This is a genomic window from Citrobacter sp. CK198 (assembly GCF_030333295.1).
Classification (GTDB): domain Bacteria; phylum Pseudomonadota; class Gammaproteobacteria; order Enterobacterales; family Enterobacteriaceae; genus Citrobacter_B; species Citrobacter_B koseri.
The window spans coordinates 31,917-84,749 of the sequence record NZ_JAOWGE010000025.1 but is presented as its reverse complement, the minus strand read 5'-3'; the positions used below and the strand labels follow the sequence as shown (position 1 = coordinate 84,749).

At 54.7% G+C, this 52,833-nt stretch carries 49 protein-coding genes and 6 tRNA genes; 44 read left to right on the top strand and 11 right to left on the bottom strand.

Features of this window, described 5'->3' with window-relative positions; translation table 11 throughout:
* Nucleotides 1-2: 2 nt before the first annotated feature.
* Together OGY62_RS04780 and OGY62_RS04775 are read left to right on the top strand one after the other, a co-directional pair.
* A tRNA-Asp gene (locus tag OGY62_RS04780) sits at nucleotides 3-79 on the top strand.
* Nucleotides 80-87: 8 nt separating this feature from the next.
* Nucleotides 88-163: transfer RNA gene (locus OGY62_RS04775), tRNA-Trp, on the top strand.
* 103 nt (nucleotides 164-266) lie between these two features.
* On the opposite strand, the gene hdfR is transcribed toward OGY62_RS04775, so the two are convergent.
* Nucleotides 267-1,112 carry an HTH-type transcriptional regulator HdfR gene (hdfR, locus tag OGY62_RS04770; RefSeq protein ID WP_161799994.1) on the bottom strand — a complete coding sequence of 282 codons (846 nt, stop codon included), beginning with the start codon at nucleotides 1,110-1,112 and terminating at the stop codon, nucleotides 267-269.
* 106 nt (nucleotides 1,113-1,218) lie between these two features.
* On the opposite strand from hdfR, the gene maoP reads away from it, so the two are divergent.
* Nucleotides 1,219-1,557: a macrodomain Ori organization protein MaoP gene (gene maoP, locus OGY62_RS04765; RefSeq protein ID WP_012131115.1), complete on the top strand. Its 339-nt coding sequence runs from the start codon at nucleotides 1,219-1,221 to the stop codon at nucleotides 1,555-1,557.
* A gap of 25 nt (nucleotides 1,558-1,582) precedes the next feature.
* Here the strand turns inward: maoP and OGY62_RS04760 are convergent, their stop codons facing one another.
* Nucleotides 1,583-3,103: a YifB family Mg chelatase-like AAA ATPase gene (locus OGY62_RS04760; RefSeq protein WP_286459202.1), complete on the bottom strand. Its 1,521-nt coding sequence runs from the start codon at nucleotides 3,101-3,103 to the stop codon at nucleotides 1,583-1,585.
* Nucleotides 3,104-3,454: 351 nt separating this feature from the next.
* Here OGY62_RS04760 and ilvL point away from each other — a divergent pair, with 351 nt between their 5' ends.
* From ilvL to ilvA, 7 genes are all read left to right on the top strand, one after another.
* A complete protein-coding gene (gene ilvL / locus OGY62_RS04755) occupies nucleotides 3,455-3,553 on the top strand; it encodes an ilv operon leader peptide (RefSeq protein ID WP_001311244.1) in 99 nt (32 codons plus the stop codon).
* Between the two features lie 86 nt (nucleotides 3,554-3,639).
* Nucleotides 3,640-3,690 carry a peptide IlvX gene (gene ilvX, locus OGY62_RS23295; protein WP_202401504.1) on the top strand — a complete coding sequence of 17 codons (51 nt, stop codon included), beginning with the start codon at nucleotides 3,640-3,642 and terminating at the stop codon, nucleotides 3,688-3,690.
* Between the two features lie 2 nt (nucleotides 3,691-3,692).
* Complete coding sequence (ilvG, locus tag OGY62_RS04750; protein WP_286459201.1) at nucleotides 3,693-5,339, top strand: acetolactate synthase 2 catalytic subunit; 1,647 nt, start codon at nucleotides 3,693-3,695, stop codon at nucleotides 5,337-5,339.
* Entirely contained in the window at nucleotides 5,336-5,599 is a 264-nt protein-coding gene (gene ilvM / locus OGY62_RS04745; RefSeq protein ID WP_012131119.1) for an acetolactate synthase 2 small subunit, read from the top strand. The genes ilvG and ilvM overlap by 4 nt, the downstream gene beginning before the upstream one ends.
* A 17-nt stretch (nucleotides 5,600-5,616) precedes the next feature.
* A complete protein-coding gene (gene ilvE, locus OGY62_RS04740) occupies nucleotides 5,617-6,546 on the top strand; it encodes a branched-chain-amino-acid transaminase (RefSeq protein WP_012131120.1) in 930 nt (309 codons plus the stop codon).
* A gap of 66 nt (nucleotides 6,547-6,612) precedes the next feature.
* Entirely contained in the window at nucleotides 6,613-8,463 is a 1,851-nt protein-coding gene (gene ilvD, locus OGY62_RS04735) for a dihydroxy-acid dehydratase (protein ID WP_024130091.1), read from the top strand.
* A 2-nt stretch (nucleotides 8,464-8,465) separates the two neighbouring features.
* Nucleotides 8,466-10,010 (top strand): threonine ammonia-lyase, biosynthetic, encoded by a 1,545-nt coding sequence (ilvA, locus tag OGY62_RS04730; RefSeq protein WP_024130092.1) that lies wholly within the window; start codon nucleotides 8,466-8,468, stop codon nucleotides 10,008-10,010.
* 92 nt (nucleotides 10,011-10,102) lie between these two features.
* Here the strand turns inward: ilvA and ilvY are convergent, their stop codons facing one another.
* Nucleotides 10,103-10,993, bottom strand: a complete 891-nt coding sequence (gene ilvY, locus OGY62_RS04725) for an HTH-type transcriptional activator IlvY (protein ID WP_024130093.1) — start codon at nucleotides 10,991-10,993, stop codon at nucleotides 10,103-10,105.
* Between the two features lie 165 nt (nucleotides 10,994-11,158).
* Here ilvY and ilvC point away from each other — a divergent pair, with 165 nt between their 5' ends.
* Nucleotides 11,159-12,634 carry a ketol-acid reductoisomerase gene (gene ilvC, locus OGY62_RS04720; RefSeq protein WP_012131124.1) on the top strand — a complete coding sequence of 492 codons (1,476 nt, stop codon included), beginning with the start codon at nucleotides 11,159-11,161 and terminating at the stop codon, nucleotides 12,632-12,634.
* Between the two features lie 120 nt (nucleotides 12,635-12,754).
* Here the strand turns inward: ilvC and ppiC are convergent, their stop codons facing one another.
* Nucleotides 12,755-13,036: a peptidylprolyl isomerase PpiC gene (gene ppiC / locus OGY62_RS04715; protein ID WP_001140251.1), complete on the bottom strand. Its 282-nt coding sequence runs from the start codon at nucleotides 13,034-13,036 to the stop codon at nucleotides 12,755-12,757.
* Between the two features lie 194 nt (nucleotides 13,037-13,230).
* Here ppiC and OGY62_RS04710 point away from each other — a divergent pair, with 194 nt between their 5' ends.
* The 4 genes from OGY62_RS04710 (at nucleotide 13,231) to rep (ending at nucleotide 17,553) form a co-directional block, all read left to right on the top strand.
* Complete coding sequence (locus OGY62_RS04710; protein WP_024130094.1) at nucleotides 13,231-13,932, top strand: Crp/Fnr family transcriptional regulator; 702 nt, start codon at nucleotides 13,231-13,233, stop codon at nucleotides 13,930-13,932.
* A 28-nt stretch (nucleotides 13,933-13,960) separates the two neighbouring features.
* Nucleotides 13,961-14,704, top strand: a complete 744-nt coding sequence (locus OGY62_RS04705; RefSeq protein ID WP_047460034.1) for a nucleoside phosphorylase — start codon at nucleotides 13,961-13,963, stop codon at nucleotides 14,702-14,704.
* Entirely contained in the window at nucleotides 14,704-15,432 is a 729-nt protein-coding gene (gene pnuC, locus OGY62_RS04700) for a nicotinamide riboside transporter PnuC (RefSeq protein ID WP_286459207.1), read from the top strand. The genes OGY62_RS04705 and pnuC overlap by 1 nt, the downstream gene beginning before the upstream one ends.
* A 99-nt stretch (nucleotides 15,433-15,531) precedes the next feature.
* Nucleotides 15,532-17,553 carry a DNA helicase Rep gene (gene rep, locus OGY62_RS04695; RefSeq protein WP_049009050.1) on the top strand — a complete coding sequence of 674 codons (2,022 nt, stop codon included), beginning with the start codon at nucleotides 15,532-15,534 and terminating at the stop codon, nucleotides 17,551-17,553.
* A 47-nt stretch (nucleotides 17,554-17,600) separates the two neighbouring features.
* Here the strand turns inward: rep and gppA are convergent, their stop codons facing one another.
* Together gppA and rhlB are read right to left on the bottom strand one after the other, a co-directional pair.
* Nucleotides 17,601-19,085, bottom strand: coding sequence for a guanosine-5'-triphosphate,3'-diphosphate diphosphatase (gene gppA / locus OGY62_RS04690; RefSeq protein ID WP_012131131.1), 1,485 nt, complete (start codon nucleotides 19,083-19,085; stop codon nucleotides 17,601-17,603).
* 8 nt (nucleotides 19,086-19,093) lie between these two features.
* A complete protein-coding gene (rhlB, locus tag OGY62_RS04685) occupies nucleotides 19,094-20,359 on the bottom strand; it encodes an ATP-dependent RNA helicase RhlB (protein ID WP_012131132.1) in 1,266 nt (421 codons plus the stop codon).
* A gap of 143 nt (nucleotides 20,360-20,502) precedes the next feature.
* On the opposite strand from rhlB, the gene trxA reads away from it, so the two are divergent.
* The 20 genes from trxA (at nucleotide 20,503) to OGY62_RS04585 (ending at nucleotide 37,572) form a co-directional block, all read left to right on the top strand.
* Nucleotides 20,503-20,832 carry a thioredoxin TrxA gene (gene trxA / locus OGY62_RS04680; protein ID WP_001280776.1) on the top strand — a complete coding sequence of 110 codons (330 nt, stop codon included), beginning with the start codon at nucleotides 20,503-20,505 and terminating at the stop codon, nucleotides 20,830-20,832.
* A gap of 169 nt (nucleotides 20,833-21,001) precedes the next feature.
* The gene (locus OGY62_RS04675) at nucleotides 21,002-21,094 is read left to right on the top strand and encodes a rho operon leader peptide (protein WP_223849128.1); all 93 of its coding nucleotides are present in this window, start codon (nucleotides 21,002-21,004) and stop codon (nucleotides 21,092-21,094) included.
* Nucleotides 21,095-21,172: 78 nt separating this feature from the next.
* Nucleotides 21,173-22,432: a transcription termination factor Rho gene (gene rho, locus OGY62_RS04670; RefSeq protein WP_002437993.1), complete on the top strand. Its 1,260-nt coding sequence runs from the start codon at nucleotides 21,173-21,175 to the stop codon at nucleotides 22,430-22,432.
* 229 nt (nucleotides 22,433-22,661) lie between these two features.
* Nucleotides 22,662-23,765, top strand: a complete 1,104-nt coding sequence (gene wecA, locus OGY62_RS04665; protein WP_024130098.1) for a UDP-N-acetylglucosamine--undecaprenyl-phosphate N-acetylglucosaminephosphotransferase — start codon at nucleotides 22,662-22,664, stop codon at nucleotides 23,763-23,765.
* A gap of 12 nt (nucleotides 23,766-23,777) precedes the next feature.
* Nucleotides 23,778-24,824 (top strand): ECA polysaccharide chain length modulation protein, encoded by a 1,047-nt coding sequence (gene wzzE, locus OGY62_RS04660; RefSeq protein WP_049009048.1) that lies wholly within the window; start codon nucleotides 23,778-23,780, stop codon nucleotides 24,822-24,824.
* 55 nt (nucleotides 24,825-24,879) lie between these two features.
* On the top strand, nucleotides 24,880-26,010 hold the full coding sequence (gene wecB, locus OGY62_RS04655) for a non-hydrolyzing UDP-N-acetylglucosamine 2-epimerase (protein WP_012131136.1): 1,131 nt from the start codon (nucleotides 24,880-24,882) through the stop codon (nucleotides 26,008-26,010).
* Complete coding sequence (gene wecC, locus OGY62_RS04650) at nucleotides 26,007-27,269, top strand: UDP-N-acetyl-D-mannosamine dehydrogenase (RefSeq protein WP_286459199.1); 1,263 nt, start codon at nucleotides 26,007-26,009, stop codon at nucleotides 27,267-27,269. The genes wecB and wecC overlap by 4 nt, the downstream gene beginning before the upstream one ends.
* Nucleotides 27,269-28,336 (top strand): dTDP-glucose 4,6-dehydratase, encoded by a 1,068-nt coding sequence (gene rffG, locus OGY62_RS04645; protein WP_286459197.1) that lies wholly within the window; start codon nucleotides 27,269-27,271, stop codon nucleotides 28,334-28,336. Before wecC ends, rffG begins: the two co-directional genes overlap by 1 nt.
* 17 nt (nucleotides 28,337-28,353) lie before the next feature.
* Nucleotides 28,354-29,235: a glucose-1-phosphate thymidylyltransferase RfbA gene (rfbA, locus tag OGY62_RS04640; protein WP_012131139.1), complete on the top strand. Its 882-nt coding sequence runs from the start codon at nucleotides 28,354-28,356 to the stop codon at nucleotides 29,233-29,235.
* Complete coding sequence (rffC, locus tag OGY62_RS04635; protein ID WP_286459205.1) at nucleotides 29,213-29,890, top strand: dTDP-4-amino-4,6-dideoxy-D-galactose acyltransferase; 678 nt, start codon at nucleotides 29,213-29,215, stop codon at nucleotides 29,888-29,890. The genes rfbA and rffC overlap by 23 nt, the downstream gene beginning before the upstream one ends.
* 4 nt (nucleotides 29,891-29,894) lie before the next feature.
* On the top strand, nucleotides 29,895-31,025 hold the full coding sequence (gene rffA / locus OGY62_RS04630) for a dTDP-4-amino-4,6-dideoxygalactose transaminase (RefSeq protein WP_286459196.1): 1,131 nt from the start codon (nucleotides 29,895-29,897) through the stop codon (nucleotides 31,023-31,025).
* 1 nt (nucleotide 31,026) lies between these two features.
* On the top strand, nucleotides 31,027-32,277 hold the full coding sequence (gene wzxE, locus OGY62_RS04625; RefSeq protein WP_219936373.1) for a lipid III flippase WzxE: 1,251 nt from the start codon (nucleotides 31,027-31,029) through the stop codon (nucleotides 32,275-32,277).
* On the top strand, nucleotides 32,274-33,353 hold the full coding sequence (locus OGY62_RS04620) for a TDP-N-acetylfucosamine:lipid II N-acetylfucosaminyltransferase (protein WP_286459193.1): 1,080 nt from the start codon (nucleotides 32,274-32,276) through the stop codon (nucleotides 33,351-33,353). The genes wzxE and OGY62_RS04620 overlap by 4 nt, the downstream gene beginning before the upstream one ends.
* Nucleotides 33,350-34,702, top strand: a complete 1,353-nt coding sequence (gene wzyE, locus OGY62_RS04615) for an ECA oligosaccharide polymerase (protein WP_200093339.1) — start codon at nucleotides 33,350-33,352, stop codon at nucleotides 34,700-34,702. Before OGY62_RS04620 ends, wzyE begins: the two co-directional genes overlap by 4 nt.
* Before the next feature lie 2 nt (nucleotides 34,703-34,704).
* A complete protein-coding gene (wecG, locus tag OGY62_RS04610) occupies nucleotides 34,705-35,445 on the top strand; it encodes a lipopolysaccharide N-acetylmannosaminouronosyltransferase (protein WP_012131145.1) in 741 nt (246 codons plus the stop codon).
* Between the two features lie 206 nt (nucleotides 35,446-35,651).
* A complete protein-coding gene (gene thrP, locus OGY62_RS04605) occupies nucleotides 35,652-37,037 on the top strand; it encodes a bifunctional threonine/serine APC transporter ThrP (protein ID WP_012131146.1) in 1,386 nt (461 codons plus the stop codon).
* 102 nt (nucleotides 37,038-37,139) lie between these two features.
* Nucleotides 37,140-37,216, top strand: a tRNA-Arg gene (locus OGY62_RS04600).
* A gap of 54 nt (nucleotides 37,217-37,270) precedes the next feature.
* A tRNA-His gene (locus OGY62_RS04595) sits at nucleotides 37,271-37,346 on the top strand.
* A 19-nt stretch (nucleotides 37,347-37,365) separates the two neighbouring features.
* Nucleotides 37,366-37,452: transfer RNA gene (locus OGY62_RS04590), tRNA-Leu, on the top strand.
* A gap of 43 nt (nucleotides 37,453-37,495) precedes the next feature.
* Nucleotides 37,496-37,572 (top strand) — tRNA-Pro (locus OGY62_RS04585).
* A gap of 625 nt (nucleotides 37,573-38,197) precedes the next feature.
* Here the strand turns inward: OGY62_RS04585 and hemY are convergent.
* From hemY to hemC, 4 genes are read right to left on the bottom strand one after another with little or no spacing between them, the layout of a single operon-like run.
* A complete protein-coding gene (hemY, locus tag OGY62_RS04580) occupies nucleotides 38,198-39,394 on the bottom strand; it encodes a protoheme IX biogenesis protein HemY (RefSeq protein ID WP_286459204.1) in 1,197 nt (398 codons plus the stop codon).
* A gap of 2 nt (nucleotides 39,395-39,396) precedes the next feature.
* The gene (gene hemX, locus OGY62_RS04575) at nucleotides 39,397-40,578 is read right to left on the bottom strand and encodes a uroporphyrinogen-III C-methyltransferase (protein ID WP_115626151.1); all 1,182 of its coding nucleotides are present in this window, start codon (nucleotides 40,576-40,578) and stop codon (nucleotides 39,397-39,399) included.
* Between the two features lie 21 nt (nucleotides 40,579-40,599).
* Nucleotides 40,600-41,340: a uroporphyrinogen-III synthase gene (gene hemD / locus OGY62_RS04570; protein WP_115626152.1), complete on the bottom strand. Its 741-nt coding sequence runs from the start codon at nucleotides 41,338-41,340 to the stop codon at nucleotides 40,600-40,602.
* Nucleotides 41,337-42,278 (bottom strand): hydroxymethylbilane synthase, encoded by a 942-nt coding sequence (gene hemC / locus OGY62_RS04565; protein WP_024130099.1) that lies wholly within the window; start codon nucleotides 42,276-42,278, stop codon nucleotides 41,337-41,339. Before hemC ends, hemD begins: the two co-directional genes overlap by 4 nt.
* A gap of 387 nt (nucleotides 42,279-42,665) precedes the next feature.
* Between hemC and cyaA the strand changes: the two genes are divergently transcribed.
* Nucleotides 42,666-45,212: a class I adenylate cyclase gene (gene cyaA, locus OGY62_RS04560; RefSeq protein WP_071258135.1), complete on the top strand. Its 2,547-nt coding sequence runs from the start codon at nucleotides 42,666-42,668 to the stop codon at nucleotides 45,210-45,212.
* Between the two features lie 79 nt (nucleotides 45,213-45,291).
* Here the strand turns inward: cyaA and cyaY are convergent, their stop codons facing one another.
* Nucleotides 45,292-45,612: an iron donor protein CyaY gene (gene cyaY / locus OGY62_RS04555; protein ID WP_047459992.1), complete on the bottom strand. Its 321-nt coding sequence runs from the start codon at nucleotides 45,610-45,612 to the stop codon at nucleotides 45,292-45,294.
* A gap of 138 nt (nucleotides 45,613-45,750) precedes the next feature.
* Between cyaY and lptM the strand changes: the two genes are divergently transcribed.
* The 8 genes from lptM (at nucleotide 45,751) to corA (ending at nucleotide 52,811) form a co-directional block, all read left to right on the top strand.
* Entirely contained in the window at nucleotides 45,751-45,954 is a 204-nt protein-coding gene (lptM, locus tag OGY62_RS04550; protein ID WP_012131153.1) for an LPS translocon maturation chaperone LptM, read from the top strand.
* Nucleotides 45,955-45,990: 36 nt separating this feature from the next.
* Nucleotides 45,991-46,815: a diaminopimelate epimerase gene (gene dapF / locus OGY62_RS04545; protein ID WP_024130100.1), complete on the top strand. Its 825-nt coding sequence runs from the start codon at nucleotides 45,991-45,993 to the stop codon at nucleotides 46,813-46,815.
* The gene (locus tag OGY62_RS04540) at nucleotides 46,812-47,519 is read left to right on the top strand and encodes a DUF484 domain-containing protein (RefSeq protein WP_012131155.1); all 708 of its coding nucleotides are present in this window, start codon (nucleotides 46,812-46,814) and stop codon (nucleotides 47,517-47,519) included. The genes dapF and OGY62_RS04540 overlap by 4 nt, the downstream gene beginning before the upstream one ends.
* A complete protein-coding gene (xerC, locus tag OGY62_RS04535) occupies nucleotides 47,516-48,418 on the top strand; it encodes a tyrosine recombinase XerC (RefSeq protein ID WP_286459189.1) in 903 nt (300 codons plus the stop codon). The genes OGY62_RS04540 and xerC overlap by 4 nt, the downstream gene beginning before the upstream one ends.
* Entirely contained in the window at nucleotides 48,418-49,134 is a 717-nt protein-coding gene (gene yigB / locus OGY62_RS04530; protein WP_012131157.1) for a 5-amino-6-(5-phospho-D-ribitylamino)uracil phosphatase YigB, read from the top strand. The genes xerC and yigB overlap by 1 nt, the downstream gene beginning before the upstream one ends.
* Nucleotides 49,135-49,220: 86 nt before the next feature.
* The gene (uvrD, locus tag OGY62_RS04525) at nucleotides 49,221-51,383 is read left to right on the top strand and encodes a DNA helicase II (RefSeq protein ID WP_286459187.1); all 2,163 of its coding nucleotides are present in this window, start codon (nucleotides 49,221-49,223) and stop codon (nucleotides 51,381-51,383) included.
* Between the two features lie 266 nt (nucleotides 51,384-51,649).
* A complete protein-coding gene (gene ysgD, locus OGY62_RS04520; RefSeq protein ID WP_213164972.1) occupies nucleotides 51,650-51,706 on the top strand; it encodes a YsgD/CorL family protein in 57 nt (18 codons plus the stop codon).
* A 154-nt stretch (nucleotides 51,707-51,860) separates the two neighbouring features.
* Entirely contained in the window at nucleotides 51,861-52,811 is a 951-nt protein-coding gene (gene corA / locus OGY62_RS04515) for a magnesium/cobalt transporter CorA (RefSeq protein WP_012131160.1), read from the top strand.
* Nucleotides 52,812-52,833: the final 22 nt, after the last annotated feature.

Genomic DNA, 52,833 nt, shown 5'->3' with positions numbered 1-52,833 from the left:
GTGGAGCGGTAGTTCAGTTGGTTAGAATACCTGCCTGTCACGCAGGGGGTCGCGGGTTCGAGTCCCGTCCGTTCCGCCACCCTAATTAGGGGCGTAGTTCAATTGGTAGAGCACCGGTCTCCAAAACCGGGTGTTGGGAGTTCGAGTCTCTCCGCCCCTGCCAGAAAATTATCCTTAGCATTTGCTAAGGATTTTTTTTGCCTGAAAAACGGCCCCCAGCATATCCATTCAACTCCTTTCCCGGCATCCTTGCCATGGCTGTCCCTTTAATCTTCCAGGACGTTTGTTTTTAACAGATCGCGGATCAACGTATGTTTATCGCTATTTTGTAGCCATATTGCATATAACGGGCGTGAAAGCGTAGCGCTGTCGGCAACGGTATGAAGCCCGCCTTTTTCTTTGGCCCAGCCAACTGGAAGCCAGCTGCATCCATTAAGAGCAGACAGTTGCTGTCTCGCCAGTTCAGCTGAACTGGTGGTAAGAACGGGAACCTCATCGCTCGCAATCAAACCCACTTCATGCTGTTGAAAATCAGGTCCCCACTCAAGACGCAGATAATTTAATTCATCTTTCATCTGTGATGGGCTGCTGCAATACAACGCGAGTGTGAAATGTCCCAGCAATTGGCTGCTAAACTCATCCATTTTTGGCGCTTCGGTGGTAATGAGCAGATCAAGCTGACGTTCATGGAGTTGCTTTACTAACGACTGGCGTTGAGCGATCCTGGCTTCAAATTGCAGACTGGCTTGCGGCTCCAGAGACTGATATAAGCGTGCCAGCCAGTCATTGAGCATGCACTCCCACAGAGAAGCGCTGGCACCGATAGAAAACTCATTATGCCGCGATGTATGCGCCACTTCCTTACGTGCCGCCTGCCACGTATTCATCAGCGTTTCTGCATAGGGTAGTAGCTTTTCACCTGCTGCGGTTAAGCGGATATTGTTTCTGTGCCGGGTGAACAGGTTCACACCAAGCTGATTTTCCAGTTGTCTTATCCGAAAACTGACCGCCGATTGGGTCAGGTAGAGCGCTTCTGCCGCTCGTCCAAAGTGGCGTGTCCGGCTAACTTCCAGGAAAGTTTTTAACAATTCCGTATCCACAACGCTCTCCACAAAATTATTTGTCGTAATGATTTAAATCTTTTGTTTTACACTCTGTCAAGCGTAACTAATACTCCGCGCCATAAATAGCTTGGCCAAAGAATTAGGAGCGTGCAGGATGGCGGAAAGCTTTACGACGACTAATCGATATTTCGACAACAAATATTATCCACGCGGATTCTCTCGTCATGGTGATTTCACCATCAAAGAGGCACAACTGCTTGAACGTCATGGTTATGCCTTCAATGAGCTGGATCTGGGGAAACGTGAGCCAGTAACCGAAGAAGAGAGACTGTTTGTCGCGGTATGCCGTGGCGAACGTGAGCCGGTGACAGAAGCAGAACGCGTCTGGTCTAAATATATGACGCGTATTAAGCGTCCAAAACGTTTCCACACTCTGTCTGGCGGTAAACCGCAGATGGAAGGTGCGGAAGACTACACCGAATCTGATGATTAATAAAAAAGGGCGAAATGCCCTTTTTTTACGTCAGTAGTTTTTGTAAATGAATCAGTAGCCTGTCTATTGCCCGATAGCCCACAGCCTCCTGCAAATGCAGGCGCGTAATATTCTCCGTCTGTTCCAGATCGGCAATGGTACGGGCAACCTTCAGTAAGCGCTGCCAGGCTCGTATAGACAATCCCAGATGTATCAGCGTCTCCTCCAGCCAGTGCGCATCATCACTGTGTAGAGAGCAGTACTTTCGTATACCCTGGCTGTCCAGATGGGCGTTTAGCTTCCCCTGTCGTTCGTACTGGCGTTTCCGTGCGGATATCACCCGTACTTTCACTGTAGCGCTGTCCTCGCCTTTAACCGCTGCCTGACTGAGTATACCGGGCGGTGGCAGGGGAATTTCGAGCGAGAGATCGAATCGATCGAGAAAGGGGCCGGATAAACGGCTGAGGTAGCGCAACGTCTGTTCCGGGCTACAGCGATTATGGTTCCCCTGATAGTGACCGGTCGGGCTGGGATTCATCGCTGCAATCAGTTGGAAGCGCGCAGGATAGGTGATCTTTGCCCGAGTGCGCGAAAGGTGTATCTGACCAGACTCAATAGGTTCACGCAGCGCATCCAGCGTGCGTCGCTCAAACTCAGGCAGTTCATCCAGAAACAAAATACCGTTGTGCGCCAGCGATATTTCTCCTGGCGCGGGTATTGAACCTCCCCCTACCATTGCCGTTAATGACGCGCTGTGATGAGGCGAGCGGAAAGGACGTCGTTTCCACTGCCTTTGTACCGTATCGGCGTTCACCAGGCTGAGAATTGCCGCGCTTTCCAGCGCTTCTTTGTTGCTTAATGATGGCAGTAGCCCATTAATGCGGCTGGCCAGCATGGTTTTTCCCGTACCTGGCGGGCCTATCAGCAGCAGGTTGTGCCCTCCTGCGGCCGTGATTTCCAGCCCTCGTTTCCCCTGTTCCTGACCGATAACATCACTGAGATCGTCATGCAGTAAACAGGCGTCAGAATCGGTAGACACTGGTTTCTCAAGATCCCGTTTCCCTTCCAGAAATGCGCATACCGTTTGCAGATGATCTGCAATCAGGCATCCCTCTCCGCTGATTAGCCCAACTTCTGTTGCATTCTCTTTTGCAACAATGATATGTCTGCCTGCCCGAATCGCCTCGGTTGCACTGGATATCGCGCCTGGAACGCCACGTAACGCACCTGTAAGGGCCAGTTCGCCCACCAGTTCATATTCATTAAGCTTATTTGTTGTAAGTTGCTCTGACGCCGCCAGAAGCGCAATTGCGATAGGTAAATCATATCTACCGCCCTCTTTGGGTAAATCTGCCGGGGCCAGATTAATGGTGATTTTCTTCGCCGGAAATTCATACCCGCTATTGATGATTGCGCTGCGAACCCGATCCCGGGCCTCCTTTACCGTCGTTTCAGGTAGCCCAACCATTGTTAAACCCGGCAGGCCATTACTGATATGCACCTCGATGGTTATTGGCGGCGCATTAACGCCAAGTGCGGCGCGTGTGTGAACAATCGACAGTGACATAACTCCTCCCGTTGAGAGAATTATGCTGCATTAAAAACCAGAAATATCCTGCACGATTGTTAATTTTCGGCGCATATTCAGGTAATTTTATCGCCTTTTCAAAATATGCTTTGCTGTTCGGAAGCGTGCTCGCAAAAAATAACAGATGCGAAAAAAAGATGGGGGTTGCTGCTGTTTATGAGGCAAAAAGTGAAAATTTTTCATTTCCTGTTTTTTGTATAAAAAACAATGATTTTTTGCTAAACCGTTAGCTGCGTCAGAAAAATGAAAATAAAAATATCTTGTGCTATTGGCGAAAGCTATGGTAACTCTTTAGGCATTCCTTCGAACAAGATGCAAGAATAGACAAAAATGACAGCCCTTCTACGAGTGATTAGCCTGGTCGTGATTAGCGTGGTGGTGATTATTATCCCACCGTGCGGGGCTGCACTTGGACGAGGAAAGGCTTAGAAATCAAGCCTTAACGAACTAAGACCCCCGCACCGAAAGGTCCGGGGGTTTTTTTTGACCTTAAAAACATAAACGAGGAGCAGATAATGACTAATAGCATAAAATTCTGTTTCTCCAGATTTACGGCGGGGATGTAGCTATGAATGGGGCACAGTGGGTGGTACATGCTTTGCGAGCACAGGGCGTTGAAACCGTTTTTGGTTATCCCGGTGGCGCAATTATGCCGGTTTACGATGCGTTGTATGACGGCGGCGTGGAACATCTGTTGTGTCGTCACGAGCAGGGCGCGGCGATGGCGGCAATCGGCTATGCGCGTTCAACGGGCAAAACGGGCGTCTGTATCGCCACGTCTGGCCCTGGCGCTACCAATTTGATAACCGGTCTGGCTGACGCACTGTTAGATTCCGTGCCGGTTGTGGCCATCACGGGTCAGGTTTCCGCTCCGTTCATCGGAACGGACGCTTTTCAGGAGGTTGATGTGCTGGGGCTGTCGTTGGCATGTACTAAGCACAGCTTCCTCGTGCAGTCGCTGGAAGAGCTGCCGCGCATCATGGCTGAGGCTTTCCGGGTTGCGAACTCGGGTCGTCCTGGCCCTGTTCTGGTTGATATCCCCAAAGATATCCAGTTAGCCAATGGTTCACTGGAGCCGTATTTCACCACCGTTGAAAACGAAACGGCTTTCCCGCACGCGGACGTTGAGCAGGCGCGTCGGATGATGGCGCAGGCGCAAAAACCGATGCTGTACGTGGGCGGCGGCGTAGGCATGGCGCAGGCCGTACCCGCGCTGCGCGAATTTATCGCTGCGACGCAAATGCCGGTGACCTGCACGTTAAAAGGCCTGGGCGCGGTGGATGCCGACTATCCGTATTATCTCGGTATGTTGGGGATGCATGGCACTAAAGCGGCAAACTTCGCTGTTCAGGAGTGCGATCTGCTGATTGCCGTAGGGGCACGTTTTGATGACCGGGTGACGGGCAAGCTGAATACCTTTGCGCCGAACGCCCGCGTGATCCACATGGATATCGATCTGGCGGAAATGAACAAACTGCGTCAGGCGCATGTCGCGTTGCAGGGCGATCTGAACGCATTATTGCCCGCGTTACAGCAACCGTTAAATATTGACGCCTGGCGCCAGCACAATGCTGAACTGCGTACTGAGCACGCCTGGCGTTACGATCATCCCGGTGAAGCCATCTATGCGCCGCTGCTGTTAAAACAGCTGTCGGAACGTAAACCCGCAGACAGCGTGGTGACGACGGATGTGGGCCAGCATCAGATGTGGTCCGCGCAGCATATGACGTACACTCGCCCGGAGAATTTCATCACCTCCAGCGGCTTAGGTACGATGGGTTTTGGCCTGCCTGCGGCGGTTGGCGCGCAGGTTGCGAGGCCGAATGATACCGTTATCTGTATCTCCGGTGACGGCTCTTTCATGATGAATGTACAAGAGTTGGGCACCGTAAAACGCAAGCAGTTGCCGTTGAAGATTGTCTTACTCGATAACCAGCGGTTAGGCATGGTTCGACAATGGCAACAACTGTTTTTCCAGGAACGATATAGCGAAACCACCCTTACCGATAACCCCGATTTCCTCATGTTAGCCAGCGCCTTCGGCATTCCTGGCCAACACATCACCCGTAAAGACCAGGTTGAAGCGGCGCTCGACACCATGCTGAACAGTGATGGGCCATACCTGCTTCATGTCTCAATCGACGAACTTGAGAATGTCTGGCCCCTGGTGCCGCCTGGCGCCAGTAACTCAGAAATGCTGGAGAAATTATCATGATGCAACATCAGGTCAATGTGGCAGCTCGTTTCAACCCGGAAACGTTAGAACGTGTTTTACGCGTGGTTCGCCACCGTGGTTTTCAGGTGTGCTCCATGAATATGGAAGCCGCCACCGATGCGCAAAATATAAATATCGAATTGACCGTTGCCAGCCCCCGGTCGGTCGACTTACTGTTTAGTCAGTTAAGTAAACTGGTAGATGTTGCACATGTTGCTATCTGCCAGAGCACAACCACATCACAACAAATCCGCGCCTGAGCGCAAAAGGAAGAAAAATGACGACGAAAAAAGCTGATTACATCTGGTTCAATGGTGAGATGATTCGTTGGGAAGATGCGAAGGTTCATGTGATGTCCCACGCACTGCACTACGGTACTTCCGTGTTTGAAGGGATCCGTTGCTACGACTCTCACAAAGGTCCAGTGGTGTTCCGCCATCGTGAACACATGCAGCGTTTGCATGATTCAGCCAAAATCTATCGTTTTCCCGTCTCCCAGAGCGTTGATGAGCTGATGGAAGCCTGCCGCGACGTTATCCGTAAAAACAACCTGACCAGCGCGTATATTCGTCCGCTGGTGTTTGTGGGCGATGTGGGGATGGGCGTTAACCCGCCTCCGGGATACAGCACTGACGTCATCATCGCGGCGTTCCCATGGGGCGCATACCTGGGCGCAGAAGCGCTGGATCAGGGGATCGATGCGATGGTTTCTTCCTGGAACCGCGCAGCGCCAAACACCATTCCGACAGCGGCAAAAGCGGGCGGTAACTACCTTTCTTCACTGCTGGTAGGGAGTGAAGCGCGTCGTCATGGCTACCAGGAAGGTATCGCGTTGGATGTGAATGGTTATATTTCCGAAGGCGCAGGCGAAAACCTGTTTGAAGTGAAAGATGGCGTGTTGTTTACCCCGCCGTTTACCTCCTCCGCGCTGCCAGGTATTACCCGTGATGCGATCATTAAGCTGGCGAAAGAGCTGGATATCGAAGTGCGTGAGCAGGTGCTGTCTCGCGAATCTCTGTATCTGGCGGACGAAGTGTTTATGTCCGGTACTGCGGCAGAGATCACACCGGTTCGCAGCGTGGACGGTATCCAGGTAGGCGAGGGCCGCTGCGGTCCGGTCACCAAACGTATTCAGCAAGCATTCTTTGGCCTCTTCACCGGTGAAACCGAAGATAAATGGGGCTGGTTGGATCAGGTAAATCCATAAATTAAAAATAAATGGGACGGCACGCACCGTCCCATTTAACAGACAGACACTGGGAGTAAATTACGCATGCCTAAGTATCGTTCCGCCACAACCACACATGGTCGCAATATGGCGGGTGCCCGCGCGCTGTGGCGCGCCACCGGGATGACCGATGCCGATTTTGGCAAACCGATCATCGCCGTCGTGAACTCATTCACCCAGTTTGTGCCGGGTCACGTTCATCTGCGCGATCTCGGTAAGCTGGTCGCCGAACAGATTGAAGCCGCTGGCGGCGTCGCCAAAGAGTTCAACACCATTGCCGTGGATGATGGAATCGCTATGGGTCACGGGGGCATGCTGTATTCACTGCCGTCTCGCGAACTGATCGCCGACTCGGTGGAGTACATGGTGAACGCCCACTGTGCGGATGCGATGGTCTGTATCTCCAACTGCGACAAAATCACCCCAGGGATGCTGATGGCCTCGCTGCGCCTGAACATTCCGGTAATTTTTGTCTCCGGCGGCCCGATGGAAGCCGGGAAAACCAAACTTTCCGATCAGATCATCAAGCTCGATCTGGTTGATGCGATGATTCAGGGCGCGGACCCGAAAGTTTCTGACGATCAGAGCAATCAGGTCGAACGCTCCGCCTGCCCGACCTGTGGGTCGTGTTCCGGGATGTTCACCGCTAACTCAATGAACTGCCTGACGGAAGCGCTGGGCCTGTCGCAGCCGGGCAACGGCTCGTTGCTGGCAACCCACGCCGATCGCAAGCAGCTGTTCCTCAATGCCGGTAAGCGCATTGTTGAGCTGACTAAACGTTACTACGAGCAGGACGACGCTTCCGCACTGCCGCGTAATATCGCCAGTAAAGCGGCGTTTGAAAACGCCATGACGCTGGATATCGCCATGGGCGGTTCGACCAACACCGTTTTACACCTGCTGGCGGCGGCGCAGGAAGCGGAAATCGACTTCACTATGAGCGATATCGACAAGCTTTCCCGCAAGGTTCCACAGTTGTGTAAAGTCGCGCCAAGTACGCAGAAATACCACATGGAAGACGTCCACCGTGCAGGTGGCGTGCTGGGTATTCTGGGCGAGCTGGATCGCGCCGGGCTGATGAATCGCGATGTAAAAAACGTGCTGGGTCTGACGCTGCCGCAAACGCTGGAGCAGTACGACGTTATGGTCAGCCAGAATGAAGCGGTAAAACAGATGTTCCGTGCAGGCCCGGCGGGTATCCGCACGACGCAGGCGTTCTCGCAGGATTGCCGCTGGGATTCGCTGGATACCGACCGCGCCGAAGGCTGCATTCGCTCGCTGGAACATGCCTACAGCAAAGATGGCGGTCTGGCGGTGCTCTACGGTAACTTTGCTGAAAACGGCTGTATCGTAAAAACTGCGGGCGTGGATGACAGCATCCTGAAATTTACCGGCCCGGCGAAAGTCTATGAAAGCCAGGACGATGCGGTTGAGGCGATTCTTGGCGGTAAGGTGGTTGCCGGTGATGTGGTGGTTATTCGCTACGAAGGGCCGAAGGGTGGTCCTGGTATGCAGGAAATGCTCTACCCGACTACCTTCCTGAAATCGATGGGGCTGGGTAAAGCCTGTGCGCTGATCACCGATGGCCGTTTCTCCGGCGGCACGTCTGGCCTCTCTATCGGTCACGTCTCACCGGAAGCGGCCAGCGGCGGTAATATCGCCATCATTGAAGATGGCGACATGATTGCTATTGATATTCCAAACCGTGGTATTCAACTGCAACTGAGCGATGCGGAAATCGCCGCGCGTCGCGAAGCGCAGGAAGCCCGTGGTGATAAAGCCTGGACGCCGAAAGATCGTCAGCGTCCGGTCTCCTTTGCGCTGCGTGCTTATGCCAGCCTGGCGACCAGCGCCGATAAAGGCGCGGTACGCGATAAATCGAAGCTGGGAGGTTGATGATGGCCGAGTCGCAACCCCTGTCAGCCGCCCCGGAAGGGGCGGAGTACCTGCGTGCGGTACTCCGCGCGCCGGTATATGAAGCAGCGCAGGTGACGCCGCTGCAAAAAATGGAAAAACTCTCTTCGCGCCTCGACAACGTTATTCTCGTGAAGCGTGAAGACAGGCAGCCTGTACACAGCTTCAAGCTGCGCGGAGCCTACGCGATGATGGCGGGGCTCACCGAAGAACAAAAAGCCCACGGCGTTATCACCGCATCGGCGGGTAACCATGCTCAGGGCGTGGCGTTCTCCTCCGCGCGTTTGGGTGTGAAGGCATTGATTGTGATGCCGCTGGCGACCGCTGATATCAAAGTGGACGCGGTGCGCGGGTTTGGCGGGGAAGTGCTGCTGCACGGCGCGAACTTTGATGAAGCGAAAGCAAAAGCTATCGAGCTGGCGCAACAGCAGGGCTTTACCTGGGTTCCGCCGTTCGATCATCCGATGGTGATTGCCGGGCAGGGCACGCTGGCGCTGGAACTGCTCCAGCAGGATGCGCATCTCGACCGCGTATTCGTGCCGGTTGGCGGCGGTGGACTGGCGGCAGGCGTAGCGGTGCTCATCAAACAACTGATGCCGCAAATCAAAGTGATCGCCGTTGAAGCGGAAGATTCGGCCTGCCTGAAAGCGGCGCTGGATGCCGGTCATCCGGTGGATCTCCCGCGTGTGGGGCTGTTTGCCGAAGGCGTGGCGGTTAAACGTATCGGTGATGAAACCTTCCGTCTGTGCCAGGAATACCTCGACGACATTATCACCGTCGACAGCGATGCGATTTGCGCAGCGATGAAAGATCTGTTCGAGGATGTGCGTGCGGTGGCGGAACCTTCCGGTGCGCTGGCGCTGGCGGGGATGAAAAAATACATCGCCCAACACAATATTCGCGGCGAACGCCTGGCGCATGTGCTTTCTGGCGCGAATGTGAACTTTCATGGTCTGCGCTATGTGTCTGAACGCTGCGAGCTGGGTGAACAGCGCGAAGCGCTACTGGCGGTGACTATCCCGGAAGAGAAAGGCAGCTTCCTGAAGTTTTGTCAGCTGCTGGGCGGCCGTTCCGTTACCGAATTTAACTACCGTTTTGCCGACGCTCAAGATGCCTGCATTTTTGTCGGCGTCCGTCTGAGCCGTGGACTGGAAGAGCGCAAAGAGATCCTCGCGCTGCTGCATGAAGGCGGCTACAGCGTGGTGGATCTCTCCGATGACGAAATGGCGAAACTGCATGTGCGCTATATGGTTGGCGGACGCCCATCGAAACCGTTGCAGGAACGTCTGTACAGTTTCGAATTTCCAGAGTCGCCCGGCGCGCTGCTGAAGTTTCTGCACACGCTGGGAACGCACTGGAATATTTCGCTGTTCCACTATCGCAGCCACGGCACCGACTATGGTCGTGTGCTGGCGGCGTTCGAACTGGGCGAAAACGAACCTGATTTCGAAACCCGGCTGAACGAGCTGGGCTACGAGTGCCACAACGAAAGCGACAACCCGGCGTTCCGCTTTTTCCTGGCGGGTTAGGGTGTTCGGGAAAATGCCTGATGGCGCTGCGCTTATCAGGTCTACGTTCTTTTGAGCCGTAGGCCGGATAAGGCGCTTGCGCCGCCATCCGGCTAGTGGTTGGGCAGAATGTTCCAGAACGCATCAATAAGCGGCTCATGCAGCCGCTTTTTTTGTGCGCAAACGCCCAGCTCAAACGGCGTTTTCTCGTCGCTGCGCTCCAGGATCATCACGCGGTTACGCACGGGTTCAGGGCTATTTTCCAATACCACTTCCGGCAGCAGCGCCACGCCGCAGCCGAGCGCGACCATCGACACCATCGCTTCATGTCCACCGACCGTCGCGTATATCGACGGATTGCTGATTTTCTGACGGCGGAACCACAGCTCAATACGGCGACGCACTGGGCCTTGATCGGCCATGATAAACGGCACTGTTGACCAGTCGGGTTTATCCACTGAGACCTGATTTCGCACCGGGCAAGGCAATGCGGGAGCTATCAGCACCACCGCCAGATTCTCCAGCATTGAAAACGCGACCGCGCCGGGCAGGGTTTCCGGTTTACCGGCAATCGCCAGATCCGCCTCGCCCGTCACCACTTTTTCCATCGCATCGGCGGCATCGCCGGTGGTGAGTTTGATTTCCACAGAGGGATGCTCCGCCCGGAAACGGTCAAGAATGGGCGGCAGATGGCTATAAGCGGCGGTGACCGAGCAGAAGATATGCAGCTCGCCCGACAGCGACGGGCCTTGTTGGTCGATGGTGTGGCGTAACTGCTGATACTGCAACAGCGTTTGCTGGGCGAACGTTCGCAGCTCTTCTCCCGCTTCGGTGAGCGTAACGGTACGGTTATCGCGAATGAACAGCGGCTGGCCGAGATCCTCTTCGAGGCGTTGAATCTGCCGGGAGAGCGTGGAAGGGCTAACGTGCATTGCCCGCGCGCTGCGGCCAAAATGGCGACTTTCCGCCAGATGCAGGAAGGTTTTCAGATCGCGTAAATCCACTGGCTTTACTCCCGATGTCTACGTTGCAGAAATTGCAATGTGATGTTGTGAATATATCAATTTCCGCAATAAATTTCCTGTCATATAGTGAGTTCATTCTCTCTTGCACAGACACGGCAAGCGAACCGAACAATAAGCACGACACAACATCACGGAGTTACAGATATGGCTAACTACTTTAATACACTGAATCTGCGCCAGCAGTTGGCGCAACTGGGTAAATGTCGCTTTATGGGCCGCGATGAATTTGCCGATGGCGCGAGCTACCTTCAGGGTAAAAAAGTGGTCATCGTCGGCTGTGGCGCTCAGGGGCTGAACCAGGGCCTGAACATGCGTGACTCCGGTCTGGATATCGCCTACGCCCTGCGTAAAGAGGCGATTGCCGAGAAACGTGCTTCCTGGCGTAAAGCGACTGAAAACGGCTTCAAAGTGGGGACTTACGAAGAGCTGATCCCGCAGGCTGATCTGGTGGTTAACCTGACGCCGGACAAACAGCACTCCGACGTGGTGCGTTCCGTGCAGCCGCTGATGAAAGACGGCGCGGCGCTGGGTTACTCCCACGGTTTCAACATCGTGGAAGTGGGCGAGCAGATCCGCAAAGACATCACCGTGGTGATGGTGGCGCCGAAGTGCCCGGGTACTGAAGTCCGTGAAGAGTACAAACGTGGTTTCGGTGTACCGACGCTGATCGCCGTTCACCCGGAAAACGATCCGAAAGGCGAAGGGATGGCGATTGCCAAAGCATGGGCGGCGGCAACTGGCGGTCATCGTGCGGGCGTGCTGGAGTCCTCCTTCGTGGCGGAAGTGAAATCTGACCTGATGGGCGAGCAGACCATCCTGTGCGGTATGCTGCAAGCGGGTTCTCTGCTGTGCTTCGATAAGCTGGTGGAAGAAGGTACCGATCCGGCATATGCGGAAAAACTGATTCAGTACGGCTGGGAAACTATCACCGAAGCGCTGAAGCAGGGCGGCATTACGCTGATGATGGATCGTCTGTCCAATCCGGCAAAACTGCGTGCTTATGCGCTGTCTGAACAGCTGAAAACCATCATGGCGCCGCTGTTCCAGAAACACATGGACGACATCATCTCCGGTGAATTCTCCTCCGGCATGATGGCGGACTGGGCGAATGACGATAAGAAACTGCTGACCTGGCGCGAAGAGACCGGTAAAACCGCATTCGAAACCGCGCCGCAGTATGAAGGTAAAATCGGTGAGCAGGAGTACTTCGATAAAGGCGTACTGATGATCGCGATGGTGAAAGCGGGCGTTGAGCTGGCATTCGAAACCATGGTGGATTCCGGCATCATCGAAGAGTCTGCGTACTATGAGTCACTGCACGAACTGCCGCTGATCGCCAACACCATCGCCCGTAAGCGTCTGTATGAAATGAACGTGGTTATCTCTGATACCGCCGAGTACGGCAACTACCTGTTCTCTTACGCTTGCGTACCGTTGCTGAAAGCGTTCATGACTGAAATTCAACCGGGCGATCTGGGTAAAGCGATTGCTGAAGGCGCGGTTGACAACGCACAGCTGCGTGATGTGAACGAAGCGATTCGTGGCCACGCTATTGAGAAAGTGGGCCAGAAACTGCGTGGCTATATGACTGATATGAAACGCATTGCGGTAGCTGGTTAAACAGGTTGTCGGGTGGCGCTAGCGCTTACCCGACCTACAAAAAGCCATTATTTCGTAGGCCGGATAAGCGTTAGCGCCATCAGGCAAAAAAGCCCGGAGTATGAACCTCCGGGCTTTTTATTAGTTGCGATACAGCACCTTAATGATGTGGTATCCGAACTGAGTGTGCAGTGGGCCGGTTGGCTCCAGCACCGGGCAGGAGAAGACCACTTTGTCGAACGCCGGAACCATCTGGCCCTGACGAAACTCACCTAAGTCACCGCCTCTTTTGCCTGACGGGCAGATAGAGTGCTTTTTCGCCAGTTTGCCAAAGTCGGCGCCATTCTTGATTTGTTCCAGAAGATCCAGCGCCAGCTTCTCTTCTTTTACCAGGATATGCAGTGCTGCTGCGGTTTTCGCCATTATTTCGCTCTCATGTCTCAAAGGTTGCCCGCCACTTTATCATTCCTTAGGGCGTCGGACATATACTCTTCGCCATCGCAGGACAGATGTCCCACCGGGTTTAATGAACCGGGAGATGAACGACACTTTTATCAGACATATTCCCTCTGCAACAGGACAGCCGTCCTGTCTTTCCATCTCAGGAGAGAGATAACATGAGCTCAATGAAAAACGCAGAATTTTCAGGCGACTGGCTGACAGGGCTAACCCAAATCGTACGCGATCCGCAGCTGTATGAGCTACTCAAATATTGCCCGCTGGACATCATGCAGCGCTGGCGCGTTGAGGAAATACCTCGCGGAGCGCTGATTTGCCGTCAGGGCGACATTTGTCGGCAATTCTCGCTGATTGTTTCCGGTGAGGTGGATGTCTTTTACGAAGCTGAAGACGGGCGCCGTTATCGGCAGGCACATTACCGCAAAGGCGACATGCTGGGCGAGCTGGAGATTTTTGAGTCGCGGCATTACATCTGTTCGGTGATGGCGGTTGGTAGCGTTCAGTTGTTAAGCCTGCCGCAGGCGGATTTTCATCGCTGGCTGGCGCTGGATAACCATTTTAACCAGCGGATGCTGCGCTTTTTCAGCCAGCAATATTATCAGTTGTCGAAAAAGGCCAGCAGCGACAATTTGTACTCGCTGTATCAACGGGTTTGCCAGGCATTATGGCAGCGATATCAACATGATGAATCGACCACGATTTTGCTGGATAAACAAAATCTCAGTCAGGAATTTGCGGCGACGACGCGCAGTATCAACCGTATTTTGCACGATCTGAAATCGCTGAAAATTATTGATACCGACGGTGAGCGGATCGTCTTATTAGCCCCTGAAAAACTGAAACAGGAGGCGGAGATCTGAGTCCCTCAGCACAGTAAGGAGACAGAAGATGCAACCCCATATTCGATTAAGCAATAGCATGACCGGTGCGCGGTATGCGCTATTGCCCGGCGATCCTGAGCGGGTGGACAGGATCGCCCACTTTCTTGATAACCCTGAGATACTGGGGCAAAACCGGGAATTTCGGGCGGCGCGCGGCACATATAAAGGGATTGAGATTCTGGTGCTGTCGACGGGAATCGGCGGGCCATCAACGGCCATTGCCATTGAAGAGTTACGGCAGATTGGCGTGGACACGCTGATTCGCATCGGTAGCTGTGGGGCATTGCAGGATACGCTGGCGCTGGGCGATCTGATTATCGCCAACGGTGCGGTCGCCGATGACGGCACCAGCAAAACCTACGCGCCAGCCTGCTATCCGGCCTGCGCAGACCCGCAGCTTATCGCCACGTTGATCCAGCAGGCGAAGCAGATGAACATTCCTGCGATTTGCGGGCTGGTGCGCAGCCACGACAGCTTTTATACCGATCGTGAAGCTGAACTGGATGCGGAATGGTCAGCGCGCGGCATCCTCGGGGCGGATATGGAAACGGCGGCGCTGATGGTGGTCGGCGCATTACGTGGGCTGCGTACGGCGTCGTTGCTGAACGTGGTCGTTGCCCACAACGGCTGTCTGGACAGCAGTATTAATGATTATGTTCAACAGGAAACGCTGTGCCTGCGGGGTGAAGAACGTCAGATTTCCCTGGCGCTACAGGCCATTTATTTCGATAGCCAGCAAGGAGAGCAATGATGGACTTTTTCAGTATTAACAACGTGATGGTCAACATTCCTCTCGGCGAAGGCGGGTATGCGCTGTCGTGGATTGAGGCTATCGGTACGGTCTTTGGTTTATTGTGCATCTGGTGCGCCAGCCGGGAAAAAATCATCAATTACCTGTTTGGTCTGATTAACGTCACCCTGTTTGCTGCGATCTTTTTCCAGATTCAGCTATATGCCAGCCTGCTGCTTCAGGTGTTCTTCTTTGCCGCCAATATCTATGGCTGGTATGCGTGGAGCCGTCAGAATGAGGCGCAAGAGGCGGCGCTGAAGGTGCGCTGGCTCTCCCGCCAGCAAACGCTGGTGCTGAGCGGTGTGTGTATTGTCGCCATCCTGCTGATGACGCGGTTTATCGACCCGGTGTTCGCCATGCTGACCCATATTATGCTCGGGATGCTGCAAACGGTAGGAGTTCAGGTGGCGATGCCAGAGCTACAGCCGGACGCGTTCCCGTTCTGGGATTCCACCATGCTGGTGCTGTCAATTGCGGCGATGATGCTGATGACTCGCAAATATGTGGAAAACTGGCTGCTGTGGGTGCTTATTGACGTCATTAGCGTGGTGATTTACGCGGTACAGGGCGTCTATGCGATGTCGCTGGAGTATGTCCTGCTAACGGCGATTGCGATTATGGGATCGTACAGCTGGGTCCTGAGCGCAAAACGCAACGGCTATACGCCGCTTGCTGCCAGTGCCTCCTGATTAACGCTTTCCAGGCTGTCTGAAAGGGCAGCCTGTTACTCCCTCGGCCCTGCTTTCTGCTACAATCCTTCCCCCGTTCGAAGATTGAGCAATATTCCCATGCGTTTAAACCCCGGCCAACAACACGCTGTCGAATTCGTCACCGGTCCCTGCCTGGTGCTGGCGGGCGCGGGTTCTGGTAAGACTCGCGTTATTACCAATAAAATCGCCCATCTGATTCGTGGTTGTGGCTATCAGGCGCGCCATATTGCGGCAGTGACCTTTACCAATAAAGCGGCACGTGAAATGAAAGAGCGTGTCGGGCAAACGCTGGGGCGTAAAGAGGCGCGCGGGCTGATGATCTCCACTTTCCATACGCTGGGGCTGGATATCATCAAACGTGAATATGCGGCGTTGGGGATGAAATCGAACTTTTCGCTGTTTGACGATACCGATCAGGTTGCATTGCTGAAAGAGCTGACTGACGGTCTGATTGAAGATGACAAAGTTATCTTGCAACAGCTGATCTCGACGATCTCTAACTGGAAAAACGATCTGATGACGCCCGCTCAGGCGGCGGCAAGCGCAAAAGGGGAGCGCGACCGCATCTTTGCTCACTGTTATGGTTTGTACGATGCGCATCTGAAGGCCTGCAATGTGCTCGATTTTGACGACCTGATTCTATTGCCGACGCTGCTGCTACAGCGTAATGAAGAGGTGCGCGAGCGCTGGCAGAACAGGATTCGCTATCTGCTGGTGGATGAATACCAGGATACCAACACCAGTCAGTATGAACTGGTGAAGCTGCTGGTGGGAAGCCGCGCGCGCTTTACGGTGGTGGGTGATGACGACCAGTCGATCTACTCCTGGCGCGGCGCGCGTCCGCAAAACCTGGTGTTGTTGAGTAAGGATTTCCCGGCGCTACAGGTGATCAAGCTGGAGCAGAACTATCGTTCCTCCGGGCGCATTCTGAAAGCGGCGAATATCCTGATTGCCAATAACCCTCACGTCTTTGAAAAACGCCTCTTTTCTGAACTGGGCTATGGCGCGGAACTCAAGGTGCTGAGCGCGAACAATGAAGAACACGAGGCCGAACGCGTTACCGGCGAGCTGATTGCCCATCACTTTGTGAATAAGACTGAATACAAGGATTACGCCATTCTGTATCGCGGGAACCACCAGTCGCGGGTGTTTGAAAAATTCCTTATGCAGAACCGTATTCCCTACAAAATTTCTGGCGGCACGTCGTTTTTCTCCCGCCCGGAGATTAAAGACCTGCTGGCCTATCTGCGCGTACTGACCAACCCGGATGATGACAGCGCTTTCCTGCGGATTGTGAATACGCCAAAACGAGAAATCGGCCCGGCCACGCTGCAAAAGCTGGGCGAATGGGCGATGACGCGCAACAAGAGTCTGTTTACCGCCAGTTTTGATGTGGGGCTGAACCAGACGCTGACCGGGCGCGGCTATGATTCACTGACCCGCTTCACCCATTGGCTGGGGGAAATTCAGCGTCTGGCGGAGCGTGAACCGATTGCCGCCGTGCGCGATCTCATCCACGGTATTGATTACGAATCCTGGTTGTATGAGACCTCGCCGAGCCCAAAAGCGGCGGAAATGCGCATGAAGAACGTCAACCAGTTGTTTAGCTGGATGACCGAAATGCTTGAAGGTAACGAACTTGACGAACCCATGACGCTCACCCAGGTGGTGACGCGCTTTACGCTGCGCGACATGATGGAGCGTGGTGAAAGTGAAGAAGAGTTGGATCAGGTACAGCTCATGACGCTGCATGCCTCGAAAGGGCTGGAGTTCCCGTACGTGTTTATGGTGGGGATGGAAGAAGGATTTCTGCCGCACCAGAGCAGCATTGACGAAGACAATATCGATGAGGAGCGCCGTCTGGCCTATGTGGGGATCACCCGCGCGCAGAAAGAGCTGATCTTCACGCTGTGCAAAGAGCGTCGTCAGTACGGCGAACTGGTGCGCCCGGAACCAAGCCGCTTTTTGCTGGAACTGCCGCAGGACGATCTTATCTGGGAGCAGGAGCGTAAAGTGGTAACGGCCGAGGAGCGGATGCAGAAAGGGCAGGCCAGCATAGCCAATATCCGCGCCATGATGGCGAAAGCAAAAGCGAAGTAGGTATTTTCCAGGCCGGATAAGCGTAAGCGCCATCCGGCAGCCAGCATCTAATGAACGTCCAAAGGCCAGTGGACATAGCTTTGCCACTGGCTTTCCTGATCGATCAACTCTTTACCCAGCGGGTGATGCTCCAGCCACCCTTGCGGCAAGGTTAACGTCAGATTCTCATCCTGCGCCTGCAACGTAATCTGTGGCACCAGATCGTCACGGCGACGGCTGGCAAAAATGATCGCCAGACGCAACAGGCGACAAAGATGTTCAGCGACGCGCGGCGGCACCGCATTCTGCTGGTGGAGGGAAGAGAGGTCGATCGGGTTGGTCTGATTTAACAACAGGGTGGCTAACAGCTTCTTTTGCGCGGGGGTGAATCCCGGTAAATCCAGATTACGCACCAGATAAGCCGCGTGCTGCGGCGCCTGTTTAAAATCAACGCTCAGGCCGATTTCATGCAGCTGACAGGCACTGGTCAGGAGTTCGCGACTGATCGGCTCAAGATGCCACTTATCTTCCACCTGATCGAGAAAGTTTACCGCCAGATCCGCTACGCGATGCGCCTGTTCGGTATCGACCATAAACCGACGCTGAATGTTACGCAGCGTGCGGCTGCGAATATCCTGATCCACCGCCAGATGCAGCATGCCATACACCAACCCTTCGCGCAGCGCTCCGCCCGCAAGCGTCATACACTGGATGTCCAGTTCGGTGAAAATCGCGATCAGAATGGCCAGACCGCTGGGGAATACCAGCGCGCGTTCCAGCGTTAACCCTTCAATTTCCAGCTCTTCCAGACGGCCGCAATGAATTGCGCGTTGCTTCAGCTGTTGAAGTTTCGCCAATGTGATGCGCTCATCCATGCCCTGCGCCATCATGATTTCCTGCAACGCCTGGACGGTGCCAGACGCGCCTACGCAGACTTTCCAGCCATGCTTGCGTAGCTCATCGGCGACCGGACGCAGCACTTCACGCGCGGCTTTTTCCGCTTCATCGAAGTTTTCTTGCGCCAGATTGCGATCGGTAAAGTAGCGTTCAAGCCAGGTAACGCAGCCCATTGACAGGCTAAACAGAGAGGTGGTTTGTGCGCCGGTTCCGGTGACCAGTTCGGTGCTGGCGCCGCCAATATCGACCACCAGACGCTGATCGGCGCCGCCGGTGGTATGGGCAACACCCTGATAAATCAGCCGCGCTTCTTCTTCGCCGCTAATGACCTGGACAGGGCAACCGAGGATCTCCTGCGCTTTGGCGATAAACTCGCCCGCATTGACGGCGAGACGCAGCGTTGCCGTGGCGACGACGCAGATTTGCGGTTGAGGAATATCCTGTAGGCGTTCAGCGAAAAGGCGCAGGCATTGCCAGCCGCGCTCCATCGCTTCAGCGGAAAGCGAATTATCACTGTTCAGGCCCGCAGCCAGACGCACCTTGCGCTTAATTCGCGTGAGCGTCTGGATACTTCCAGCCACCTCGCGTACGACCAGCATATGAAAACTATTGGAACCGAGATCAATTGCGGCATACAGCGAAGTGGAAGTGAGCATATATTACGTTAACCTGAACGACGACGATTACGCGGCGCGCCGGTGCGACGCGGTCCATTGCCTGGGCGCGAGCGCGTCAGGCGCAACGGCTTCGGCAAATTGGTCATCAGCGCTTCCGGGTTATATTTGCTGACCGGGATAGAGTGACCAATATAAGCCTCAATAGCGGGCAGGTTCAGCGCGTACTCTTCACAGGCCAGGCTGATAGAGTGACCGCTCGCTCCTGCGCGACCCGTACGTCCGATACGGTGAACGTAGTCTTCGCAGTCATCCGGCAGGTCATAGTTAAAGACGTGCGTTACGGCCGGAATGTGCAGACCGCGCGCGGCAACGTCGGTTGCGACGAGGATATCGAGATCGCCACGGGTAAACTCGTCGAGAATACGCAGACGTTTTTTCTGCGCAACGTCGCCGGTCAACAGGCCGACACGATGACCGTCAGCTGCCAGATGCCCCCAGATGTCTTCGCAGCGGTGCTTGGTATTGGCGAAAACAATGGCGCGATCCGGCCACTCTTCTTCGATCAGCGTTTGCAGCAAACGCATCTTCTCTTCGTTAGAAGGGTAGAAGAGCTCTTCTTTAATACGGTGGCCTGTCTTTTGTTCCGGCTCCACTTCAACATATTCGGCGTTGTTCATCTGCTCGAACGCCAGTTCGCGAACACGGTAAGAGAGGGTTGCGGAGAACAGCATGTTCAGACGCTGATTGGCCGGCGGCATGCGGCGGAACAGCCAGCGGATGTCTTTAATAAAGCCCAGATCGTACATGCGATCGGCTTCATCCAATACGACGACCTGAATGGCGCCGAGGTTAATGTGGTTTTGTTTCGCGTAGTCGATCAGACGACCCGTGGTGCCGATCAGAATGTCGACGCCGCTTTCCAGCACTTTCAGCTGTTTGTCGTAGCCGTCACCGCCGTAGGCCAGGCCTAATTTCAGGCCGGTGGTCTGCGCCAGCGGTTCCGCATCGGCGTGGATCTGCACGGCCAACTCACGCGTTGGCGCCATAATTAAGGCGCGCGGCTGGTTCACCTTGCGATCGTCAATCGCGGGATGAGAGAGAAGATAATGAAACGAAGACGTCAGGAACGCCATCGTTTTTCCGGTTCCGGTTTGCGCCTGCCCTGCGACATCACGACCCGCCAGCGTTAGCGGGAGGGCCAATGCCTGAATGGGCGTACAATTATGAAACCCTTTATTTTCAAGGGCTTCTATCACCTTTGGGTGCAGGGCGAAGTCGGAAAACTTCTGTTCTGTTAAATGTGTTTTGCTCATAGTGTGGTAGAATATCAGCTTACTATTGCTTTACGAAAGCGTATCCGGTGAAATAAAGTCAACCTTTAGTTGGTTAATGCGACATCAACACGTCGTTGATGAAGGCGAAACCAACACACCAGGCTTATTCCTGTGGAGTTATTATGAGCGATAAAATTATTCACCTGACTGACGACAGTTTTGACACGGATGTACTCAAAGCGGACGGGGCTATCCTCGTTGATTTCTGGGCAGAGTGGTGCGGACCGTGCAAAATGATCGCCCCGATTCTGGATGAAATCGCTGACGAATATCAGGGCAAATTGACGGTTGCTAAACTTAACATCGACCAAAACCCAGGCACTGCGCCGAAGTATGGTATCCGTGGCATCCCGACCCTGCTGTTGTTCAAAAACGGTGAAGTCGCAGCAACCAAAGTGGGCGCACTGTCCAAAGGTCAGCTGAAAGAGTTCCTCGACGCCAACCTGGCGTAAGACGGAAGTTTCATGTTCGGGTGACCAGCATCCTAAATTATTCGGATGACTGGACGCCCGGCTTGAGTCGTGCTAACTTAGTGTTGACTTCGTATTAAACATACCTTATTAAGTTTGAGTCTTGTTTTTTCCAACGCTTCCCGTTTTTTCTCGCGCGAGAAGTGAACAGATTCCTGGCTTGTCACTCAATCCGTCTTGTCGTTTCAGTTCTGTGTACTTTCCTGTGACCAGACAGCGAACAGACATGAGTTGGTGGCCGTAAACAGGCATGGATGATCCTGCCATACCATTCACAACATTAAGTTCGAGATTTACCCCAAGTTTAAGAACTCACACCATTATGAATCTTACCGAATTAAAGAATACGCCGGTTTCTGAGCTGATCACTCTCGGCGAAAATATGGGGCTGGAAAACCTGGCTCGTATGCGCAAGCAGGACATTATTTTTGCCATCCTGAAGCAGCACGCAAAGAGTGGCGAAGATATCTTTGGTGACGGTGTGCTGGAGATATTGCAGGATGGATTTGGTTTCCTCCGCTCTGCAGACAGCTCCTACCTCGCCGGTCCTGATGACATCTACGTTTCTCCCAGCCAAATCCGCCGTTTCAACCTCCGCACTGGTGACACCATTTCTGGTAAGATTCGCCCGCCAAAAGAAGGCGAACGTTACTTTGCGCTGTTGAAAGTTAACGAAGTTAACTACGACAAACCTGAAAACGCTCGTAATAAAATCCTCTTTGAGAACTTAACGCCGCTGCACGCGAACTCACGTCTGCGTATGGAACGTGGTAACGGTTCTACTGAAGATTTAACGGCTCGCGTACTGGATCTGGCTTCCCCGATTGGCCGTGGTCAGCGTGGTCTGATCGTCGCACCGCCGAAAGCGGGTAAAACTATGCTGTTGCAGAACATCGCGCAGAGCATTGCTTACAACCATCCTGACTGCGTACTGATGGTGCTGCTGATCGACGAGCGTCCAGAAGAAGTGACCGAAATGCAGCGTCTGGTAAAAGGTGAAGTGGTTGCTTCCACCTTCGACGAACCGGCATCCCGTCACGTTCAGGTTGCTGAAATGGTGATCGAGAAGGCGAAGCGTCTGGTTGAACACAAAAAAGACGTCATCATTCTGCTCGACTCCATCACTCGTCTGGCTCGCGCCTACAACACCGTGGTTCCGGCTTCCGGTAAAGTCCTGACCGGTGGTGTGGACGCCAACGCCCTGCACCGTCCGAAGCGTTTCTTCGGCGCGGCGCGTAACGTGGAAGAGGGCGGCAGCCTGACCATTATCGCAACGGCGCTGATCGACACCGGTTCTAAGATGGATGAAGTGATCTACGAAGAGTTTAAAGGCACCGGTAACATGGAGCTGCACCTCTCCCGTAAGATCGCTGAAAAACGCGTCTTCCCGGCTATCGACTACAACCGTTCCGGTACGCGTAAAGAAGAGCTGCTCACCACTCAGGAAGAGCTACAGAAAATGTGGATCCTGCGCAAAATCATCCATCCGATGGGTGAAATCGACGCGATGGAATTCCTCATTAACAAGCTGGCAATGACCAAGACCAACGACGACTTCTTCGACATGATGAAGCGTTCGTAAGTCCGGCTGATACCGAAAACGCCACGTTTTTACGTGGCGTTTTTCTTTTGCGATTTATCTGATCTGTTAGTCAAATAAACAAGTCATCATCACATTCATTATGTGGAATTGCTGTGGGCTGTATAAACTACGAGTGGTCGAAAGTGTAATGTTCTGAATGCTCTCTTCTAGAGACAGACGTAACGCATTATACTTTAAGGAAATGATATATGCTGAGAGCACATACACTGTGAATTTACTCGCTGCTTTATCTGAGCTAATCAGTATTTTTTTATTCACAACCATTTTTATTTTTCTTGCGCGAAAAGTAGCCATCAAGATAGGTTTAGTGGATAAACCCAATTTTCGTAAACGGCACCAGGGGGTGGTTCCTTTGGTTGGCGGGATTTCTGTGTTCGCAGGAATCAGCTTTATGTTTGCTCTCTCGGATTACTATATTCCGCACGCATCGTTATACCTTTTTTCTGCTGGTGTGCTGGTTTTGGTCGGCGCATTGGATGATCGTTTTGACATTAGCGTGAAAATTCGCGCTGTGGTACAGGCCGCTATTGCTGTTGTCATGATGGTGATAGGGAAACTCCATCTCAGTAGCCTGGGGTATATTTTCGGTCCCTGGGAATTGGTGCTCGGCCCCTTTGGCTATTTCCTCACGCTCTTTGCCGTCTGGGCGGCGATCAATGCTTTCAATATGGTTGATGGTATTGATGGCTTACTTGGCGGGCTGTCCAGCGTCTCATTTGCCGCAATGGGGCTGATTCTGTGGTTTGATGGGCAGACGAGTCTGGCGGTATGGTGTTTCGCCATGATCGCCGCGATTCTGCCCTATATCATGTTAAACCTTGGTGTTCTGGGGCGTCGTTATAAAGTCTTTATGGGCGATGCGGGCAGTACGCTGATTGGCTTCACGGTTATCTGGATCCTGCTGGAAACCACGCAGGGTAAAACGCATCCTATCAGCCCGGTTACTGCGCTGTGGATTATTGCGATTCCATTAATGGACATGGTGGCGATTATGTATCGTCGCCTGCGTAAGGGCATGAGCCCCTTTTCTCCCGATCGCCAGCATATTCATCATTTGATCATGCGTGCAGGGTTTACTTCCCGACAGGCATTTGTTCTCATTACGCTCGCCGCTGCGATTCTGGCTTCCATTGGCGTTGCCGCAGAATATTCCCATTTTGTTCCAGAATGGGTCATGTTGGTGCTCTTTTTGCTAGCATTCTTCCTTTACGGTTACTGCATTAAGCGTGCCTGGAAGGTGGCGCGATTTATTAAGCGCGTGAAGCGCAGACTACGCAGAAACCGTGATAACAATCCAACGATAACCAAGTAAATTGAGGATGCGATGACACAACCATTACCGGGGGCACACGCCGTGAGCGCTGAAAATGAACTGGATATTCGTGGGTTGTTTCGTACCTTGTGGGCTGGGAAGCTATGGATTGTGGGAACAGGGCTGGCTTTTGCGCTGATTGCGTTAGCGTATACGTTTTTTGCCCGTCAGGAGTGGAGTGCAACGGCGATTTCCGACCGCCCCACCGTCAATATGCTGGGCGGCTATTACTCCCAACAGCAGTTTTTGCGCAACCTTGATATCAAAGCCAGCCTCGCGCCGGCCGATCAGCCTTCGGTAATGGATGAAGCGTATAAAGAGTTCGTCATGCAACTGGCGTCCTGGGATACGCGTCGCGATTTCTGGCTACAGACCGATTATTACAAGCAGCGCATGGTCGGCAACAGCAAAGCCGATGCCGCGATGCTGGATGAAATGATCAATAACATTCAGTTCACGCCTGGCGATTTCACTCGCAACACCAATGATAGCGTGAAGCTGATTGCGGAAACGGCGCCCGATGCCAACAACCTGCTTCGCCAGTATGTGGCGTTTGCCAGCCAGCGTGCGGCGAGCCATCTGAATGATGAGTTAAAGGGTGCATGGGCCGCGCGGACTATCCAGATGAAAGCGCAGGTTAAACGCCAGGAAGAGGTGGCGAAAAGCATTTTCTCTCGTCGTGTTCATAGCATTGAACAGGCGCTCAAAATTGCCGAGCAGCATAATATTTCTCGTACGGCGACCGATGTTCCTGCCGATGAATTACCCGACTCTGAGCTGTTTTTGCTTGGCCGCCCTATGCTACAAGCGCGTCTTGAAAACCTTCAGGCTGTCGGTCCGGCATTCGATCTGGACTATGATCAAAACCGGGCCATGTTGAACACGCTGAACGTGGGGCCGACGTTGGACCCGCGTTTCCAGACCTATCGTTATTTGCGCACGCCGGAAGAACCGGTAAAACGCGATAGCCCGCGCCGTGCTTTCCTGATGGTTATGTGGGGCATTGTTGGGGCGCTGATCGGGGCTGGCGTCGCATTAACCCGCCGCCGCGCGATTTAGCAACATCTCAGCAGTGAGGGGTTAGGCCCTCACTGCCTATTCGAAGAGAATCGATGTGAAAGTACTGACTGTATTTGGCACGCGACCGGAGGCCATCAAGATGGCGCCTCTGGTTCATGCGCTGGCAAAGGACCCTCATTTTGAGGCAAAAGTCTGCGTTACTGCGCAGCATCGGGAGATGCTCGATCAGGTTTTGAATCTCTTTTCTATTGTGCCTGACTACGATCTCAATATTATGCAGCCGGGTCAGGGGCTGACAGAGATTACCTGTCGAATCCTGGAAGGATTAAAACCGATTCTTGCCGATTTTAAACCTGATGTCGTATTGGTGCATGGCGATACGACAACCACTCTCGCCACCAGTCTGGCGGCTTTCTACCAGCGTATCCCTGTCGGTCATGTAGAGGCCGGGCTGCGAACCGGCGATCTCTACTCCCCCTGGCCTGAAGAGGCGAACCGCACCTTGACCGGTCGCCTGGCGATGTACCATTTTGCGCCGACGGAAAATTCACGGCAGAATTTACTGCGGGAACAGATCCCTGATAACCACATCTTTGTCACCGGCAATACCGTGATTGATGCGCTGATCTGGGTGCGCGATCGCGTACTGGCCAGCGATACGCTACGCGCCGAACTGGCAAAGCGGTATCCTTTCCTGTGTGACGATAAAAAAATGATCCTGGTGACCGGACATCGCCGTGAGAGCTTTGGCCGGGGGTTTGAGCAAATCTGTCATGCGCTGGCGGAGATAGCCGCTACCAATCAGGATGTACAAATTGTGTATCCGGTTCACCTGAACCCCAACGTCAGCGAACCGGTTAACCGCATCCTGGGGCATGTTGAAAATGTGATACTGATTGAGCCGCAGGATTACCTGCCGTTTGTCTGGCTGATGAACCACGCCTGGCTGATCCTTACCGACTCCGGCGGGATCCAGGAAGAGGCGCCGTCATTAGGCAAACCGGTGTTGGTTATGCGCGAAATGACGGAACGGCCAGAAGCCGTTACCGCTGGCACGGTGCGTCTGGTGGGAACCGATTCACACCGTATTGTGGAAGAAGTTACACGTTTGCTGCACGACGAAAATGAATATCAAACCATGAGCCGCGCCCATAATCCTTATGGCGACGGGCAGGCGTGCGGCCGCATTTTACACGCGTTAAAAAATAATCGGGTATCGCTATGAGTTTTACGACCATTTCTGTTATTGGGCTGGGATACATCGGGTTGCCGACGGCTGCGGCCTTTGCTTCTCGCCAAAAGCACGTTATTGGCGTGGATATCAATCAGCAGGCGGTGGACACCATCAACCGTGGAGCCATCCATATTGTTGAGCCGGATCTGGATAGCGTCGTGAAAACTGCGGTTGAAGGCGGATTCCTCCGGGCAACAACAACGCCGGTAGCAGCCGACGCGTACTTGATCGCCGTGCCGACGCCGTTCAAGGGCGATCACGACCCCGATATGGTTTATGTCGAAGCGGCCGCGAAATCTATTGCTCCCGTACTGAAAAAAGGCGCGCTGGTCATCCTCGAATCCACCTCGCCGGTGGGTGCGACAGAACAAATGGCCGAATGGCTGGCGGAAATGCGCCCGGATCTGACTTTCCCGCAGCAGGCGGGGGAACAGGCTGATGTGAACATTGCCTACTGCCCGGAGCGCGTATTGCCGGGTCAGGTCATGGTGGAGCTCATCAAAAATGACCGCGTGATTGGCGGAATGACGCCGGTATGCTCCGCGCGTGCCAGCGAGTTGTACAAGATTTTCCTTGAAGGCGAGTGTGTGGTGACTAATTCCCGCACCGCCGAAATGTGTAAGCTCACGGAAAACAGCTTCCGTGACGTCAATATCGCCTTTGCGAACGAGCTGTCGCTGATTTGCGCCGATCAGGGGATTAACGTCTGGGAACTGATTCGTCTGGCGAATCGTCATCCACGCGTGAATATTCTCCAGCCTGGGCCGGGCGTGGGCGGCCACTGCATCGCCGTCGATCCGTGGTTTATCGTGGCGCAAAACCCGCAGCAGGCGCGACTGATCCGTACCGCGCGTGAAGTGAACGACGGTAAACCACACTGGGTGGTGGCGCAGGTGAAAGCCGCAGTGGCGGATTGCCTGACGGCAACGAATAAGCGCGCCAGCGACATCAAAATCGCCTGCTTTGGTCTGGCGTTTAAACCGAATATTGACGATCTGCGTGAAAGCCCGGCGATGGGCATTGCGCAGGAGATTGCGCACTGGCATGCCGGTGAAACGCTGGTGGTAGAGCCTAATATTCATCAGTTGCCGAAAAAACTGGAAGGTCGCTGCACGTTAGCCACGCTGGAAAATGCGCTGGCGGAAGCGGATGTGCTGGTCATGCTGGTTGACCATCATCCGTTTAAAGCGATTAACGGCGACGCCGTGCGGCAACGCTACATTGTGGATACGAAAGGAGTCTGGCGCTGATGAAACGGATTCTGGTCACTGGCGGCGCGGGATTTATCGGCTCTGCCGTTGTGCGCCACATCATTGATGAAACCCCCGACGCCGTAGTGGTGGTGGATAAGCTCACCTACGCCGGAAACCTGATGTCGCTGGCGCCAGTTGCACAGCATGAGCGCTTTGCCTTTGAGAGAGTGGATATCTGCGATCGGGCATCGCTGGATCGCGTTTTTCAGCAGTACCAGCCGGATTACGTGATGCATCTGGCGGCGGAAAGCCATGTTGACCGGTCTATCGACGGCCCGGCTGCGTTTATTGAAACCAATATCGTGGGAACCTACACGCTGCTGGAAGCGGCCCGGACTTACTGGGCGACGCTCAATGATGAGAAAAAATCGGCGTTTCGTTTCCACCATATCTCCACTGACGAGGTGTATGGCGATCTGCATTCCACGGATGATTTCTTTACTGAGACCACGCCGTATGCGCCGAGCAGTCCTTATTCCGCCTCGAAAGCCAGCAGCGATCACCTGGTGCGCGCGTGGTTGCGTACCTATGGTCTGCCGACGCTGGTCACTAACTGTTCCAATAATTACGGCCCTTACCACTTCCCGGAAAAGCTGATCCCATTGATGATCCTGAACGCGCTGGCGGGTAAACCGCTGCCGGTGTATGGCAATGGACAACAGATCCGCGACTGGCTGTACGTTGAAGATCACGCCAGGGCGCTGTATCGCGTGCTGACGGCGGGCGAAGTGGGAGAGACATATAACATTGGCGGCCATAATGAGCGTAAGAATCTGGAGGTTGTGGAAACGATTTGCGATCTGCTGGAAGAACTTGCGCCACAAAAACCGCAGGGCGTGGCGCATTATCGCTCCCTGATCGCTTTTGTGGATGACCGTCCAGGCCATGATTTACGCTATGCCATCAACGCAGCGAAAATTGCGCGTGAACTTGGCTGGACGCCGCAGGAAACCTTTGAAAGCGGAATGCGGAAAACCGTGCAGTGGTATCTGGCGAATGAGGCCTGGTGGAAGCCCGTGCAGGATGGCAGCTATCAGGGTGAACGTTTAGGTCTGAAGGGCTAAACCCGGAGGAGGAACGCATGAAAGGTATCATTCTGGCGGGCGGCTCTGGCACCCGCCTGCATCCGATTACGCGCGGCGTGTCAAAGCAGCTTCTGCCGATTTATGACAAGCCGATGATCTACTATCCGCTGTCGGTACTGATGCTGGCGGGTATCCGGGAAATCCTGATTATCACCACACCGGAAGATAAGCACTATTTTCAGCGTCTGCTGGGCGATGGTTCGGAGTTTGGCATTGAGTTGCAGTATGCCGAACAACCCAGCCCGGATGGGCTGGCGCAGGCCTTTATCATTGGTGAAACATTCCTTAACGGCGAGCCGTCCTGTCTTGTACTGGGCGACAATATCTTCTTTGGTCAGGGTTTCAGCCCGAAATTGCGTCATGTGGCGGCGCGAACCGAAGGGGCGACCGTTTTTGGTTATCAGGTTATGGACCCGGAACGTTTTGGCGTTGTGGAGTTCGACGACAATTTTCGCGCGGTCTCGCTGGAAGAAAAGCCGAAACAGCCGAAATCAAACTGGGCGGTGACCGGTCTCTATTTTTACGACAGCAAGGTAGTAGAGTACGCGAAGCGCGTGAAGCCTTCCGAGCGCGGTGAGCTGGAGATTACGTCCATTAATCAGATGTACCTTAATGACGGCAAGCTGACGGTTGAGTTGCTCGGTCGTGGCTTTGCGTGGCTGGATACCGGCACCCATGACAGCCTGATTGAAGCGAGCACGTTTGTGCAGACGGTTGAAAAACGCCAGGGCTTCAAAATTGCCTGTCTGGAAGAGATCGCCTGGCGTAACGGCTGGCTGGATGACGAGGGCGTAAAACGCGCCGCCAGTTCTTTAGCGAAAACCGGCTATGGCCAATATTTACTGGAGCTACTCCGTGCCCGTCCGCGCCAGTATTGAACCATTAACGTGGGAAAATACGTTCTTTGGCGTCAATAGCGCTATTGTTCGCGTGAACCCTGCCGCGCCGGTGTTAACGCCAGAGGCATTGCAACCCTGGTCGCGCGTGCAGGCGAAAATTTCTGCTGCGCGCACGGATGAATTAGATGCGCTGCAACAGTTGGGGTTTTCGCTGGTAGAAGGCGAAGTCGACTTCAGCCTGCCGGTCGCTGGCGTTGAACGTATTTCTGGCGTGGAAATTGCACAAATTGCCGATATTCCCGCGTTACGTCAACAGGCGTCCGCCGCGTTTGCGCAAAGCCGTTTCCGCGCACCGTGGTATGCGCCGGACGCCAGCGTCCGTTTTTATGCTCAGTGGATTGAAAATGCCGTGCGCGGCACCTTCGATCACCTGTGTCTGGTTATCCGGGCGGCGAATAACGATATTCGCGGGTTTGTCTCGCTGCGCGAACTGAACGACACCGATGTGCGCATCGGCCTGCTGGCCGGGCGTGGCGCAGGAGCAGAATTAATGCAGGCGGCGCTCGCGTGGGCGCAGTCTCGCGGAAAGACAACATTGCGGGTGGCGACCCAGATGGGCAACACCGCCGCGCTTAAACGTTATATACAGAGCGGTGGCAACGTAGAAAGCACCGCGTACTGGTTATACAGGTGACAAAATGATTCCATTTAACGCGCCGCCGGTGGTGGGAACCGAACTCGATTACATGCAGTCAGCGCTGGGAAGCGGCAAACTTTGCGGAGATGGCGGCTTTACGCGCCGTTGCCAGCAGTGGCTGGAGCAACGTTTTGGCAGCGCTAAAGTGTTGCTGACGCCATCCTGTACAGCGTCACTTGAAATGGCGGCATTGCTGCTGGACATCCAGCCGGGCGATGAAGTCATTATGCCAAGCTACACCTTCGTTTCTACCGCCAACGCCTTTGTGCTGCGCGGGGCGAAAATCATTTTCGTCGATATCCGTTCGGATACCATGAACATTGATGAAACGCTGATTGAAGCGGCGATTACCGACAAGACGCGCGTCATTGTCCCGGTGCATTACGCGGGCGTCGCCTGCGAAATGGACACCATTATGGCGATTGCGAAGCGTCATAATCTGTTTGTGGTGGAAGATGCCGCGCAGGGCGTGATGTCGACCTGGAAAGGCCGTGCGCTGGGGACGATTGGTCATATCGGTTGCTTCAGTTTTCACGAAACCAAAAACTACACGGCAGGTGGTGAAGGCGGCGCGACGCTGATTAACGACCGTTCCCTGATTGAACGGGCGGAAATCATCCGTGAAAAAGGCACCAATCGCAGCCAGTTCTTCCGGGGACAGGTGGATAAATACACCTGGCGGGATATCGGCTCCAGCTATCTGATGTCCGATCTCCAGGCGGCGTATCTGTGGGCGCAGCTGGAAGCGGCCGATCGCATCAATCAACAGCGTCTGGCGCTGTGGCAGACCTACTATGACGCACTGGCGCCGCTGGCGCGCGCGGGACGTATTGACCTGCCCTCTATCCCGGACGACTGTAGGCACAACGCGCATATGTTTTATATCAAGTTGCGGGATATTACCGATCGCAGCGCGCTGATCAACTTCCTGAAAGAAGCGGAAATCATGGCGGTGTTCCATTACATCCCGCTACATGATTGTCCGGCAGGCGACAAGTTTGGCGAGTTCCGTGGCGAAGATCGGTACACCACCAAAGAGAGCGAGCGCCTGCTGCGCTTGCCGCTGTTTTATAATCTGTCTCCCGTTAATCAGCGAACGGTGATTTCGACCTTGCTGAACTATTTCTCCTGATATGTCGCTTGCGAAAGCGTCCCTGTGGACGGCCGCCAGTACGCTGGTGAAAATTGGCGCAGGCTTACTGGTCGTAAAACTGCTGGCGGTGTCGTTTGGCCCTGCGGGCGTCGGCCAGGCGGGTAACTTCCGCCAGATGGTGACCGTGCTCGGCGTGCTGGCCGGGGCCGGGATATTTAACGGGGTGACGAAGTATGTCGCTCAGCATCATGATAACCCTGCCCGGTTGCGTAACGTGGTGGGCACTTCATCCGCAATGGTGCTGGGGTTCTCCACGCTACTGGCGCTGGTCTTCGTGCTGGCGGCGGCCCCCATTAGCCAGGGGCTGTTTGGGCACAGCCACTACCAGGGGCTGGTGCGTTTAGTGGCGCTGGTGCAGATGGGGATCGCCTGGGCGAACCTGCTGCTGGCGCTGATGAAAGGGTTTCGTGACGCTGCCGGGAATGCGCTGTCGCTGATTGTGGGGAGTCTGGTGGGGGTTGTGGCCTACTATGGCTGCTACCGTCTGGGCGGCTATGAAGGTGCGCTGCTGGGTCTGGCGCTGGTGCCTGCGCTGGTGGTGATCCCGGCGGCGATTATGCTGATTAAACGCGGCGCGATCCCGCTTGGCTACCTGAAACCGTCGTGGGATAAAGGGCTTGCCGGACAGCTCAGCAAATTTACGCTGATGGCGCTGATTACGTCCGTCACGCTACCGGTGGCTTATGTGATGATGCGAAACCTGCTGGCGGCGCATTACAGCTGGGATGATGTTGGTATCTGGCAGGGCGTAAGCAGTATTTCCGATGCCTATCTACAATTTATTACCGCCTCGTTTAGCGTGTACTTATTGCCAACGCTGTCGCGTCTGACCGAAAAGCAGGCGATTACGCGCGAAGTGGTGAAATCGCTGAAATTTGTTCTGCCTGCGGTGGCGGCGGCGAGTTTTACGGTCTGGCTGCTGCGTGATTTCGCCATCTGGCTGCTCTTTTCCGCCAAATTCACCGCCATGCGCGATCTGTTCGCCTGGCAACTGGTGGGCGATGTGCTGAAAGTGGGCGCGTACGTTTTTGGCTATCTGGTGATCGCAAAAGCGTCGCTGCGGTTTTATATTCTGGCTGAGATTAGCCAGTTCATTTTGTTGACGGCATTCGCCCACTGGCTGATCCCCGCGCATGGCGCGCTGGGGGCGGCACAGGCGTATATGGCCACCTATGTGGTCTATTTCTCTCTCTGTTGTGGCGTGTTTTTACTCTGGCGTAGGCGGGCATGACTGTACTGATTCACGTACTGGGATCGGATATCCCTCACCATAATCAAACCGTGCTGCGGTTTTTCAATGATGCGCTGGCCGCGACAAGCGAGCATGCGCGCGTGTTTATGGTTGCAGGTCAGGATGCGGGGCTCAGGGAAAGCTGCCCGGCTCTGTCGCTGAGTTTCTACGCCGGGAAAAAAACGCTGGCTGAGGCGGTCATCGCCAAAGCGAAAGCCAATCGCCAGCAACGTTTCTTCTTCCACGGTCAGTTCAATACCAGCCTGTGGCTGGCGCTGCTAAGTGGCGGAATCAAACCTGAGCAGTTTTACTGGCACATCTGGGGCGCGGATCTGTATGAAGTTTCCCGTGGGCTGAAATTCCGTCTGTTTTACCCCGTTCGCCGCATGGCGCAAAATCGAGTGGGCTGTGTGTTCGCTACTCGTGGCGATTTGAGCTATTTCGCCCGTCAGCACCCGCGCGTGCGTGGTGAACTGCTCTATTTCCCGACGCGAATGGACTCCTCGCTTAATAACATGGCAAACGATCGTCCGCGTGAAGGGAAAATAACGGTTCTGGTGGGTAACTCCGGCGATCGCAGTAACGAACATATTGCGGCGTTACGCGCGGTGTATCAGCAGTTCGGCGACACGGTAAATGTGATCGTGCCGATGGGCTATCCGGCCAATAACGATGCGTACATTGATGAAGTCCGTCAGGCGGGGCTGGCGCTGTTCAGTGCGGAAAATTTACACATCCTCAGCGAAAAACTGGAATTCGATGCTTATCTGGCGCTGCTTCGCCAGTGCGACCTCGGGTATTTCATCTTTGCCCGTCAGCAGGGAATCGGCACGTTGTGCCTGCTTATCCAGGCGGGTGTCCCGTGCGTGCTTAACCGTGAGAACCCGTTCTGGCAGGATATGGCGGAACAGCATCTGCCCGTGTTGTTCACGACGGACGCGCTTAATGAGGGCGTGGTTCGTGAGGCGCAGCGGCAGCTGGCGTCCGTGGATAAAAGCGGGATCACCTTCTTTAGCCCAAATTACCTTGAACCGTGGCATAACGCGTTACGCATTGCCGCAGGAGAAGCCGCATGAGCCTGATGCAATTTAGCGGGTTACTGGTCGTCTGGCTGCTCTCTACGCTGTTTATCGCCACGTTGACCTGGTTTGAGTTTCGCCGCGTGCGCTTTAACTTCAACGTATTCTTTTCATTGCTGTTTTTGCTGACCTTTTTCTTCGGCTTCCCGTTGACCAGCGTGCTGGTGTTCCGCTTTGACGTCGGCGTGGCGCCGCCGGAAATCCTGTTGCAGGCGTTATTGTCCGCCGCGTGTTTTTATGCCGTTTATTACGTGACCTATAAAACCCGCTTACGTAAACGCGTGACGGATGTGCCGCGCAAGCCGCTATTTACCATGAACCGGGTGGAGACTCACCTTACCTGGGTCATGCTGATGGGGATTGCACTGGTGAGCGTTGGCATCTTCTTTATGCACAATGGGTTCCTGCTGTTCCGGCTGCACTCTTACAGCCAGATCTTCTCCAGCGAAGTCTCCGGCGTGGCATTGAAACGCTTCTTCTACTTCTTTATTCCGGCGATGCTGGTGATCTACTTCCTGCGCCAGGACAGTAAAGCGTGGCTGTTTTTCCTGGTGAGTACCGTTGCGTTTGGCCTGCTGACCTACATGATTGTTGGCGGCACGCGCGCTAACATCATCATCGCGTTTGCCATCTTCCTGTTTATCGGCATTATTCGTGGCTGGATCTCGCTGTGGATGCTGGCGGCGGCGGGTGTGATGGGAATTGTCGGGATGTTCTGGCTGGCGCTGAAGCGCTATGGGCTGAACGTGAGCGGCGATGAGGCGTTTTACACTTTCCTGTATCTGACCCGCGATACCTTCTCGCCGTGGGAGAACCTGGCGCTGCTGTTGCAAAACTACGACAACATCGATTTCCAGGGACTGGCGCCGATCGTCCGTGATTTTTATGTCTTTATTCCTTCGTGGCTGTGGCCTGGGCGTCCGGGCATTGTGCTGAATTCAGCCAACTACTTTACCTGGGAAGTGCTGAACAACCACTCTGGCCTCGCCATTTCCCCCACGCTGATTGGTTCGCTGGTGGTGATGGGCGGCGCGCTGTTTATCCCTCTGGGGGCGGTCGCGGTTGGGCTGATTATTAAATGGTTTGACTGGCTGTATGAGCTTGGCAACCGTGAGACGAATCGCTATAAGGCGGCGATTTTGCACAGTTTCTGCTTTGGCGCCATCTTCAATATGATTGTTCTGGCGCGAGAAGGGCTGGATTCTTTTGTCTCGCGAGTGGTCTTTTTCCTCGTGATTTTTGGTGCCTGCCTGCTGGTGGCAAAACTTTTGTTCTGGCTTTTCGATTGTGCCGGGTTGGTCCATCAACGGGCGAAACCGCAGCCGCAGACTCAGGTTGAAGGATAATAATGACGGATAACACGACAGCGCCGCTCTATTCACTTCGTGGATTGCAGCTGATTGGCTGGCGCGATATGCAACATGCGCTGAATTACCTGTTTGCCGATGGGCAAATGAAGCAGGGTACGCTGGTGGCGATCAATGCTGAGAAAATGCTGACCGCAGAAGATGACCCGGAAGTCAGGGCGTTGATTGATGCCGCCGAGTTTAAATATGCGGATGGCATTAGCGTTGTGCGTTCAGTGCGTAAGAAATTCCCCCAGGCGCAGGTTTCACGGGTGGCCGGGGCCGATCTCTGGGAAGAACTGATGGCGCGCGCCGGTAAAGAAGGGACGCCTGTTTTTCTGGTCGGCGGTAAGCCGGAGGTGCTGGCGCAGACGGAAGCAAAACTGCGTGCGCAGTGGAACGTCAATATTGTCGGTAGCCAGGACGGTTATTTTAAACCTGAGCAGCGCCAGGCGCTGTTTGAGCGCATCCATGCCAGCGGGGCGAAGATTGTGACCGTGGCAATGGGATCGCCGAAACAAGAAATCCTGATGCGCGACTGTCGGGTGATTCATCCTCAGGCCTTATATATGGGGGTGGGCGGCACCTACGATGTCTTTACCGGTCATGTGAAACGCGCGCCCAAAATGTGGCAGACGCTGGGGCTGGAGTGGCTGTATCGCCTGCTGTCTCAGCCGAGCCGTATCACCCGCCAGCTGCGTCTGTTGCGCTATCTCCGCTGGCATTACACCGGCAATCTCTGAACGCTGCTTTTCTTACGGGCAGCGCATTCTGCTTAATGCGTTGCCCGCCTCCCACATTTTTGTTCCTTTTTTACACAAAACATGCATTTTTTTAATGCTTCATTTGCCATTTTGCCAAATTTAAGAAACCATTCGCATCGCTTGATGTACCCATAACAATAACCGGCAACAACGCCGGAACGAGTGCAAACACGACAAGAGGATTTATGGCAGAGAAAAAACCGGAGCTACAGCGTGGGCTGGAAGCTCGTCATATCGAATTGATCGCCCTTGGGGGCACGATTGGCGTTGGGCTGTTTATGGGCGCCGCCAGTACGCTGAAATGGGCGGGGCCCTCCGTGCTGCTGGCGTATATCGTCGCCGGGCTGTTCGTCTTTTTCATCATGCGCTCAATGGGCGAAATGCTGTTCCTGGAGCCGGTTACTGGCTCATTCGCCGTTTATGCACACCGTTACATGAGCCCCTTCTTTGGCTATCTCACCGCGTGGTCATACTGGTTTATGTGGATGGCGGTGGGGATATCGGAAATAACCGCTATCGGGGTATACGTGCAGTTCTGGTTCCCGGATATGGCGCAATGGATACCCGCCCTGATCGCCGTTGGGCTGGTGGCGCTGGCTAATCTGGCCGCCGTCCGTCTGTACGGCGAAATCGAGTTCTGGTTTGCGATGATCAAAGTCACCACCATCATTGTGATGATTGTGGTCGGACTGGGGGTGATTTTCTTTGGCTTTGGCAATGGCGGCCAGGCGATCGGTTTTGGCAACCTGACGGAACACGGCGGCTTCTTTGCCGGTGGCTGGAAAGGGTTCCTGACGGCGTTGTGTATTGTGGTCGCCTCCTATCAGGGCGTGGAGCTGATCGGCATTACCGCGGGTGAAGCGAAGAATCCGCAGGTTACGCTGCGCAGCGCGGTAGGCAAGGTACTGTGGCGTATCCTGATTTTCTATGTAGGGGCGATTTTCGTTATCGTGACAATCTTCCCGTGGAACGAAATCGGCAGTAACGGCAGCCCGTTTGTACTCACTTTTGCCAAAATCGGGATTACCGCTGCGGCGGGCATTATTAACTTCGTGGTGCTGACCGCCGCGCTTTCCGGCTGTAACAGCGGCATGTATAGCTGCGGACGTATGCTGTATGCTCTGGCGAAAAACCGCCAGCTTCCGGCGGCGATGGCGAAAGTCTCCCGTCATGGCGTACCGGTCGCCGGGGTGGCGCTGTCGATCGCGATTCTGCTGATTGGCTCATGCCTGAACTACATTATTCCGAACCCGCAGCGGGTGTTTGTGTATGTCTACAGCGCCAGCGTATTGCCGGGTATGGTGCCGTGGTTCGTGATCCTGATTAGCCAGTTGCGTTTCCGTCGTGCTCATAAAGACGCGATGATCAGCCATCCTTTCCGTTCTATTATGTTCCCGTGGGCGAATTATTTGACGATGGCGTTCCTGGTTTGCGTTTTAATTGGTATGTACTTGAATGAAGATACTCGTATGTCGCTGTTTGTCGGCATCATCTTCCTGCTTGCCGTCACGCTCGTCTACAAGGTTTTCGGCCTGAATCGCGCCGGAACTGCCCACAAGGTGGGGGAATAAGCAGCAAAACGCGCAAAGCGTAACCAAACGCGCATTTTATTTAAAAAGGCACTAGACAGAGGGGTGGGAAGTCCGTATTATCCACCCCCGCAACGGCGCTAAGCGCCCGTAGCTCAGCTGGATAGAGCGCTGCCCTCCGGAGGCAGAGGTCTCAGGTTCGAATCCTGTCGGGCGCACCATTTACCCGGTGCTGGAGCTGCGGTGGTTTTAATACCGCGTAAAAGATTTCAGTGGTGGCTATAGCTCAGTTGGTAGAGCCCTGGATTGTGATTCCAGTTGTCGTGGGTTCGAATCCCATTAGCCACCCCATTATTAAAAGTTGTGAAATGCGAAGGTGGCGGAATTGGTAGACGCGCTAGCTTCAGGTGTTAGTGTCCTTACGGACGTGGGGGTTCAAGTCCCCCCCCTCGCACCACGACTTAAAGAGTTGAACTAAAAATTCAAAAAAAGCAGTACATCGGCGAGTAGCGCAGCTTGGTAGCGCAACTGGTTTGGGACCAGTGGGTCGGAGGTTCGAATCCTCTCTCGCCGACCAATTTTGAACCCCGCTTCGGCGGGGTTTTTTGTTTTCACCTCTTCTTCCTCTTCTTTCCCGATCCCCTGTATCGCTGTCGCAATGTTGAGACATTCCAGGCTTCTGTTGTCGCTATCTGGTGACGTCTAACATTATGATTTATAAATAATTATTGGTATTGCGTGTTATTTGTCTCCGTTCAGAGACAAAGAGGGGATTTTTATGGCGAAGAAGGCTGGCAGAAACCGCCGCAGAGCCGCGAATGGCCTGATACGTTAAAAAGTCTGAATCCTTATTTTTGGCGGTGCAATCCTGGCATGCAATGTGCAATAATATCCCTGTAGATGCTCATTCCATCTCTTATGTTCGCCTTAGTGCCTCATAAACTCAGGAATGATGCAGAGCCGTTTACGGTGCTTATCGTCCACAGACAGATGTCGCTTACGCCTCATCAAACACCATGGACATAACGTTGAGTGAAGCACCCATTTATGTTGTCATACAGACCTGTTTTGACGCCTGCTCATTTGAGCAGGCGTTTTTTTATGGGGAAGCGGAAGAGAACTGCCGGATGGCGGTTTCGCTTTATCCGGCCTACGGTGACCTGGCAGGCCCGGTAAGCGTAGCGTCACCGGGCAATGGGAAATTACTGCGGAGGATTGTTCTGCAAGGTCAGCATAAGACCGTCGCGGCGCATGGTGGCCGCTTCTTCCGGCTGATGCAACCGGTCCAGCGCATCGGCGAGCCAGGCGTAGTCGTAGGCGTCAGGGCGTTTCTTGAGCGCGGCGCGGAAAGCGAACGTAGCCTCCTGCCATTCGCCATGCTTCATCAACGACTGACCCAGCGTGCTCCACAGTAGCGGGCGATCGCCAACGGTTTTAATCTGCTGGCGCAGCACTTTTTCCAGCTGCTCCGGGTTGTTGGTTTTCAGGCGCGGGATCGGCAGAACCAGGCGGTCGTCATACTGGCGCTTCAGGCCGTCGATGATGATCTGCTGCGCCATATCGTGATCGTCACACTCAATCAGATGTTCTGCCATTGCCACTTGCAGCGGAACCTGGTGGAGAGTTTTACGGCTCTGGTTCTTCCACCATTCGCGTAATCCTTCGCTGCCCTGATCGGCTCGCGCCTGATCCATCAGCCCAATCCAGGCCTGCTGTTCCAGCATGGCGCGATGTTCTTCATCGCCGACGTTGGCCTTCGCCATTGATGGGATGATGTCCAGCAGCGAACTCCATGCTCCGGTGCGGATGTAAGCCTGTTCCGCCAGGCGCAGCACTTCTGGATGACGCGGGGTAACTTCCAGCAGTTTATCCACGCCGTGACGCGCCGCATGATTCTCGTTGCGCGCCAGTTGCAGACGTACGCGGGCGATCTCCACCGGAATCGTGTCATTGCCCGCCAGTTCGGCGGCACGTTCCAGATGCTGATTAGCGCGCGCTTCGTCACCACGCTGCTGCGCGGCTTCGGCGGCCAGCAGATAGTTCACCACCGGCTGTTCAGCGTGATCGGCATTCTTCGCCATCAGCTTCTCAACCTGCTGGTAATCGCCTTCCGCCAGCTTAAGCAGCGCCTGTTCGGTCTGCTTACGTGCGCGGCGGCGTTTACGCCCGACAAACCAGCCGCGAGTGTGCGCGCCGGTGCGGAAAACGCGTCGCAGCAGCCACTCAATGACGAACAGAATGACCATCATAACGATCAGGATGATCACCAGCCCCGTTACGCTGGTCTCAATGTTGTAATTATCGGTCTGGATCAGAACATAGCCCTGATGACCGGCGATCATTGGGCCTATGACGATACCGGCGATCAACAACACAAAGAGCAATAATACTTTCAGCATCATTATTCTCCTTGCGGCGCGGCTGCCGGTGCTTCTGCCTGCGGAGCAGGGGCCTGAGCCGCTTCGGTCGTGGCCGCCGCCGGCTGCGCCAGCAGGTTACGCACGCGAGTCTGCATCAGTTTCTCAAGAATCGGCTGGCTCTGTAACGTCTCCGGCACGTCCATCGTGATGCTCTGTTGACTCAGTTTATCCACGTCATCAAGAAACGCTTTGGTCGTTGCGTCGTCGGTGTCGTAGTACGCGCGTACCCAGGTGGAGACATTATCCAGCGCCTGACGGTAAGTCTCTTCCTGATGACGCGGCACGGCTTGCGCCGCCACTAACAGGCGGGAGCGGATGTTTTCACGTAAGTAAACGTCCTGGTTCGGTGCCAGCAGCGGGACGGCGGTGTCATCACGACGGCGAATAGTAATAAAGCTGTCCATAAAGTTCTGCCAGCTTTTTTGCAGGTTAACGCGCCATTCGCTGATCGAGCTGGACAGCTCGCTGCTGTCGGAGTCCATTGGCGAATCGTCGGTGTCATTATCGGCCAGACGCAGGTTATCAATCTGGTTAGAGAGCTGGTTCACTTTGAGGATAATGCCGTCGTAGTCCACCTGCGCCACCGCCGACAGGCTGGCAATATCATCGGTAATGGCGCGGCGCGCGGCGATCAGACTGGGGTCGTTCATGTCCGCCAGGCTGGCATCCGCGCTTTTGAGCAGCGCCGCAGCGGTGGTGACATCCTGATCGCTCCACAATTTACGTCCGGCGAGTTTGACCAGAAAATCAGATTGCGCCAGCAGCCAGGTTTTGGCATCGCTGCCGGAGATCGTCGCGACTTTCTGTTGCACTTCATCCAGCTGTTTCGCCAGCGCGGCCTGTTGGCGATTTGCATCATCCAGTTGCGTCGCCTGCTGTTTGATAATGCTTTCCAGCTCCGCTTTTTGGCTTTCCTGGGCTTTTTGCAGCGCCGTAAGTTGGTTAACCAGCGCATCGCTGGTGGCCGTTTGTTTAACGGCCTGCTGCTTTCCCCAGCCATACAGACCAACGCCCGCCGCCAGGGCAATGGCGATTGCCACCGCACTCAATACCAGCGCGGCGCCGTTCTTACTCTTCTTTTCTGCATTGACTGGCTGCGGCGTGGTTTCCACGGCCTCCCTGGTCTCTTCAACCACGGCGGAGGATTTTTCTTGTTCCGTCATTATGGCATCCCATTATGAGAGTTATTGTAATGCGCGCAGTAGCGCATCGTTGTCGGCGTTATCAGCGACCTTAATATCTTGCCAGCCCAGTTCCCGGGCGAGGTGCGCCAGACGCTCACTGACGACCAGCAGCCGACAGCGTAGTAACCAGTGCTCACGATACCACTGCGGGATCAGCGACCAGAGCTGTTGCAGCATTTCGCCGCTGGTGACAACAATCGTCGTCACGCCGCGAGAGTGCCAGCGCATCGCCTCTTCCGCGCCATCGTAATGTTTTGCACTGCGTTGATAACATTCACAAAAGGTGACTTCAGCGCCACGTTCTGTGAGGGTTTTGCCTAACAGTTCACGCCCGCCGTTGCCCCGTAAAATAAGCGCTCGTTTTCCCGCAATATTTTGTAATTCAGGTAATTGTAGCAAGACTTCGCTGATTTCCCGATCCAGAGGATAGCGAATATCGCATCCGTTAACGGTATGCAGCGCCAGCGCCGTTGTGCGCCCGATGGCGAAGTAGCGTGGTTGCACAGGCCAGTCCAGCTCCTGCTGTTGCAGTTGGGCGTGGGCAAAGGCGACGGCGTGTTGCGAGAGGGCGAACACCAGATCGTTGTCCGTGAGCGCCGCCAGGCGATCGGCAAGCGTTGCCAGTTCCCGGCCCGGCGTAAACTCAATAAGCGGAAAACTCCAGGCCACCTGCCCCAGTGTGCGCAGACGGCTCACTAACTCTTCCCCGGAGGGAGACGGGCGGGTGACCAGAATACTCATGCGGGCGCTTCTCCGTTATAAACCTCGGTCAGAATCGCGCGGGCGCCGTTTGCCAGCAGCTCTTCCGCCAGGGAAATGCCCATTTGCGCGGCGTCCTGCGGCAATCCGCGACGTTCTCCGCGAATCATCTGCGAACCGTCAGGCGCGCCAACCAGCGCACGTAGCCAGACTTCACCATCAATGATTTCAGCATAGCTGCCAATCGGCACCTGACAGCCCCCTTCCAGGCGGGTGTTCATGGCGCGTTCGGCTTTTACACGTAGCGCGGTTTCTTCATGGTTCAGCGGCGCTAACAGCGCCTGAGTACGTGCGTCATCCAGTCGGCATTCAATGCCCACTGCGCCTTGCCCTACGGCAGGGAGAGAGATTTCGGGAGGCAGCGCGGTGCGAATACGCGACGTCAGACCTAACCGTTTTAACCCGGCAACCGCCAGGATAATTGCGTCATAATCACCGTTATCGAGCTTGCTCAGGCGTGTGCCGACGTTGCCGCGCAGCGAGCGGATGACGAGATCCGGGCGACGCTCGGCCAACTGGCACTGGCGACGCAAACTTGATGTGCCGACGATGCTGCCTGCGGGCAGTTCATCCAGATTGTTGTATTGGTTCGAGACGAAAGCATCGCGTGGATCTTCGCGTTCGCAAATCGTGACCAGGCCAAGCCCTTGCGGGAATTCTACCGGCACATCTTTCATCGAATGCACGGCGATATCGGCGCGCTTTTCCAGCAGCGCGACTTCCAGCTCTTTTACAAACAAGCCCTTACCGCCCACTTTTGCCAGAGGGGTGTCCAGAATCACGTCGCCGCGCGTCACCATCGGCACCAGTTCCACGACCAGTCCCGGATGCTGTGCTATCAACGCGTCTTTGACATAATGTGCCTGCCAGAGCGCAAGGGGGCTTTGGCGTGTGGCAATTCTTAAAACATTGTCTAACATGCTTGTTACCGTCATTATCGTCCGTGGACCATCCTAACATCCTTACAAGTGGGATGTCAGTGTTACGGTCAAAGGTGAGTAAGAGGATCAGGCGCGGCGTCGCGACTGGCAGTGAATAATGACGAGAAACCGCCTGACCGTATTAAGGAATTTACACGTAGCTAACGGTGCTACACTTGTATGTAGTGCATCTTTCTTTACGGTCAATGAGCAAGGTGTTAAATTGATCACGTTTTAGACCATTTTTTCGTCTTTACCCCTTAATGGGGAGAAGGATGAAAAAGGTAACGGTTATTTTTGACATACGGTTTATCCCGAATGGTTTGGTTGTCCGCACTCGCGATGGCAATCAGACGCATGACGGGTAGCAACATCAGGCGATACGTCTTGTACCTCTATATTGAGACTTTGAAACAGAGACTGGATGCCATCAATCAATTGCGTGTGGATCGCGCGCTTGCTGCCATGGGCCCTGCCTTCCAGCAGGTATACAGTCTGCTGCCGACATTATTGCACTACCATAATCCGCTGATGCCGGGTTACCTCGACGGTAACGTTCCCAAGGGCATATGCTTTTACACGCCTGATGAAACCCAACGCCACTACCTGAATGAACTTGAACTGTACCGGGGTATGTCCACGCAGGACCCGCCGAAAGGCGAGCTGCCGATCACCGGCGTGTACTCAATGGGCAGTACATCTTCAGTAGGGCAAAGCTGTTCTTCTGACCTGGATATCTGGGTCTGCCACCAGTCCTGGCTTGATAGCGAAGAGCGCCAGTTGCTGCAACGTAAATGCAGCCTGCTGGAAAGCTGGGCCGCTTCGCTGGGCGTGGAAGTCAGCTTCTTCCTGATCGACGAAAACCGTTTCCGCCATAATGAAAGCGGCAGTCTGGGGGGGGAAGACTGCGGCTCGACGCAGCACATCCTGCTGCTCGACGAATTTTATCGCACCGCTGTGCGTCTGGCTGGTAAGCGTATTCTGTGGAATATGGTGCCGTGCGACGAAGAAGAGCATTACGACGACTACGTCATGACGCTTTACGCGCAGGGTGTCCTCACGCCAAACGAATGGCTGGACCTGGGCGGATTAAGCTCACTCTCCGCCGAAGAGTACTTTGGCGCCAGCCTCTGGCAGTTGTACAAGAGTATTGATTCCCCGTACAAAGCGGTGCTGAAAACGCTGCTGCTGGAAGCCTACTCCTGGGAATATCCCAATCCGCGCCTGTTGGCGAAAGACATTAAACAGCGCCTGCATGACGGCGAGATCGTTTCGTTTGGTCTCGACCCGTATTGCATGATGCTGGAACGCGTGACCGAATACCTTACGGCTATCGAAGATCCGACGCGTCTTGATTTAGTCCGTCGATGTTTCTACTTAAAAGTGTGTGAGAAACTGAGCCGCGAACGCGCCTGCGTTGGCTGGCGTCGTGAAGTGTTAAGTCAGTTAGTGAACGAATGGGGATGGGACGACGCCCGTCTGACAATGCTCGATAACCGGGCGAACTGGAAGATCGATCAGGTACGCGAAGCGCATAACGAACTGCTCGACGCCATGATGCAGAGCTATCGTAATCTGATCCGTTTTGCCCGCCGTAACAATCTCAGCGTTAGCGCCAGCCCGCAGGATATTGGCGTGCTGACGCGTAAACTGTATGCCGCATTTGAAGCCCTGCCGGGCAAAGTGACGCTGGTGAACCCGCAGATTTCACCGGATCTCTCCGAACCGAACCTGACCTTTATCCATGTGCCGCCGGGCCGGGCCAACCGTTCTGGCTGGTATCTCTACAACCGTGCGCCGAACATGGATTCGATCATCAGCCATCAGCCGCTGGAATATAACCGCTACCTGAACAAACTGGTGGCGTGGGCCTGGTTTAACGGTTTGCTGACGTCGCGTACCCACCTTTTTATTAAGGGCAACGGCATTGTGGACCTGCCTAAGTTGCAGGAGATGGTGGCCGATGTGTCGCACCATTTCCCGCTGCGTTTGCCTGCGCCAACGCCGAAAGCGCTCTACAGTCCGTGTGAAATTCGCCATCTGGCGATCATCGTTAACCTTGAATATGACCCGACGGCGGCGTTCCGCAATCAGGTGGTGCATTTCGATTTCCGTAAGCTGGATGTCTTCAGCTTTGGCGAAGAGCAAAACTGCCTGGTCGGCAGTGTCGACCTGTTGTATCGCAACTCGTGGAACGAAGTGCGTACCCTGCACTTCAACGGCGAACAGGCGATGATTGAAGCGCTGAAAACGATTCTCGGCAAAATGCACCAGGATGCCGCGCCGCCGGACAGCGTGGAAGTGTTCTGCTATAGCCAGCATCTGCGCGGCCTGATCCGCACCCGCGTACAGCAACTGGTCTCCGAGTGCATTGAACTGCGCCTCTCCAGCACCCGTCAGGAAACCGGACGTTTTAAAGCGCTGCGCGTTTCGGGCCAAACCTGGGGGCTGTTCTTCGAGCGCCTGAATGTTTCGGTGCAGAAACTGGAAAACGCCATTGAGTTTTACGGCGCGATTTCGCACAACAAACTTCACGGACTTTCCGTTCAGGTTGAGACCAACCATGTGAAATTACCGTCGGTGGTGGATGGGTTCGCCAGCGAAGGGATCATCCAGTTCTTCTTTGAAGAAACCGGCGATGAGAAAGGCTTTAATATTTATATTCTGGACGAGAGTAACCGGGCGGAAGTGTATCACCACTGCGAAGGCAGCAAAGAAGAGCTGGTACGCGACGTGAGCCGCTTTTATTCGTCGTCGCACGATCGCTTCACCTACGGCTCCAGCTTCATCAACTTCAACCTGCCGCAGTTCTACCAGATTGTGAATACCGACGGTCGCGAGCAGGTCATTCCGTTCCGTACCCAGCCCATCAGCGCCGTGCCACCGGCAAACCAGGACAACGACGCGCCGCTGTTACAGCAGTATTTCTCGTGAACATGATGCCGGATGGCGGTGTTACAAATGACGCGAGATACGTAGGCCGGATAAGCGCAGCGCCATCCGGCAATAAAACTTAGCGGAAGCTCACCGCTTCTCCAGCCTGTTGTGTCGCGGCCTGCTCCAGCAGATCCCAGAAGGTTTCGCCGCTGCGATCGCAAATCCATTCGTCGCCTTTCAGGTCAAAATGGTAGCCGCCCTGTTTGGTCGCCAGCCATACCTGGTGCAGTGGCTCCTGACGGTTGATGATGATTTTGCTGCCATTTTCAAAGGTAATGGTTAGCACGCCGCCGTTGATTTCGCAGTCGATATCGCTGTCGCCGTCCCAGTCGTCCAGACGTTCTTCAATGGTCATCCACAGGGTGTCTGCGAGGCGATGAAATTCACTGTCGTTCATTGTTGTTTCCCGTTTTTTACGTGATGGCGGCAGTATAACCTGGAAGAATTCATGATGCAGTTTTCAGCCAACTCTTGCTTTTACGTCTTCTCCTGCGATGATAGAAAACAGAAAGCATGAACTTACAGGCAATCCATAATGAAAAATGTGTTTCAGGCACTCGCTGTACTTCTCACTCTGTTCAGCCTGACCGGCTGCGGTCTGAAAGGCCCGCTCTATTTTCCACCTGCTGACAAAAACGCGCCGCCGCCGACGCATGAGGTTGATTCGCAAATCCAATCGACGACGCCCGATCAAAACGATCGCGCTACGGGAGACGGCCCTTCTCAGGTGAACTATTGACGGTACGTTTCTGTCCCCGCGTAAATGGAGTGAATGATGCAATTCTCTAAAATGCATGGCCTTGGCAACGATTTTATGGTCGTCGACGCGGTAACGCAGAATGTCTTTTTCTCGCCGGAGTTGATCCGCCGCCTGTCAGACAGGCATCTGGGCGTGGGGTTCGACCAGCTTCTGGTTGTCGAGCCTCCTTACGATCCTGAACTGGATTTTCATTACCGCATCTTCAACGCCGATGGCAGCGAAGTGTCGCAGTGCGGTAACGGCGCCCGCTGCTTTGCGCGGTTTGTGCGTCTGAAAGGGCTGACCAATAAGCGCGATATCCGCGTCAGCACGGCCAATGGCCGGATGGTGCTGAGCGTCACTGATGATGAGCTGGTGCGGGTGAACATGGGTGAGCCAAACTTTGAACCCGCGCAGGTTCCTTTTCGCGCCAACAAAGCGGAAAAGACCTATATTATGCGAGCGGCCGAGCAGACAATATTGTGCGGCGTGGTTTCAATGGGGAACCCGCACTGCGTGATTCAGGTCGATAATATCGACACGGCGGCAGTCGAAACGCTGGGACCGGTTCTGGAAAGCCATGAACGTTTTCCAGAACGAGCGAATATTGGGTTTATGCAGGTTGTGAAGCGCGAGCATATCCGATTACGCGTTTATGAACGTGGGGCAGGAGAAACTCAGGCCTGCGGCAGCGGCGCATGCGCCGCCGTTGCGGTGGGCATTCAGCAGGGTTTGCTGGCAGAAGAAGTACGCGTGGAATTACCTGGCGGTCGCCTTGATATCGCCTGGAAAGGCCCGGGTCATCCGTTGTATATGACTGGCCCGGCGGCACATGTCTACGACGGATTTATTCATCTATGAAGCAACCAGGGGAAGAACTACAGGAAACACAGATGGAACTGGACGACCGGGCGGTCGTCGATTATCTACTGCGTAACCCTGAGTTTTTTATCCGTAATGCGCGCGCCGTTGAGGCGATGCGCGTTCCTCATCCCGTGCGGGGGACGGTGTCGCTTGTTGAGTGGCACATGGCCCGCGCCCGGAATCATATCCATGTTCTTGAAGAGAACATGACGCTGCTAATGGAACAGGCGAATGCCAACGAAAGCCTGTTCTACCGTCTGCTGCATTTGCAGGGACGGCTGGTTTCCGCCAGTAGCCTGGATGAAATGCTGATGCGTTTTCATCGCTGGGCGCGGGAGCTGGGGCTGGCGGGCGCGACCATCCGGCTGTTTCCCGATCGCTGGCGACTCGGCGCGCCGTCGAATCATACCCATCTGGCGTTAAGCCGTCAGGCCTTTGAACCGCTGCGTATCCAGCGTCTGGGGCAGGCGCAACACTATCTTGGCCCATTGAATGGCCCGGAACTGCTGGTGGTGCTGCCTGAAGCCAAAGCGATTGGCTCGGTGGCGATGTCGATGCTGGGGCGCGATGGCGATCTGGGGGTCATACTCTTCAGTAGCCGCGATGTGCATCATTACCAGCAGGGGCAGGGGACACAGTTACTGCAAGAAATCGCCTTGATGTTGCCGGAACTGCTGGAGCGCTGGATTGAACGTGTATGACCGAATTATCGCTTTCTCAGGACGTTGCGCGCTTCTTGCGTTACCTGGGCGTAGAACGGCAACTTAGCCCCATCACGCTACTGAACTATCAGCGTCAGCTTGATGCCATTATCGCTTTAGCCGGAGAAACCGGTCTGCAAAGCTGGCAACAATGTGACGCTGCGATGGTGCGCGCTTTCGCGGTACGCAGCCGCCGTAAAGGGTTAGGGCCCGCCAGCCTGGCGTTGCGCCTCTCTGCTTTACGCAGTTTCTTTGACTGGCGGGTGAGCCAGGGCGAACTCAACGCCAACCCGGCGAAAGGCGTCTCTGCGCCGAAAGCGCCTCGCCACCTGCCGAAAAATATCGACGTGGATGATATTAACCGACTGCTGGATATCGACCTTAACGATCCGCTTGCCGTGCGCGATCGGGCGATGCTGGAGGTGATGTACGGCGCGGGGTTGCGTTTGTCTGAACTGGTGGGGTTAGACATCAAACACCTCGATCTCGATACGGGCGAAGTGTGGGTGATGGGGAAGGGCAGCAAAGAACGGCGTCTGCCCATTGGCCGCAATGCGGTGGCGTGGATTGAGCATTGGCTGGATCTGCGCGGCCTGTTCGGCAGCGATGACGATGCGCTGTTTCTCTCGAAGCTCGGGAAACGGATCTCCGCGCGCAATGTACAAAAACGGTTTGCGGAGTGGGGCATTAAGCAAGGGCTGAACAGCCATGTCCATCCGCATAAACTGCGTCACTCGTTCGCGACCCATATGCTGGAGTCGAGCGGCGACCTGCGCGGCGTGCAGGAGCTGTTAGGCCATGCCAATTTGTCTACCACGCAAATCTATACTCATCTTGATTTTCAACACCTGGCCTCGGTGTACGATGCGGCGCATCCACGCGCCAAACGGGGGAAATAATGCGTTTTTACCGGCCTTTGGGACACATCTCAGCACTCACGTTCGATCTGGATGACACCCTTTATGATAACCGTCCGGTTATCCTGCGCACCGAGCAGGAAGCGCTCACCTTTGTGCAAAACTACCATCCTGCGCTGCGTACATTGCAGAATGCCGACCTGTATCGCCTGCGTCAGGCGGTACGCGAAGCAGAGCCGGAAATTTATCATGATGTGACGCGATGGCGTCATCGCGCCGTGGAGCGCGCCATGCTGGAAGCAGGCCTGTCGGCGGAAGAGGCAATGGCGGGGGCGAACGCCGCGATGATCAATTTCGCAAAGTGGCGCAGCCGTATCGATGTTCCACAAGTGACGCATGACACGCTGAAGCGGCTTGCAAAAAAATGGCCGCTGGTGGCCATTACTAACGGCAATGCGCAGCCGGAACTGTTTGGGCTGGGCGATTACTTCGAATTTGTGCTGCGCGCAGGCCCGGACGGGCGTTCTAAACCGTTCAGCGACATGTACTCTCTGGCGGCGGAGAAGCTCAACATGCCGATCGGCGAGATCCTCCACGTCGGCGACGATCTGACGACCGATGTCGCCGGGGCGATCCGCTGTGGAATGCAGGCCTGCTGGATCAAACCAGAAAATGCCGACCTGATGCAGACCACTGACAGCCGTTTACTGCCGCATATCGAAATTTCACGGTTGGCATCTTTGACCTCGCTGATATAATCACCAGCAGTATTGTATATATACCCAGCTTTTTGGCGGATGGCGCTGCGCTTATCCGCCCAACACACTTTTACGCGGCGGTGCCAATGGACGTTTCTTACCTGCTCGAAAGCCTTAATGATAAACAGCGCGAAGCGGTGGCTGCGCCACGTAGCAACATGCTGGTGCTGGCGGGAGCGGGGAGCGGCAAAACCCGCGTGCTGGTGCACCGTATCGCCTGGCTGCTGAGCGTAGAGAATAATTCACCCTATTCCATTATGGCCGTTACCTTCACCAATAAGGCGGCGGCGGAAATGCGCCACCGTATCGGTCAGTTAATGGGAACCACGCAGGGCGGGATGTGGGTCGGCACCTTCCACGGTCTGGCGCACCGTCTGCTGCGCGCGCACCATATGGACGCCAACCTGCCGCAGGATTTCCAGATCCTCGACAGCGAAGATCAACTGCGCCTGCTCAAGCGCCTTATTAAAGCGATGAACCTTGACGAGAAGCAGTGGCCGCCGCGTCAGGCAATGTGGTACATCAACAGCCAGAAAGACGAAGGTCTGCGTCCGCACCATATTCAGAGCTACGGCAACCCGGTGGAGCAGACCTGGCAGAAGGTTTACCAGGCCTATCAGGAAGCGTGCGATCGCGCAGGGCTGGTGGACTTTGCCGAACTGCTGCTGCGCGCGCATGAACTGTGGCTCAACAAGCCGCATATCCTTCAGCACTACCGCGAACGTTTTACCAATATCCTGGTGGACGAATTCCAGGATACCAACAACATCCAGTACGCGTGGATCCGTCTGCTGGCAGGCGATACCGGCAAAGTGATGATCGTCGGCGATGATGACCAGTCTATTTACGGCTGGCGTGGAGCGCAGGTAGAGAACATCCAGCGTTTCCTCAAGGATTTCCCGGGCGCGGAAACCATTCGTCTGGAACAGAATTACCGCTCGACCAGCAACATCCTCAGTGCGGCGAATACCCTGATTGAAAACAACAATGGCCGTCTGGGGAAAAAGCTGTGGACCGATGGCATTGATGGTGAGCCGATTTCACTGTATTGCGCGTTTAATGAGCTGGATGAGGCGCGTTTTATCGTTAACCGCATCAAAACCTGGCAGGACAACGGCGGGGCGCTGGAACAGTGCGCCATTCTCTATCGCAGCAACGCCCAGTCGCGCGTGCTGGAAGAGGCGCTGTTGCAGGCCAGTATGCCGTACCGTATTTATGGCGGTATGCGCTTCTTCGAACGTCAGGAAATTAAAGATGCGCTCTCCTATCTGCGCCTGATCGCCAATCGTAATGATGATGCGGCGTTTGAGCGCGTGGTGAATACCCCGACGCGCGGTATTGGCGATCGCACGCTGGACGTTGTGCGCCAGACCTCGCGCGACCGTCAGTTAACCTTGTGGCAGGCGTGCCGCGAGCTGTTGCAGGAGAAAGCGCTGGCTGGCCGCGCCGCAAGCGCCCTGCAACGCTTTATCGAGCTAATTGACGCGCTGGCGCAGGAGACGGCAGATATGCCGCTGCATGTTCAGACCGATCGGGTGATTAAAGACTCGGGTCTGCGCATGATGTACGAGCAGGAAAAAGGCGAGAAAGGCCAGACGCGTATTGAGAACTTAGAAGAACTGGTGACGGCGACGCGCCAGTTCAGCTACAACGAAGAAGATGAAGACCTGATGCCGTTGCAGGCGTTTCTCTCTCACGCCGCGCTGGAAGCGGGCGAAGGGCAGGCGGATACGTGGCAGGATGCGGTTCAACTGATGACCTTGCACTCGGCGAAAGGGCTGGAGTTTCCGCAGGTGTTCATCGTCGGCATGGAAGAGGGGATGTTCCCCAGCCAGATGTCGCTGGATGAAGGCGGGCGCCTTGAAGAAGAGCGTCGCCTGGCCTACGTCGGCGTAACCCGCGCGATGCAGAAGCTGACGTTGACCTATGCGGAAACCCGCCGTCTGTATGGCAAAGAGGTCTACCACCGCCCGTCGCGCTTTATCGGCGAATTGCCGGAAGACTGCGTGGAAGAAGTGCGGCTGCGCGCCACGGTCAGCCGTCCGGTGAATCACCAGCGGATGGGAACCCCGATGGCGGAAAACGACACCGGGTACAAGCTGGGACAGCGCGTGCGTCACCCGAAATTCGGTGAGGGCACGATCGTCAACCTGGAAGGCAGCGGTGAACACAGCCGGTTACAGGTCGCATTCCAGGGGCAGGGGATCAAATGGCTGGTAGCGGCCTACGCCAGACTGGAAACGGTTTAATCGGTTTGGCTTTGCCGGATGGCGACGCTGGCGCGTCTTATCCGGCCTACAGACCGGGTAACATTTTGATTTGTAGGCCGGATAAGGCGAAGCCGCCATCCGGCTATCTGTCGGTTAATATTCTGAATATCATAGATAAATAACTCCCCTCTGCTAACATTTTTGCATAAGGGGAAATTATTACTTTTTCGCGTTTCGTTGCGTGTTGACGTCAAATTTTTGCTGGCGTAACATGCGCGCACGATTACGCTAAGAGGACATTCGCCTTGGACACACCCAGTAGATGCTGGCTCATTATCCTGTCATTCAGGATCAACTCCTAAGGCTATCCCTTTTTGCTGATAGCCTTAGCGGTTGTCAGCGACCTTCTCTTTTTCCCGTCGCGCTGAGTCAGGCTGTTTAATGGTCTGAAACCCAATTTGTTTCTGTGTGCCCACCCGAACTGTCCGATATTTTTAAGCATTGGGAGTCCCGGTCATGCTGAGCGCATTTCAACTGGAAAATAATCGACTGACCCGGCTGGAAGTCGAAGAGTCACAAACCCTGATTGATGCCGTATGGGTCGACCTGGTCGAACCGGACGACGACGAGCGACTGCGCGTACAATCTGAACTGGGCCAAAGCCTGGCGACACGTCCTGAACTGGAAGACATCGAAGCATCCGCGCGTTTCTTTGAAGACGAAGACGGGCTGCACATCCACTCCTTTTTCTTTTTCGAAGATGCGGAAGACCACGCCGGTAACTCCACGGTGGCATTCACCATTCGCGATGGCCGCCTGTTTACGCTGCGTGAACGTGAACTGCCCGCTTTCCGCTTGTACCGTATGCGCGCCCGTAACCAGGCGATGGTGGACGGCAATGCCTATGAATTACTGCTCGACCTGTTTGAAACCAAAATCGAACAGCTGGCGGATGAAATTGAAAACATCTACAGCGATCTGGAAGAACTGAGCCGCGTGATCATGGAAGGGCATCAGGGCGATGAATATGACGAAGCGCTCTCCACGCTGGCAGAGCTGGAAGATATCGGCTGGAAAGTTCGCTTATGTCTGATGGATACCCAGCGCGCGCTTAACTTCCTGGTACGCAAGGCGCGTCTTCCGGGGGGGCAACTGGAGCAGGCGCGTGAGATCCTGCGCGATATCGAGTCCCTGCTGCCGCACAACGAATCCCTGTTCCAGAAGGTGAACTTCCTGATGCAGGCGGCGATGGGCTTCATCAACATCGAGCAGAACCGCATTATCAAGATCTTCTCGGTGGTATCTGTAGTGTTCCTGCCGCCGACGCTGGTGGCGTCCAGCTATGGGATGAACTTTGAGTTTATGCCGGAGCTGAAGTGGAGCTTTGGTTACCCTGGCGCGATTATCTTTATGATCCTTGCGGGTCTGGCGCCGTATTTGTACTTCAAGCGTAAGAACTGGCTGTAATATTGCGCCCGGTGGCGCGTCG

What these genes read in the sequence shown, in the direction of transcription:
- ilvG (WP_286459201.1), top strand. Translation starts at nt 3,693, where the DNA reads ATGAATGGGGCACAGTGGGTGGTACATGCTTTGCGAGCACAGGGCGTT.
- rfbA (WP_012131139.1), top strand. Translation starts at nt 28,354, where the DNA reads ATGAAAGGTATCATTCTGGCGGGCGGCTCTGGCACCCGCCTGCATCCG.
- hemC (WP_024130099.1), bottom strand. Translation starts at nt 42,278, where the DNA reads ATGTTAGACAATGTTTTAAGAATTGCCACACGCCAAAGCCCCCTTGCG.
- OGY62_RS04540 (WP_012131155.1), top strand. Translation starts at nt 46,812, where the DNA reads ATGAAGCAACCAGGGGAAGAACTACAGGAAACACAGATGGAACTGGAC.
- hemY (WP_286459204.1), bottom strand. Translation starts at nt 39,394, where the DNA reads ATGCTGAAAGTATTATTGCTCTTTGTGTTGTTGATCGCCGGTATCGTC.
- ilvD (WP_024130091.1), top strand. Translation starts at nt 6,613, where the DNA reads ATGCCTAAGTATCGTTCCGCCACAACCACACATGGTCGCAATATGGCG.
- hemD (WP_115626152.1), bottom strand. Translation starts at nt 41,340, where the DNA reads ATGAGTATTCTGGTCACCCGCCCGTCTCCCTCCGGGGAAGAGTTAGTG.
- xerC (WP_286459189.1), top strand. Translation starts at nt 47,516, where the DNA reads ATGACCGAATTATCGCTTTCTCAGGACGTTGCGCGCTTCTTGCGTTAC.
- ilvE (WP_012131120.1), top strand. Translation starts at nt 5,617, where the DNA reads ATGACGACGAAAAAAGCTGATTACATCTGGTTCAATGGTGAGATGATT.
- lptM (WP_012131153.1), top strand. Translation starts at nt 45,751, where the DNA reads ATGAAAAATGTGTTTCAGGCACTCGCTGTACTTCTCACTCTGTTCAGC.
- ilvM (WP_012131119.1), top strand. Translation starts at nt 5,336, where the DNA reads ATGATGCAACATCAGGTCAATGTGGCAGCTCGTTTCAACCCGGAAACG.
- OGY62_RS04710 (WP_024130094.1), top strand. Translation starts at nt 13,231, where the DNA reads ATGAGCTCAATGAAAAACGCAGAATTTTCAGGCGACTGGCTGACAGGG.
- pnuC (WP_286459207.1), top strand. Translation starts at nt 14,704, where the DNA reads ATGGACTTTTTCAGTATTAACAACGTGATGGTCAACATTCCTCTCGGC.
- ilvC (WP_012131124.1), top strand. Translation starts at nt 11,159, where the DNA reads ATGGCTAACTACTTTAATACACTGAATCTGCGCCAGCAGTTGGCGCAA.
- ilvA (WP_024130092.1), top strand. Translation starts at nt 8,466, where the DNA reads ATGGCCGAGTCGCAACCCCTGTCAGCCGCCCCGGAAGGGGCGGAGTAC.
- rffA (WP_286459196.1), top strand. Translation starts at nt 29,895, where the DNA reads ATGATTCCATTTAACGCGCCGCCGGTGGTGGGAACCGAACTCGATTAC.
- maoP (WP_012131115.1), top strand. Translation starts at nt 1,219, where the DNA reads ATGGCGGAAAGCTTTACGACGACTAATCGATATTTCGACAACAAATAT.
- wecG (WP_012131145.1), top strand. Translation starts at nt 34,705, where the DNA reads ATGACGGATAACACGACAGCGCCGCTCTATTCACTTCGTGGATTGCAG.
- hemX (WP_115626151.1), bottom strand. Translation starts at nt 40,578, where the DNA reads ATGACGGAACAAGAAAAATCCTCCGCCGTGGTTGAAGAGACCAGGGAG.
- uvrD (WP_286459187.1), top strand. Translation starts at nt 49,221, where the DNA reads ATGGACGTTTCTTACCTGCTCGAAAGCCTTAATGATAAACAGCGCGAA.
- gppA (WP_012131131.1), bottom strand. Translation starts at nt 19,085, where the DNA reads ATGCTCACTTCCACTTCGCTGTATGCCGCAATTGATCTCGGTTCCAAT.
- corA (WP_012131160.1), top strand. Translation starts at nt 51,861, where the DNA reads ATGCTGAGCGCATTTCAACTGGAAAATAATCGACTGACCCGGCTGGAA.
- ppiC (WP_001140251.1), bottom strand. Translation starts at nt 13,036, where the DNA reads ATGGCGAAAACCGCAGCAGCACTGCATATCCTGGTAAAAGAAGAGAAG.
- wzyE (WP_200093339.1), top strand. Translation starts at nt 33,350, where the DNA reads ATGAGCCTGATGCAATTTAGCGGGTTACTGGTCGTCTGGCTGCTCTCT.
- rffG (WP_286459197.1), top strand. Translation starts at nt 27,269, where the DNA reads ATGAAACGGATTCTGGTCACTGGCGGCGCGGGATTTATCGGCTCTGCC.
- thrP (WP_012131146.1), top strand. Translation starts at nt 35,652, where the DNA reads ATGGCAGAGAAAAAACCGGAGCTACAGCGTGGGCTGGAAGCTCGTCAT.
- rho (WP_002437993.1), top strand. Translation starts at nt 21,173, where the DNA reads ATGAATCTTACCGAATTAAAGAATACGCCGGTTTCTGAGCTGATCACT.
- wecC (WP_286459199.1), top strand. Translation starts at nt 26,007, where the DNA reads ATGAGTTTTACGACCATTTCTGTTATTGGGCTGGGATACATCGGGTTG.
- OGY62_RS04620 (WP_286459193.1), top strand. Translation starts at nt 32,274, where the DNA reads ATGACTGTACTGATTCACGTACTGGGATCGGATATCCCTCACCATAAT.
- OGY62_RS04705 (WP_047460034.1), top strand. Translation starts at nt 13,961, where the DNA reads ATGCAACCCCATATTCGATTAAGCAATAGCATGACCGGTGCGCGGTAT.
- ilvL (WP_001311244.1), top strand. Translation starts at nt 3,455, where the DNA reads ATGACAGCCCTTCTACGAGTGATTAGCCTGGTCGTGATTAGCGTGGTG.
- OGY62_RS04760 (WP_286459202.1), bottom strand. Translation starts at nt 3,103, where the DNA reads ATGTCACTGTCGATTGTTCACACACGCGCCGCACTTGGCGTTAATGCG.
- trxA (WP_001280776.1), top strand. Translation starts at nt 20,503, where the DNA reads ATGAGCGATAAAATTATTCACCTGACTGACGACAGTTTTGACACGGAT.
- yigB (WP_012131157.1), top strand. Translation starts at nt 48,418, where the DNA reads ATGCGTTTTTACCGGCCTTTGGGACACATCTCAGCACTCACGTTCGAT.
- wzxE (WP_219936373.1), top strand. Translation starts at nt 31,027, where the DNA reads ATGTCGCTTGCGAAAGCGTCCCTGTGGACGGCCGCCAGTACGCTGGTG.
- rhlB (WP_012131132.1), bottom strand. Translation starts at nt 20,359, where the DNA reads ATGAGCAAAACACATTTAACAGAACAGAAGTTTTCCGACTTCGCCCTG.
- dapF (WP_024130100.1), top strand. Translation starts at nt 45,991, where the DNA reads ATGCAATTCTCTAAAATGCATGGCCTTGGCAACGATTTTATGGTCGTC.
- cyaY (WP_047459992.1), bottom strand. Translation starts at nt 45,612, where the DNA reads ATGAACGACAGTGAATTTCATCGCCTCGCAGACACCCTGTGGATGACC.
- rep (WP_049009050.1), top strand. Translation starts at nt 15,532, where the DNA reads ATGCGTTTAAACCCCGGCCAACAACACGCTGTCGAATTCGTCACCGGT.
- wzzE (WP_049009048.1), top strand. Translation starts at nt 23,778, where the DNA reads ATGACACAACCATTACCGGGGGCACACGCCGTGAGCGCTGAAAATGAA.